The organism is Pseudomonas sp. B26(2017) (assembly GCF_002113045.1).
GTDB lineage: Bacteria > Pseudomonadota > Gammaproteobacteria > Pseudomonadales > Pseudomonadaceae > Aquipseudomonas.
Map to the genome: position 1 here is coordinate 113,618 of NZ_NEJJ01000017.1, position 57,671 is coordinate 171,288.

General features: G+C 60.4%; 46 protein-coding genes (2 of these 46 running past the window's edge). 14 read left to right on the forward strand and 32 right to left on the reverse strand.

Annotated elements, in window-relative coordinates:
- On the reverse strand, nucleotides 1–835 hold the 5' portion of the coding sequence (gene sthA / locus CAF79_RS23255; RefSeq protein WP_007953019.1) for a Si-specific NAD(P)(+) transhydrogenase. The gene continues 560 nt to the left of window position 1, outside the view; the window shows 835 of its 1,395 coding nt (coding positions 1–835); its start codon is at nucleotides 833–835; its stop codon lies beyond the left edge, outside the window.
- Between the two features lie 197 nt (nucleotides 836–1,032).
- On the reverse strand, nucleotides 1,033–2,082 hold the full coding sequence (locus CAF79_RS23260) for an FAD:protein FMN transferase (RefSeq protein ID WP_170929776.1): 1,050 nt from the start codon (nucleotides 2,080–2,082) through the stop codon (nucleotides 1,033–1,035).
- Nucleotides 2,083–2,135: 53 nt separating this feature from the next.
- Here CAF79_RS23260 and CAF79_RS23265 point away from each other — a divergent pair, with 53 nt between their 5' ends.
- Complete coding sequence (locus tag CAF79_RS23265) at nucleotides 2,136–3,428, forward strand: MFS transporter (protein WP_085700500.1); 1,293 nt, start codon at nucleotides 2,136–2,138, stop codon at nucleotides 3,426–3,428.
- Nucleotides 3,429–3,493: 65 nt separating this feature from the next.
- On the opposite strand, the gene CAF79_RS23270 is transcribed toward CAF79_RS23265, so the two are convergent.
- Nucleotides 3,494–4,957 (reverse strand): glyceraldehyde-3-phosphate dehydrogenase, encoded by a 1,464-nt coding sequence (locus tag CAF79_RS23270; RefSeq protein WP_085700501.1) that lies wholly within the window; start codon nucleotides 4,955–4,957, stop codon nucleotides 3,494–3,496.
- Nucleotides 4,958–5,311: 354 nt separating this feature from the next.
- On the opposite strand from CAF79_RS23270, the gene mfd reads away from it, so the two are divergent.
- Genes mfd through CAF79_RS23285 form a run of 3 tightly spaced genes read left to right on the forward strand, consistent with a single transcriptional unit; the run spans nucleotide 5,312 to nucleotide 12,040 of the window.
- A complete protein-coding gene (gene mfd / locus CAF79_RS23275) occupies nucleotides 5,312–8,761 on the forward strand; it encodes a transcription-repair coupling factor (RefSeq protein ID WP_085700502.1) in 3,450 nt (1,149 codons plus the stop codon).
- Nucleotides 8,762–8,771: 10 nt separating this feature from the next.
- Nucleotides 8,772–9,338: a CsiV family protein gene (locus tag CAF79_RS23280; RefSeq protein ID WP_085700503.1), complete on the forward strand. Its 567-nt coding sequence runs from the start codon at nucleotides 8,772–8,774 to the stop codon at nucleotides 9,336–9,338.
- Nucleotides 9,339–9,349: 11 nt separating this feature from the next.
- Entirely contained in the window at nucleotides 9,350–12,040 is a 2,691-nt protein-coding gene (locus tag CAF79_RS23285) for a DEAD/DEAH box helicase (protein WP_085700504.1), read from the forward strand.
- 114 nt (nucleotides 12,041–12,154) lie between these two features.
- Here the strand turns inward: CAF79_RS23285 and CAF79_RS23290 are convergent, their stop codons facing one another.
- From CAF79_RS23290 to CAF79_RS23300, 3 genes are all read right to left on the reverse strand, one after another.
- Nucleotides 12,155–12,892 carry an S-methyl-5'-thioinosine phosphorylase gene (locus CAF79_RS23290; RefSeq protein ID WP_085700505.1) on the reverse strand — a complete coding sequence of 246 codons (738 nt, stop codon included), beginning with the start codon at nucleotides 12,890–12,892 and terminating at the stop codon, nucleotides 12,155–12,157.
- Between the two features lie 13 nt (nucleotides 12,893–12,905).
- Nucleotides 12,906–13,916 (reverse strand): beta-N-acetylhexosaminidase, encoded by a 1,011-nt coding sequence (gene nagZ, locus CAF79_RS23295; protein ID WP_085700506.1) that lies wholly within the window; start codon nucleotides 13,914–13,916, stop codon nucleotides 12,906–12,908.
- Nucleotides 13,917–14,074: 158 nt separating this feature from the next.
- Nucleotides 14,075–14,782, reverse strand: coding sequence for a TetR/AcrR family transcriptional regulator (locus CAF79_RS23300; RefSeq protein ID WP_085686822.1), 708 nt, complete (start codon nucleotides 14,780–14,782; stop codon nucleotides 14,075–14,077).
- A 230-nt stretch (nucleotides 14,783–15,012) separates the two neighbouring features.
- On the opposite strand from CAF79_RS23300, the gene lexA reads away from it, so the two are divergent.
- Both lexA and sulA read left to right on the forward strand, forming a co-directional pair.
- The gene (gene lexA / locus CAF79_RS23305) at nucleotides 15,013–15,621 is read left to right on the forward strand and encodes a transcriptional repressor LexA (RefSeq protein ID WP_007953044.1); all 609 of its coding nucleotides are present in this window, start codon (nucleotides 15,013–15,015) and stop codon (nucleotides 15,619–15,621) included.
- Between the two features lie 10 nt (nucleotides 15,622–15,631).
- A complete protein-coding gene (sulA, locus tag CAF79_RS23310; RefSeq protein ID WP_085700507.1) occupies nucleotides 15,632–16,105 on the forward strand; it encodes an SOS-induced cell division inhibitor SulA in 474 nt (157 codons plus the stop codon).
- 86 nt (nucleotides 16,106–16,191) lie between these two features.
- Here sulA and CAF79_RS23315 read toward each other — a convergent pair whose 3' ends face one another.
- The 7 genes from CAF79_RS23315 to CAF79_RS23350 form a co-directional block, all read right to left on the reverse strand.
- Complete coding sequence (locus CAF79_RS23315; RefSeq protein ID WP_007953047.1) at nucleotides 16,192–16,425, reverse strand: hypothetical protein; 234 nt, start codon at nucleotides 16,423–16,425, stop codon at nucleotides 16,192–16,194.
- Nucleotides 16,426–16,531: 106 nt separating this feature from the next.
- A complete protein-coding gene (locus tag CAF79_RS23320) occupies nucleotides 16,532–17,056 on the reverse strand; it encodes a DUF6586 family protein (RefSeq protein WP_085700508.1) in 525 nt (174 codons plus the stop codon).
- A 171-nt stretch (nucleotides 17,057–17,227) separates the two neighbouring features.
- The gene (gene topA / locus CAF79_RS23325) at nucleotides 17,228–19,858 is read right to left on the reverse strand and encodes a type I DNA topoisomerase (protein ID WP_085700509.1); all 2,631 of its coding nucleotides are present in this window, start codon (nucleotides 19,856–19,858) and stop codon (nucleotides 17,228–17,230) included.
- A gap of 114 nt (nucleotides 19,859–19,972) precedes the next feature.
- A complete protein-coding gene (locus CAF79_RS23330) occupies nucleotides 19,973–20,209 on the reverse strand; it encodes a DUF1653 domain-containing protein (RefSeq protein ID WP_007953059.1) in 237 nt (78 codons plus the stop codon).
- A gap of 99 nt (nucleotides 20,210–20,308) precedes the next feature.
- Nucleotides 20,309–21,484 (reverse strand): acetyl-CoA C-acyltransferase FadA, encoded by a 1,176-nt coding sequence (gene fadA, locus CAF79_RS23335; protein WP_085700510.1) that lies wholly within the window; start codon nucleotides 21,482–21,484, stop codon nucleotides 20,309–20,311.
- A 29-nt stretch (nucleotides 21,485–21,513) separates the two neighbouring features.
- Nucleotides 21,514–23,661: a fatty acid oxidation complex subunit alpha FadB gene (gene fadB, locus CAF79_RS23340; protein WP_085700511.1), complete on the reverse strand. Its 2,148-nt coding sequence runs from the start codon at nucleotides 23,659–23,661 to the stop codon at nucleotides 21,514–21,516.
- Between the two features lie 540 nt (nucleotides 23,662–24,201).
- Nucleotides 24,202–24,639 carry a hypothetical protein gene (locus tag CAF79_RS23350; protein ID WP_085700512.1) on the reverse strand — a complete coding sequence of 146 codons (438 nt, stop codon included), beginning with the start codon at nucleotides 24,637–24,639 and terminating at the stop codon, nucleotides 24,202–24,204.
- Between the two features lie 103 nt (nucleotides 24,640–24,742).
- Here CAF79_RS23350 and CAF79_RS23355 point away from each other — a divergent pair, with 103 nt between their 5' ends.
- Nucleotides 24,743–25,180, forward strand: a complete 438-nt coding sequence (locus tag CAF79_RS23355; RefSeq protein ID WP_085700513.1) for a universal stress protein — start codon at nucleotides 24,743–24,745, stop codon at nucleotides 25,178–25,180.
- Nucleotides 25,181–25,256: 76 nt separating this feature from the next.
- Here the strand turns inward: CAF79_RS23355 and CAF79_RS23360 are convergent, their stop codons facing one another.
- Nucleotides 25,257–27,179, reverse strand: coding sequence for an ATP-binding cassette domain-containing protein (locus tag CAF79_RS23360; RefSeq protein WP_085700514.1), 1,923 nt, complete (start codon nucleotides 27,177–27,179; stop codon nucleotides 25,257–25,259).
- A 215-nt stretch (nucleotides 27,180–27,394) separates the two neighbouring features.
- Here CAF79_RS23360 and CAF79_RS23365 point away from each other — a divergent pair, with 215 nt between their 5' ends.
- Nucleotides 27,395–29,323, forward strand: a complete 1,929-nt coding sequence (locus tag CAF79_RS23365; RefSeq protein ID WP_085700515.1) for a transglycosylase SLT domain-containing protein — start codon at nucleotides 27,395–27,397, stop codon at nucleotides 29,321–29,323.
- An 89-nt stretch (nucleotides 29,324–29,412) separates the two neighbouring features.
- Here CAF79_RS23365 and CAF79_RS23370 read toward each other — a convergent pair whose 3' ends face one another.
- Both CAF79_RS23370 and CAF79_RS23375 read right to left on the reverse strand, forming a co-directional pair.
- A complete protein-coding gene (locus tag CAF79_RS23370; protein ID WP_085700516.1) occupies nucleotides 29,413–30,438 on the reverse strand; it encodes a Fic family protein in 1,026 nt (341 codons plus the stop codon).
- A 65-nt stretch (nucleotides 30,439–30,503) separates the two neighbouring features.
- Complete coding sequence (locus tag CAF79_RS23375; RefSeq protein WP_170929777.1) at nucleotides 30,504–32,279, reverse strand: ABC transporter transmembrane domain-containing protein; 1,776 nt, start codon at nucleotides 32,277–32,279, stop codon at nucleotides 30,504–30,506.
- Nucleotides 32,280–32,538: 259 nt separating this feature from the next.
- On the opposite strand from CAF79_RS23375, the gene CAF79_RS23380 reads away from it, so the two are divergent.
- Nucleotides 32,539–32,718, forward strand: a complete 180-nt coding sequence (locus CAF79_RS23380) for a PA1571 family protein (protein ID WP_085613114.1) — start codon at nucleotides 32,539–32,541, stop codon at nucleotides 32,716–32,718.
- A gap of 57 nt (nucleotides 32,719–32,775) precedes the next feature.
- Here CAF79_RS23380 and pdxB read toward each other — a convergent pair whose 3' ends face one another.
- Nucleotides 32,776–33,918 carry a 4-phosphoerythronate dehydrogenase PdxB gene (gene pdxB / locus CAF79_RS23385; RefSeq protein WP_085700517.1) on the reverse strand — a complete coding sequence of 381 codons (1,143 nt, stop codon included), beginning with the start codon at nucleotides 33,916–33,918 and terminating at the stop codon, nucleotides 32,776–32,778.
- A gap of 179 nt (nucleotides 33,919–34,097) precedes the next feature.
- Here pdxB and CAF79_RS23390 point away from each other — a divergent pair, with 179 nt between their 5' ends.
- Nucleotides 34,098–35,507, forward strand: a complete 1,410-nt coding sequence (locus tag CAF79_RS23390) for an MATE family efflux transporter (RefSeq protein ID WP_085700518.1) — start codon at nucleotides 34,098–34,100, stop codon at nucleotides 35,505–35,507.
- Between the two features lie 50 nt (nucleotides 35,508–35,557).
- Here the strand turns inward: CAF79_RS23390 and tusA are convergent, their stop codons facing one another.
- On the reverse strand, nucleotides 35,558–35,809 hold the full coding sequence (gene tusA / locus CAF79_RS23395; protein ID WP_085700519.1) for a sulfurtransferase TusA: 252 nt from the start codon (nucleotides 35,807–35,809) through the stop codon (nucleotides 35,558–35,560).
- Nucleotides 35,810–35,874: 65 nt separating this feature from the next.
- The gene (rlmM, locus tag CAF79_RS23400; RefSeq protein ID WP_085700520.1) at nucleotides 35,875–36,948 is read right to left on the reverse strand and encodes a 23S rRNA (cytidine(2498)-2'-O)-methyltransferase RlmM; all 1,074 of its coding nucleotides are present in this window, start codon (nucleotides 36,946–36,948) and stop codon (nucleotides 35,875–35,877) included.
- 222 nt (nucleotides 36,949–37,170) lie between these two features.
- Here rlmM and acnA point away from each other — a divergent pair, with 222 nt between their 5' ends.
- Complete coding sequence (gene acnA / locus CAF79_RS23405; protein ID WP_085700521.1) at nucleotides 37,171–39,912, forward strand: aconitate hydratase AcnA; 2,742 nt, start codon at nucleotides 37,171–37,173, stop codon at nucleotides 39,910–39,912.
- A 290-nt stretch (nucleotides 39,913–40,202) separates the two neighbouring features.
- Here acnA and CAF79_RS23410 read toward each other — a convergent pair whose 3' ends face one another.
- Entirely contained in the window at nucleotides 40,203–40,364 is a 162-nt protein-coding gene (locus CAF79_RS23410) for a hypothetical protein (RefSeq protein WP_256579479.1), read from the reverse strand.
- On the reverse strand, nucleotides 40,351–40,839 hold the full coding sequence (locus tag CAF79_RS23415) for an SRPBCC family protein (protein ID WP_085700522.1): 489 nt from the start codon (nucleotides 40,837–40,839) through the stop codon (nucleotides 40,351–40,353). The genes CAF79_RS23410 and CAF79_RS23415 overlap by 14 nt, the downstream gene beginning before the upstream one ends.
- A gap of 195 nt (nucleotides 40,840–41,034) precedes the next feature.
- Between CAF79_RS23415 and CAF79_RS23420 the strand changes: the two genes are divergently transcribed.
- Entirely contained in the window at nucleotides 41,035–41,955 is a 921-nt protein-coding gene (locus tag CAF79_RS23420) for an ADP-ribosylglycohydrolase family protein (RefSeq protein ID WP_085700523.1), read from the forward strand.
- 55 nt (nucleotides 41,956–42,010) lie between these two features.
- Nucleotides 42,011–42,415: a lysozyme inhibitor LprI family protein gene (locus tag CAF79_RS23425; protein WP_085700524.1), complete on the forward strand. Its 405-nt coding sequence runs from the start codon at nucleotides 42,011–42,013 to the stop codon at nucleotides 42,413–42,415.
- Nucleotides 42,416–42,528: 113 nt separating this feature from the next.
- Here the strand turns inward: CAF79_RS23425 and peaD are convergent, their stop codons facing one another.
- The 5 genes from peaD to CAF79_RS23450 all read right to left on the reverse strand — a co-directional run bounded on the left by peaD (nucleotide 42,529) and on the right by CAF79_RS23450 (nucleotide 47,895).
- Complete coding sequence (gene peaD, locus CAF79_RS23430; RefSeq protein ID WP_085700525.1) at nucleotides 42,529–43,650, reverse strand: quinohemoprotein amine dehydrogenase subunit beta; 1,122 nt, start codon at nucleotides 43,648–43,650, stop codon at nucleotides 42,529–42,531.
- 28 nt (nucleotides 43,651–43,678) lie between these two features.
- Entirely contained in the window at nucleotides 43,679–44,002 is a 324-nt protein-coding gene (qhpC, locus tag CAF79_RS23435; protein ID WP_085700526.1) for a quinohemoprotein amine dehydrogenase subunit gamma, read from the reverse strand.
- Nucleotide 44,003: 1 nt separating this feature from the next.
- Nucleotides 44,004–45,434, reverse strand: a complete 1,431-nt coding sequence (gene peaB / locus CAF79_RS23440; protein WP_085700527.1) for a quinohemoprotein amine dehydrogenase maturation protein — start codon at nucleotides 45,432–45,434, stop codon at nucleotides 44,004–44,006.
- 97 nt (nucleotides 45,435–45,531) lie between these two features.
- Nucleotides 45,532–47,112: a quinohemoprotein amine dehydrogenase subunit alpha gene (gene peaA / locus CAF79_RS23445; RefSeq protein ID WP_085700528.1), complete on the reverse strand. Its 1,581-nt coding sequence runs from the start codon at nucleotides 47,110–47,112 to the stop codon at nucleotides 45,532–45,534.
- 582 nt (nucleotides 47,113–47,694) lie between these two features.
- Complete coding sequence (locus CAF79_RS23450; RefSeq protein ID WP_085686895.1) at nucleotides 47,695–47,895, reverse strand: hypothetical protein; 201 nt, start codon at nucleotides 47,893–47,895, stop codon at nucleotides 47,695–47,697.
- Between the two features lie 357 nt (nucleotides 47,896–48,252).
- Between CAF79_RS23450 and CAF79_RS23455 the strand changes: the two genes are divergently transcribed.
- Nucleotides 48,253–49,743 (forward strand): aldehyde dehydrogenase, encoded by a 1,491-nt coding sequence (locus tag CAF79_RS23455; protein WP_085700529.1) that lies wholly within the window; start codon nucleotides 48,253–48,255, stop codon nucleotides 49,741–49,743.
- A gap of 16 nt (nucleotides 49,744–49,759) precedes the next feature.
- Here CAF79_RS23455 and CAF79_RS23460 read toward each other — a convergent pair whose 3' ends face one another.
- The 6 genes from CAF79_RS23460 to CAF79_RS23485 form a co-directional block, all read right to left on the reverse strand.
- Entirely contained in the window at nucleotides 49,760–51,055 is a 1,296-nt protein-coding gene (locus CAF79_RS23460) for an FAD-dependent monooxygenase (RefSeq protein WP_085700530.1), read from the reverse strand.
- The gene (locus CAF79_RS23465; RefSeq protein ID WP_085700531.1) at nucleotides 51,052–51,729 is read right to left on the reverse strand and encodes a S8 family serine peptidase; all 678 of its coding nucleotides are present in this window, start codon (nucleotides 51,727–51,729) and stop codon (nucleotides 51,052–51,054) included. The genes CAF79_RS23460 and CAF79_RS23465 overlap by 4 nt, the downstream gene beginning before the upstream one ends.
- On the reverse strand, nucleotides 51,719–53,437 hold the full coding sequence (locus tag CAF79_RS23470) for an ABC transporter ATP-binding protein (protein ID WP_085700532.1): 1,719 nt from the start codon (nucleotides 53,435–53,437) through the stop codon (nucleotides 51,719–51,721). Before CAF79_RS23470 ends, CAF79_RS23465 begins: the two co-directional genes overlap by 11 nt.
- The gene (locus tag CAF79_RS23475) at nucleotides 53,437–55,341 is read right to left on the reverse strand and encodes a sigma-54-dependent Fis family transcriptional regulator (protein WP_085700533.1); all 1,905 of its coding nucleotides are present in this window, start codon (nucleotides 55,339–55,341) and stop codon (nucleotides 53,437–53,439) included. The genes CAF79_RS23470 and CAF79_RS23475 overlap by 1 nt, the downstream gene beginning before the upstream one ends.
- A gap of 248 nt (nucleotides 55,342–55,589) precedes the next feature.
- Nucleotides 55,590–56,615 carry a histone deacetylase family protein gene (locus tag CAF79_RS23480; protein WP_085700534.1) on the reverse strand — a complete coding sequence of 342 codons (1,026 nt, stop codon included), beginning with the start codon at nucleotides 56,613–56,615 and terminating at the stop codon, nucleotides 55,590–55,592.
- A 3-nt stretch (nucleotides 56,616–56,618) separates the two neighbouring features.
- A protein-coding gene (locus tag CAF79_RS23485; RefSeq protein WP_085700535.1) for a Zn-dependent hydrolase crosses the window boundary here: on the reverse strand, nucleotides 56,619–57,671 show its 3' portion. 186 nt of this gene lie beyond the right edge of the window; only the last 1,053 of its 1,239 coding nucleotides appear in the window; its start codon lies beyond the right edge, outside the window — the gene reads right to left on this strand; its stop codon occupies nucleotides 56,619–56,621.

A 57,671-nucleotide genomic window follows, 5' to 3' on the forward strand; every position in this document is an offset into this window, starting at 1 on the left:
GACCCAACTGGTCGGTATTACCGGTACGGCCGTTGCACCAGAGCAAGGCATCGGCCTTGATCTTCTTGCCGGACTTCAGGTGCAGGATCACGCCGTTGTCCACGCCTTCGACGCGGTCATACTCTTCGTTGTGACGCACGGTGATGTTGTTGTTGCTGAAGTGGTAGCTCAACGCCTGGGAGATTTCCGAGTCGAGGAAGCTCAAAAGCTGACCGCGGTTGTCCACCAGTTCGACCAGCACGCCCAGACCGCTGAAGATCGAAGCGTATTCGCAACCGATCACGCCGGCGCCGTAAACGATCAGTTTGCGCGGGGTGTGGCCGAGGCTGAGGATGGTGTCGCTATCGTAGATACGCGGGTGGTGGAAATCGATGTCCGCCGGGCGATAAGGACGCGAACCGGTGGCGATGATGATGTGCTTGGCCACCAGTTTCTCGACCACGCCGTTGGCGCAGACCACTTCGATGGTTTGCTCGTCGGCGAAGCTGCCGGTACCGAAGAACACGTCGACGCGGTTACGGGCGTAGTAGCCGGTACGCGAAGCGACTTGCTTGGAGATGACTTTCTCGGCGCTTTTCAACACATCCGGGAAGGAGAACCAGCGCGGCTCGCCGATCGCACGGAACATCGGGTTGGTGTTGAACTGCATGATCTGCCGCACCGAGTGACGCAGTGCCTTGGACGGGATGGTGCCCAGGTGGGTGCAGTTGCCGCCGACCTGGCGACGGCTGTCGACCATCGCCACCTTGCGCCCTGCTTTGGCGGCGTTCATTGCCGCGCCTTCTCCCGCCGGGCCGGAACCCAGCACCACCACGTCGTAGTTGTAGACAGCCATGCGTACTCCTCAGAACAGGCCGCGGTGCCAGCAGCACCGGCGGCTAAATCACGCCGAACGACGGCGCGAAGGAACAATTGGGGGCCAGTAGAAAACCCGGACACAGTCTATAGAAGCGTCAACGCCGCGCACATTAACCCTTGGTCGCGTCGTAGGCTACTTTTGCCTGCACTACAACGCCAGCTTTCGTACTGTTCTCAGTCAACTTTTGCGTCACTGAGCCGTTCGAAAGCGTGACTGGTGCGTGTGACGAAACCTGTATCGGCACGAATCACAAAGAATGCACCAATGTCGTGTTTTTCGGCATAGTCCCAGGCCCTTTCAGGCCCGAGAATCAGCAACAGCGTCGATAGTCCATCGGCCATCAGCGTTGAAGGATGAATGACCGTGACCGACGCCAGATCGTGCAGGACCGGCGCACCGGTCCTGGCATCGAAGGTGTGGGAATAGCGCCGGCCATCCTGCTGAAAATAGTTGCGATAGTCGCCGGAGGTGGACAGGCCATAGCCATCGATGTTGATGACGCGCTCTGCCACCTGCTGATCATCTCGCGGTTCTTCCAGTGCGATACGCCATGGCGAACCGTCGGGTTTCTTGCCGGACGCCTTGAGCTCGCCGGTGGCTTGCGCGAGATAGTCATGGATGCCCAGGGCTTCGAGTCGCGCAGCAATGGCATCGACCGCGTAACCGGCGGCGATGCTGTTGAAATCCACCTCGACCGCCGCGTCCTTGCATAACCGATCGCCGTCGATGCGTAGATGTTGATGACCGACCCGCTGGCGAACCTCGGCCAGTGCCGCCGCGTCCGGGACTTTTTCTTCGCGCCCCTGCGGGCCGAAACCCCATAGATTCATCAGCGGCTCAACCGTGAGGTCGTAGGAGCCTTCGCTTTGCTGCGACAGCTGTTCGCCCATGCGGACCATTTCCAGGATCGGCGCGGGCATGACCTGACAGCGATCAGCCGGCAACTCATTGAAGCGCGAGATGTCGGAGTCCGCGCGATAAGTCGACATCTGCCGGTCGACATCCGCGAGGATTTTTTCCACTTCGACACGCACTTCCTGCGGGGCAGGCAGATTGGCGTGGCGCACGTACTTGATCGAGTAAGTGCTGCCCATCGTCGGGCCACCAATAGTCTCGAGGGAATCGCCGTTGCCGCAGCCGGACAAAACCCCGGCCAGCAGCACGAGAATTCCCCACCGTCCAGTTAACAATTCTTCATCTCCCCGCAAAACCGCGCCGGCCATTATGGGCTACGAGCGCAACGCTTTCTTACAAGATTTAGAGCGAGTACCTACCCATGTCTTCCACGACCGGCAAAGGCAAGGCGATTTTTCGCGTTGTCAGCGGCAACTTTCTCGAGATGTTCGACTTCATGGTCTACGGCTTCTATGCCACGGCCATTGCCAAGACCTTCTTTCCCACCGACAGTGCCTTCGCTTCCTTGATGCTTTCCCTGGCCACTTTTGGTGCCGGTTTCCTGATGCGTCCGCTGGGGGCGATTTTTCTCGGCGCCTACATCGACCGGCATGGCCGGCGCCAGGGCCTGATCATCACGTTGGCCCTGATGGCGGCCGGCACCGTACTGATTGCCTGCGTGCCGGGCTACGCCACCCTTGGGGTGGCCGCGCCGCTGATCGTGCTGTTCGGCCGCTTGCTGCAAGGCTTCTCGGCTGGCGTCGAATTAGGTGGCGTGTCGGTGTACCTGGCGGAAATCGCCACGCCGGGCCGCAAGGGCTTTTTCGTCAGTTGGCAGTCCGCCAGTCAGCAAGCCGCCGTGGTGTTCGCCGGCCTGCTCGGTGTAGGCCTCAACCACTGGCTGAGCCCGGAACAGATGGGCGAATGGGGCTGGCGCGTGCCGTTCCTGATCGGCTGCATGATCGTCCCGGTGATTTTCGTCATCCGTCGCTCGCTGGAGGAAACCCCGGAGTTCCAGGCGCGCAAACATCGCCCTACCCTGCAGGAAATCATCCGTTCGATCGGTCAGAACTTTGGCATCGTCATCGCCGGCATGGCGCTGGTGGTCATGACGACGGTGTCGTTCTACCTGATCACGGCGTACACGCCGACGTTCGGCAAGGCGGAATTGCACCTCTCTGACTTCGATGCGTTGCTGGTGACCGTGTGCATCGGTCTGTCGAACTTCTTCTGGCTGCCGGTGATGGGCGCAGTGTCTGACAAGGTCGGGCGCAAACCCCTACTGTTGGCGGCGACGATTCTGGCGATCCTGACCGCTTATCCGGCGTTGTCGTGGCTGGTGGCGAACCCGAGCTTCAGCCATCTCCTGGTTGTCGAATTGTGGCTGTCGTTTCTGTACGGCTCATACAACGGGGCAATGGTGGTGGCGCTCACCGAGATCATGCCGGTAGAAGTTCGTACGACCGGTTTCTCGCTGGCCTACAGCCTGGCCACCGCAACCTTTGGTGGTTTTACGCCGGCGGCCTGCACTTATCTGATCCATGTGCTGGACAACAAGGCGGCACCGGGGATCTGGCTCAGTGGTGCAGCGGTACTGGGCCTGATCGCCACACTGGTGCTGTTCCGTGGCAACAAGCACGAATTGCGCACGGCACAAGCCGCTATCCCCCGCTAAGGCAAATCGCGCACAAACAAAAACGCCCCGACCAGAGTCGGGGCGTTTTCATTTGCGGCTAAGGCTTAGCGCGGGAACGCTGGCGGATTTACACCGGCCATGTCTTCCATCACGCGAACCACCTGGCAGCTGTAACCGAACTCGTTGTCGTACCAGACATACAGAACAACGCGGTTGTCCTGGGTAATGGTTGCCTCGGCATCCACGACACCAGCGTGACGCGAGCCCACGAAGTCAGTGGAAACCACTTCCTGCGAGCTGACGTAGTCGATCTGCTTGTGCAAATCCGAGTGCATGGCCATCTGGCGCAGGTACTCGTTGATTTCTTCGCGAGTGGTGGCCTTTTCCAGGTTCAGATTCAGAATGGCCATCGACACGTTTGGCGTAGGAACGCGAATCGCGTTACCGGTCAGCTTGCCCTTGAGCACTGGCAACGCCTTGGCAGCTGCAGTGGCAGCACCGGTCTCGGTGATTACCATGTTCAGCGGCGCGGCGCGGCCACGACGGCTGCCCTTGTGGAAGTTGTCGATCAGGTTCTGGTCGTTGGTGAACGAGTGAACGGTTTCAACGTGGCCGTTGACGATGCCGTACTGGTCGTTGACAGCCTTGAGCACCGGCACGATGGCGTTGGTGGTGCAGGACGCCGCCGAGATGATCTTGTCGTCAGGCGTGATGTCGCCATGGTTGATGCCGTGAACGATGTTCTTCAACGCGCCTTTACCCGGAGCGGTGAGAATCACGCGGGCAGCGCCCGGGCAGGCCAGGTGCTGTCCCAGACCATCGGCATCACGCCATACACCCGTGTTGTCCACGACCAGAGCGTTTTCGATGCCGTACTGGGTATAGTCGACTTCGCTCGGGCTCTTGGCGTAGATCACCTGAATCAGGTTGCCGTTGGCGGTAATGGTGTTGTTTTCTTCGTCGATGGTGATGGTGCCATCGAACGGTCCGTGAACCGAATCACGACGCAGCAGGCTGGCACGCTTGACCAGGTCGTTTTCAGAGCCCTTGCGTACCACGATGGCGCGCAGACGCAAGCCGTCGCCACCACCGGTTTTTTCGATCAGGATGCGCGCCAGCAGACGGCCGATACGACCGAAGCCGTACAGCACGACGTCAGTGCCTTTACGCGCCGAAGCGTTCTGCTGACCAACGACATCGGCCAGTTCTTCGCGAACGAATTGTTCAGCGGTGCGGCCATTGCCTTCAGCGCGGAACTTGAACGCCAACTTGCCCATATCCACCGAAGCCGCGCCGAGCTTCAGCTCGCTCATGGCCTTGAGAAGAGGGAATGTTTCGTGGACGGAGAGTTCGCTGTCGTCGGAAGAGCGGTGGCGAGCAAAGCGGTGGGCTTTGAGAATCGCGATGACAGACTGGTTGATCAGGCTGCGGCCATAGATCGAGCTCACCACGTTGTTGTTGCGGTAGAGCTGACCGATAAGCGGAATCATCGCTTCTGCGAGTGCTTCACGGTCGATCCATTCACCAAGACACTGGTCGGGCTTCTGAGTCACGGTAACCTTCCACATGTAGGGGCAGAAAAAAGGGGCTACATTATGCCGCCGAGAACCTCTCGTAGCAATGCGCGCCTGTCGCGCAATCGGTAACAAAATCCCGTCCAAAAAAATAACGCTCTGCGCCAGCCCAGTAAAACCGGGGCTTCCAGCGCAGTCAGTTTTTCGACGACTGTTAGACGATGTCTGTAACCCTCCGTAACACCTCCGACTTTTGGCACTACATAACCGTAAAAAAAGCGCTGGTTTTTATGGTTACCACTACATTTTTCCCAAACAGCGCAGATAGACGCATCCTGCAACTGACAGGCGGCACCGGACGCCGCTACAATTACCGACTTTGTCGCAACGCCTGGAGCTCAACCTTCCGTGCCTGTTCTGCGTCTACCGCTTCTCCCTGCCGCGGCAGGTAAACAGCACTGGGGCAACCTCCCCGGTGCCGCCCTGAGCCTGGCAATTGCCGAGGCTGCCAGCGCTGCCAAGCGCTTCACGCTGCTTTTGACCGCCGACAGCCAGAGTGCCGAACGGCTGGAGCAGGAGCTGAGCTTCTTCGCCCCGGATTTGCCAGTGCTGCATTTCCCGGACTGGGAAACCCTGCCCTACGACCTGTTCTCGCCACACCAGGACATCATCTCCCAGCGCATTGCCAGCCTTTATAGACTGCCTGAACTGGAACATGGCGTGCTGGTGGTGCCGATCACCACCGCCCTGCATCGTCTGGCGCCGACCAAATTCCTGCTCGGCAGCAGTCTGGTGCTGGATGTCGGGCAGAAGCTCGATGTCGAGCAAATGCGCTCGCGCCTGGAAGCCAGCGGCTATCGCTATGTCGACACAGTTTACGAACACGGCGAGTTCACGGTGCGTGGCGCGCTGATCGACCTTTTCCCGATGGGCAGCAAACTGCCGTATCGCATCGATCTGTTCGACGATGAAATCGAAACCCTGCGCACCTTCGATCCGGAAACCCAGCGTTCCATCGACAAGGTCGATTCGGTCAAGCTGCTGCCGGCCAAGGAATTCCCGCTGCAGAAAGAAGCGGTCACTCGCTTCAAGGCACGCTTTCGCGAGCGTTTCGACGTCGACTTCCGTCGCTGCCCGATCTTTCAGGACCTGAGCAGCGGCATCACGCCGGCCGGCATCGAGTACTACCTGCCGCTGTTCTTCGAAGAAACCTCGACCCTGTTCGATTACTTGCCGCAGGACACTCAAGTGTTCTCGCTGCCAGGCATCGAGCAAGCGGCGGAAAATTTCTGGAACGACGTACGCAATCGTTATGAAGAGCGCCGCGTCGACCCATCGCGTCCTTTATTGCCGCCGGCCGAACTTTTCCTGCCGGTGGAAGACTGTTTCGCCCGCCTGAAGAACTGGCCGCGCGTGGTCGCCAGTCAGCAGGATGTGGAAACCGGTGCCGGCCGGGAGCGCTTCCCGGCGCAGGCATTGCCGAATCTGGCGATCGAAGCCAAGGCCACGCAACCTTTGGCCGCGCTTTCGGCATTCCTCGACGAATTCCCGGGGCGCGTGCTGTTTACCGCCGAATCCGCAGGCCGTCGCGAAGTGTTGCTGGAGTTGCTGGATCGCCTGAAGCTGCGCCCGAAAACCGTCGACAGCTGGCCGGACTTCGTTGCAAGCAAGGATCGCCTGGCGATCACCATCGCCCCGCTCGACGAAGGCTTGATGCTGGATGACCCGGCGTTGGCACTGGTCGCGGAAAGCCCGCTGTTCGGCCAACGGGTGATGCAGCGTCGTCGCCGCGAAAAACGCGCCGACGCCAACAACGATGCGGTGATCAAGAACCTCACCGAGCTGCGCGAAGGCGCGCCGGTGGTGCACATCGACCACGGTGTCGGTCGCTATCTCGGCCTGACGATTCTGGAAATCGACAATCAGGCTGCCGAATTCCTGACCCTCGAATACGCCGAGAACGCCAAGCTCTATGTGCCGGTGGCCAACCTGCATCTGATCGCCCGTTACACCGGTAGCGACGATGCGCTGGCCCCGCTGCACCGCCTCGGCTCCGAGACCTGGCAGAAAGCCAAGCGCAAGGCCGCCGAGCAAGTGCGCGACGTCGCTGCCGAATTGCTTGACATCTATGCCCGCCGCGCCGCCCGCGAAGGTTATGCCTTTGCCGACCCGAAGGCCGATTACGCGACTTTCAGCGCCGGCTTCCCGTTCGAGGAGACTCCGGACCAGCAATCCACCATCGAAGCCGTGCGTGAAGACATGCTTGCGCCGAAACCGATGGATCGCCTGGTCTGCGGCGACGTCGGTTTCGGCAAGACCGAAGTGGCCATGCGCGCCGCGTTCATCGCTGTACACGGCGGCAAACAAGTGGCGATCCTGGTGCCGACCACCCTGCTCGCCCAGCAGCATTACAACAGCTTCCGCGACCGCTTCGCCGACTGGCCGGTGACCGTGGAAGTGATGAGCCGCTTCAAGTCGGCCAAGGAAGTGAACGCTGCGGTGGCCGAGCTGGCCGAAGGCAATATCGACATCGTCATCGGCACCCACAAGTTGCTGCAGGACGACGTCAAAATCAAAAACCTCGGGCTGGTGATCATCGACGAAGAGCACCGCTTCGGTGTCCGTCAGAAGGAACAGCTCAAGGCCCTGCGCAGCGAAGTCGACATTCTTACGCTGACGGCCACGCCGATTCCGCGCACGCTGAACATGGCAGTGTCGGGTATGCGCGACCTGTCGATCATCGCCACGCCGCCGGCGCGACGCCTGTCGGTGCGCACGTTCGTCATGGAGCAGAACAAGAGCACAGTCAAAGAGGCTTTGCTGCGTGAGCTGCTGCGTGGCGGCCAGGTTTACTACCTGCACAACGACGTGAAGACCATCGAGAAGTGCGCCGCCGAACTCGCCGAACTGGTGCCGGAAGCGCGGATCGGCATCGGCCACGGGCAGATGCGCGAACGCGAACTCGAACAGGTGATGAGCGACTTCTACCACAAGCGCTTCAACGTGCTGATCGCCTCGACCATCATCGAGACCGGCATCGACGTGCCGAGCGCCAACACCATCATCATCGAGCGTGCCGACAAGTTCGGCCTGGCGCAGTTGCACCAGTTGCGCGGTCGTGTTGGTCGTAGTCACCACCAGGCTTACGCCTACCTACTGACCCCGCCACGCCAGCAAATTACCGGTGATGCGGAAAAACGTCTGGAGGCAATTGCCAATACTCAGGATCTGGGTGCCGGCTTCGTGCTGGCCACCAACGATCTGGAAATCCGTGGCGCCGGCGAATTGCTGGGCGACGGTCAGAGCGGGCAGATTCAGGCTGTCGGCTTCACGCTGTACATGGAAATGCTTGAGCGCGCAGTGAAGTCGATCCGCAAGGGCGAGCAGCCGAACCTCGATCAACCGCTCGGCGGCGGCCCTGAGGTCAACCTGCGGGTGCCGGCGCTGATTCCGGAAGATTATCTGCCGGATGTTCACGCGCGCCTGATCCTGTACAAGCGCATCGCTTCGGCCACCGACGAGGAAGGCCTGAAGGATCTGCAAGTCGAGATGATCGATCGCTTCGGTCTGCTGCCGGAGCCGACCAAGAATCTGATGCGCATCACGGCGCTGAAATTGCAGGCCGAGCAGCTGGGCATCAAGAAAGTCGATGGCGGCCCGCAAGGTGGGCGCATCGAGTTCGCGGCGCAGACGCCGGTCGACCCGATGACCCTGATCAAACTGATCCAGAGCCAGCCAAAACGCTACAAATTCGAAGGCGCCACCGTGTTCAAGTTCCAGGTGCCGATGGAGCGCCCGGAAGAGCGCTTTAATACTGTGGAGGCGCTGTTTGAGCGCCTCATCCCGAAAACTGCTTGAAGGACGCCGCATGCGCCTGTTTCGCTCATTGACCTTGCTACTGACACTTGTAGCACCGACGGCGTTTGCCGATGACCTGTATCAGGTCGAAATGATTCTGGTACGCCAGAACGCCGTGCCGGCGATAGTCAGCCGCGCCGCACCGGAAGACTGGGCAGCCGGCGCCCAACGTTTAGGCGATGACAGCAAACGCACCCCGGCATTGAACGATGTTGTGAGCAAACTCAACGCCAGCGGCGAGTACAGCGTGCTGATGCACAAAGCCTGGCAGCAGACGCTGGGCGAGACTCCAGCCAAGGTCGCAGTCAGCGAAGGTCAGGAGCAGTTCGGCCAATTCCCTATCGAAGGCACCATAGAAATGAAGCTCGGGCGCTTTACCGACGTGAACGCCGACTTCTGGGTCAACCAGATCGACGCCAACGGCATGGTCACCGCCAGCGAGCGCCTGAAACAGAACAGCCACACCAAGAACGGCCAACTCAACTACCTCGACAACGGCCACCTGGCCCTGCTGATCAAAATCACTTCACTGACGGCACCCGCGCCTCGGGAAGCGCCTGAAGTCGTTCCGGACTGATCGAAGTCCTTATGCCCCCGCCCCTGAGTAAACCGCTGGCCTCCTCCTGGGTCAGCCGATTCAAGGAACAGAGCCTGGAGCGTGGCCGCCGCTACGCGCTGGAAAACCGGGTGCGATTCGTGCAGGTCGGCGACGCGACCATCACCGCCAGTTGCGAAGGCTCTGGCGGTAACGTCTACCGTCAGACGATTCACCTGCGTGAGTCGGCCAAAGGCACCCTGCTGATGGTCGACGCGACCTGCACCTGCCCGGTACACAGCAACTGCAAACATTGCGCGGCGGTGTTGCTGCAAGTGCAGGAAACCCTCGAATACCCCGCCGCCGCCAAAGACGCCGAACTGCTGGAAAAACTTCAGGCCGTGCTGGAAAACCGCAGCCCGAAGGCACCGCCGCAAGTGCTGGTGGATAACGTGCAACCGGTGCCACGCCTGTGGCTGGCGAGTGTCGAGTTCAGCGCGTTCGAACCACGCAACGGCAAGATGCAGCGCTACATCCAGCATCGCGCAGCGCTGTCCTTTAGTTACCTCGACGAATACGTCAGCGGCCAGAAGAACAGCGACATCCTGATTCGCCAGGAAGCCCAGACCCTGCGGGTGAAACGCCATCCGGACATTGAACAAAGCTACCGCGAGCAGCTGCGAATCCTCGGCTTTCGCATCGCCACCCGGCAGAGCAAGGCTCTGCCGGAAAGCGCCGGCGAACTTTATGAGATGGTCAACGACAGCGCCTGGCTGACGTTCACTCTCAATGATCTGCCGAAGCTGCGCACCCAGGGCTGGGAGCTGTTGGTCGACGATGAGTTCGGCTTCGACCTGACCGCCGTCGACGACTGGTACGCCACCGTCGAGCAGGCGCCGGAGCGGGACTGGTTCGATCTGGAGCTGGGAATCATCGTCAACGGTGAGCGCCTGAGCCTGCTGCCGATCCTGCTCAACCTGATGCGCTCGCATACGGAAATCCTCAATCCGGAACGTCTCGCCCGCCGTCGCGACGATGAACTGATTCTGGTGAACATCCCGCAACGCAACAGCGAGCATGGACCGCTGCAAGTCGCCCTGCCCCTCGGCCGGCTTAAGCCGGTGCTGGCGACCCTTGGCGAGTTCTATTTGCAGGAACCGGGCGAAACCACCCTGCGCCTGAGCAAGGCCGACGCCACGCGCCTGAATTCGCTGGAAGGCATTCCGCTGCTGTGGGAGGGTGGCGAGCAGATTCGCAGCTTCGCCCAGCGTTTGCGTGACATCCGCGATTACAGCGCCAAGCCACCCAAGGGGCTGAATGCGACACTGCGTCCTTATCAGCTCGAAGGCTTGAGCTGGATGCAGTCGCTGCGGCAACTGGAAGTCGGCGGGATTCTCGCGGATGACATGGGACTGGGCAAAACCCTACAGACTCTGGCGCACATTCTCAGCGAGAAGAACGCCGGGCGCCTGGATCGGCCGTGCATGGTGGTGATGCCTACCAGCCTGATTCCCAACTGGCTGGACGAAGCGGCGCACTTCACGCCGCAACTCAAGGTTGTCGCCCTGTACGGTGCCAGCCGTAAAAAGCATTTCGAGCATCTGGCCGAATACGACCTGATCCTCACGACCTATGCATTGCTGCCCAAGGATGTCGAACGCCTGGCGCAACAGCCGCTGCATGTACTGGTGCTGGATGAAGCGCAGTACATCAAGAACCCGAACAGCAAAGCCGCGCAGGCAGCCCGAGAATTGAACGCTCGTCAGCGTCTGTGCCTGAGCGGGACGCCGCTGGAAAATCACCTGGGCGAACTGTGGTCGCTGTTTCACTTTCTGCTGCCTGGCTGGCTCGGCGACATCAAAAGCTTCAACGCCGATTACCGCGTGCCGATCGAAAAGCGCGCGAGCGAAGTCAGACTTCAGCACCTCAACGGTCGGATCAAACCGTTCCTGTTGCGCCGCACCAAGGAACAGGTCGCGACCGAGTTGCCGCCAAAAACCGAGATCATCCATTGGGTCGAGCTCAACGAGGCTCAGCGCGACGTGTACGAAACCATGCGTCTGGCCATGGACAAGAAGGTACGCGACGAGATCACCCGCAAAGGCGTGGCGCGCAGTCAGATCATCATTCTGGAAGCACTGCTCAAACTCCGGCAGGTCTGCTGCGATTTGCGCCTGGTCAACGACGCCACCCTGCCCGCTCGCGGCAGCACCTCGGGCAAGCTCGACAGTCTGATGGAAATGCTTGAGGAATTGTTTGAGGAAGGCCGGCGGATTCTGCTGTTTTCGCAGTTCACTTCGATGCTGTCACTGATTGAGGACGAGCTGAAAAAACGCAATATCTCCTATGCGCTGCTGACGGGACAGACCCGGGATCGGCGCACACCAGTGAAGGAATTCCAGAGCGGCAAGCGTCAGATCTTTCTCATCAGCCTGAAGGCTGGCGGTGTGGGTCTGAACCTGACGGAAGCGGACACGGTGATTCATTACGATCCGTGGTGGAACCCGGCGACCGAGAATCAGGCAACTGACCGCGCGTATCGCATTGGCCAGGAGAAACCGGTTTTCGTCTACAAGATGATTGCCCGAGGCACGGTCGAGGAGAAAATTCAGCATCTGCAGCGGGAAAAATCCGACTTGGCGGCTAGCGTGCTGGACGGGCGCAAGGCCGGGGACTGGAAGTTGCAGAGTGATGATATCGAGGCGCTGTTTGCGCCGTTGCCGGACAAGTTCGACAAGCGCTGAGATCCATGTCGGCTTGCAGATCGATTCGCGGGCAAGCCCGCTCCCACAGAGATAGCGCTCAACCTGTGGGAGCGGGCTTGCCCGCAAATGACTCGACTCGGTTTTGAGCCCGAATCAGCCCTTGAGCACCCGCGCCAACGTCGACTTCACCTTGCCCATGCCGTCGTGCAACGCCTGTTCGATTTCAGCCATGGTAATCACTTCAGTGGTCTTGCCCGCTGCCGGATTCACCACCAGCGACAAGCAGGCGTAATCCAGATCCAGTTCGCGAGCCAGCGCCGCTTCCGGCATGCCGGTCATGCCGACGATGTCGCAGCCGTCACGCTCCAGTCGTACGATCTCGGCCACGGTTTCCAGACGCGGGCCCTGAGTGCAGGCGTAAACGCCTTGATCGCTGTACTCGCAACCTTCGGCAGCCAATGCAGCAATCAGTTGCTGACGCAGCGGTTCGCTGTAGGGAAAGCTGAAGTCGATGTGTGTGACATGTTCCAGGTCATCGGCGAAATAGGTGTGCTCACGACCACTGGTGTAGTCCACGATCTGATGCGGTACGCAGAAATGTCCGGTGCCCATTGCAGGATGAATCCCGCCCACGGCATTGACCGCGATGATCGCCTCGGCCCCGGCCTGCTTCAACGCCCACAGGTTGGCGCGGTAATTGACTTTGTGTGGTGGAAAGCGATGCGGATGGCCGTGGCGAGCGAGGAACAGCACTTCCTTGCCGGCGTATTCACCAATCTGAACCCCGGCCGATGGCGCGCCATAAGGCGTATCCACCGCCAGCGACTGACGAATGCTCAGGCCTTCCAGCTGGGTCAGGCCAGTGCCGCCGATGATTGCGTAAACCGTCATAGCGAAAAAATCCTTAATCGATCAGTTGAGCGTCTTTGAGTGCGCCGACAGCGGTCAGCCAGCGCGGATCCTGACGGTATTCGGTGCTGGCGAACGCCTGACCGCGCATGCGCGCGATACGCGGCGACGGCTTGACCTTCATGCGCTGCGCGGCGCTAAGGGCCAGCTCGGCGGCCGCGCGGTCATTGCAAACCAGACCCATGTCGCAACCGGCACTCAGCGCCGCCTCGATACGACTGGCAGCATCGCCGACCACATGCGCGCCAGCCATCGACAGATCATCGCTAAAGATCACGCCGTCGAACTGCAACTCGCCACGCAGGATGTCCTGCAACCAGCGCCGGGAGAATCCGGCGGGCTGTGCGTCGACTTGCGGGTAAATAACGTGGGCCGGCATGACGGCGGCCAAATGCTTGCTGAGCCTGGCGAACGGCACGAGGTCGTTGGCGCGGATCTCTTCAAGACTACGCTCGTCGTTGGGGATTGCGACGTGGGAATCGGCTTCCGCCCAGCCATGGCCGGGAAAATGCTTGCCGGTGGCGGCCATGCCGGCGCTGTTCATGCCTTTTATAAACGCACCGGCGAGCAGCGCGGCACGCTCCGGATCGCCTTCGAACGAACGGGTACCGACAACGGCACTGCGCTGGTAATCCAGATCCAGCACCGGCGCGAAGCTCAAGTCGAGGCCAACGGCCAGAACCTCAGTAGCCATGATCCAGCCGCATTGCTCGGCCAGGTATTCGGCATTTGGATTGTCAGCGATGGCGCGCATGGCCGGCAGGCGTATGAAGCCCTGACGCAGACGCTGGACGCGGCCGCCTTCCTGATCCACCGCCAATAGCAAGTCCGGACGAATGGCACGGATTGCGGCGCTCAGCTCGCGCACCTGGCGCGGATGCTCGATATTGCGGGCAAAAATGATCAAGCCGCCCACTTCGGGCTGGCGCAACAATTGGCGATCTTCGGCCGTCAGCCAGGTACCGGCGACGTCCACCATCAACGAGCCTTGCAGGCCAGCAGTCATAGAAATTCCTTGAAAACGAAAAACCCGTCTCCCACGAAATCACCGCCAGAGGCATGGCCCGGCGGATCGGTGATTTCAATGAGAAACGGGTTCAGGACGAGAGTCGACATGGGCGGCTAGCTTAGCGGATGTCAGCTGCCGCGCCCACCCATGGACGGTTAAACCTTGGCAGGTGTCGGCGCAGACTTGCTGCGTGGTCGCAACTGCGCGGTAGCCATTGCAGTGTCAGTGACGCCGGTTTCGGCACGCATGCCGGCTGCCAGGAACGGCACCATCAGACGCATCACCTGCTCGATGGAAGTGTTGACACCGAAATCGGTCTCGGCAATCGCGCGCAAGGCCTTGATCCCCGACATGCTGAATGCTGCGGCACCGAGCATGAAGTGCACGCGCCAGAACAGTTCGATCGGAGGAATACGCGGGGCAGCTTCGTTTACCAGCAACATGTAGCGACGGAAAACCTTTCCGTACATGTCTTCCAGATACCGACGCAAGTGGCCTTGACTCTGACTGAATGCAAGCCCCAGCAAACGCATGAAAATCGACAGATCGTTGCCGCTGCGTGGCTGTACCACCAGTGCTTGCTCGACGAGGATTTCCAGCAGCTCTTCGAGCGAAGGCTTGTTCTCTGGCTTGGCCTGGCGGCGTTCCAGCTCTTTGTCGAGGCTGATGCAGAACGGACCGAGGAAGCGCGAGAAAACCGCCTGAATCAGCGCCTTCTTCGACCCAAAGTGATAGTTCACCGCAGCGAGGTTGACCCCTGCCTTGCTGGTGATCAGACGCAATGAGGTTTCAGCGAAACCTTTTTCCGCGAACAGCTGTTCTGCAGCATCAAGAATGCGTTCAACGGTTTCCGACTGGGCCATGGCTACTCCGCCTGACAAACACTTGTTTGAAACATACGTTTCAGCCTATGCCTTGTCAAGCCTGCCAGTTCGTTTTGGGAATGGTCGGTCAGATATTTAACCACAACAAGGACGCCACATTAATCAGCGTCGTCACTGACCGTCCGGCGGCATGGCAAAAAACGATCATTGCCAAGCCCGCTTCACTGTATATAATCCCAGTCACTGTATAAAAAGACAGAGCGATCAATATGCTTAAGCTGACGCCACGCCAAGCCGAGATTCTGGCCTTTATCAAACGCTGCCTCGAAGACAACGGCTACCCGCCGACCCGCGCGGAAATCGCTCAGGAACTGGGTTTCAAATCGCCGAACGCGGCAGAAGAGCACCTCAAGGCGCTCGCCCGCAAAGGCGCGATCGAGATGACACCAGGCGCCTCTCGCGGTATTCGCATCCCCGGCTTCGAAGCCAAGGTCGACGAATCCACCCTGCCGATCATCGGCCGAGTGGCTGCCGGTGCGCCGATTCTTGCCCAGCAACACATCGAAGAATCCTGCAACATCAATCCGGCCTTCTTTCATCCACGCGCCGACTATCTGTTGCGCGTCCATGGCATGAGCATGAAGGACATCGGCATTTTCGACGGTGACCTGCTGGCGGTTCACACCACCCGCGAGGCACGCAACGGTCAGATCGTGGTTGCACGGATCGGCGACGAAGTCACCGTCAAACGCTTCAAGCGTGACGGCAGCAAAGTCTGGCTGATTGCCGAAAACCCCGAGTTTGCCCCTATCGAAGTCAACCTGAAAGACCAGGAACTGGTCATCGAAGGCTTGAGTGTCGGCGTCATCCGCCGCTAAAGGAGGCTTTATGCAGTTCCCACACGCACCTCAGCAAACACAACTGCCGTTGTTCGAAGCGTTTCTGGGGCAACCGCTCGCCCCCATCCTCAAGGATGTCGTCGAACGTCCGTGGAATACCGAACCCGAAGCCTTCAGCGAGCTTTCACTGCGCGGCGCGGCCGGGAACTGCCTGAGCCTGCTGGCCCCGATTCTTCGCGAACTGAGCGACGATCAGGACGCACGCTGGCTGACCCTGATTGCACCGCCTGCCAGCCTGACCCAGACTTGGCTGCGGGATGCCGGATTGAATCGCGAACGCATCCTGCTGTTACAACCCCGTGGCGCTCAAAGCGCTCAGCAGCTGGCCTGTGAAGCATTACGCCTGGGTCGCAGCCACACGGTCGTCACATGGTTGAATCCACTGAGCGCAGGCGCACGGCAACAGTTGATCAGCGCCGCCCGCACCGGTGACGCTCAAAGCCTGAATATTCGCTTGGGGTGATTCAGCAACAACGCGCGCCACGTAAAGCGCAGGGCTTCTCCAAGGATAGAGAAGCCGATCTGTAGCAGTAACTGACAGACAGCAGATCAGTGAAGAACGCGCGGTCCCTCATCCTTGTCGAATTCGCCTTCAACCATACGCCCCGCCATTTGCACACCGACGCTCAACATCGCCTTGGCAATTTCAACGTGCTGGCCCTGCAGAAACGCCTTGGCATCCTCGGAGAAATCCAGAGTCACCAGAGAACCCTCGTCCTCAGCCCTGCGCAGTTCGATTCGGCCGTCTGGTAGCTCGACAATTTCTAGAAAGGACGTTGGCATATAGGTCTGTTCTCCACGAAAGGCAGGGATTATATAGACATCATTCAGGCTTCGCTCGGGATCTTGACCAGCAGCACGCCTCTCGTCGCCGCCAGTCCAGAGCCCCTCAGCACTCGTTCAAGCCTTCACGGAAGCGGATCGCCAGCCCCTTGAGGTTCTGCCGCCAGCTCTCGAGCTCTTCGCGGCTCAGCTCTTCAACTGCCTCTTCCTCATCCAGACTCACCGCCTGAATCAACGGCTGCGTCACATCACCTTTCGGTTTATGTGGAACCCGAGGTGGCTGAAACAGCGCCGAGTGCGCAGCCAGCAATTTAGCCAGCCAGGTCTCTGAATTGCTTGCCAGCTCAATCATCTCTGCCAGCTCAGGGATGGCAATCGACTCCAGCACTTCACGGGTCAACAAGGCTTCCGCCCGCGACGCATTGGCTTGCGGCAGACGATAGAAGCCCGCGATTTCATGACACAACCCCAACAATGCACCATAGAGATGAAACAGTGCGGACTCGCGCCCGGCCTGAATCAGCGCCAGCGAATTCATCGCCCGCCCCTCTTCGGCCCTGGCCAGCGCTTCCAGCGACAAACCCGCGAAATAGATCTTCTGATTGGTACGGGTATAGAGTTCGTGGGCCATGTCGGCACTCTCCACAACGAAATAATTGCTTCACACAGGCCGGACAGTGTCATGGATCAGCCGATCCGACCGCAAGCATTAAACAAAAAGGCCGCATGAAAACCCGAAGGTTGTCATGCGGCCTTTTGAATTGAAGATGCCCGATCAGCGCACCTTCAGTTCAGCGTTTGCTCAAGCCTTGGCTTTTGCCGGACGCTTGTCTTCGACCGTCCACTTGCCACCATCGAAGAACGCTTTCCAGCCTGTTGGCTTGCCGTCGACTTCGGTCTGAACGTATTGTTCCTTGGTCTTGCGGCTGTAGCGGATCACGGCTGGCAAGCCATCCGGATCCTTCTGCGGCGCTTCGCACAGGAAGTGGTACTTCGGATCGATTTCGTCCTTGTGCGGCAGAATCTCGATCACCAGCGGAGCACGGGTCTCGCGGTTTTTCGGGAACTGGCTGGCCGCCAGGAACAGGCCGGACGCACCGTCGCGCAGAATGTAGGTGTCATTGACCTTCTCGCATTTCAGCTCGGGCATCTTCACCGGATCCATCTTCGGCGGCGCCGCATCACCGCTTTTCAGCAGTTTGCGGGTGTTCTTGCACGTCGGGTTGGTACAACCGAAGAACTTGCCGAAACGGCCGGTCTTGAGCTGCATCTCGCTGCCGCACTTGTCGCATTCCAGGCTCGGGCCTTCGTAGCCCTTGATGCGATAGCTGCCTTCTTCGATTTCGTAGCCGGCGCAATCCGGGTTGTTACCGCAGATGTGCAGCTTGCGTTTCTCGTCGAGCAGGTAGGCGTCCATTGCTGTACTGCAGATCGGGCAACGATGCTTGCCGCGCAGTACCAAGGATTCCGACTCACCCTCGTCATCCGCAGCGATTTCATCGCCCGGCACCAGGTTGACGGTGGCCTTGCAGCGCTCTTTCGGCGGCAGGCTGTAACCCGAGCAGCCGAGGAACACGCCAGTCGACGCAGTACGAATCTGCATCGGACGGCCGCAGGTGGTGCACGGAATATCGGTCATCACCGGCTGGTTGGCACGCATGCCGGCTTCCGGATTCTCCGCCACTTCAAGTTTTTTCTTGAAGTCGCCGTAGAACTCGTCCAGCACGTTCTTCCAATCGCGCTCGCCCTGCGCCACGTCATCGAGGTTCTCTTCCATGCCGGCGGTGAAACCGTAGTCCATGAGGTTCGAGAAGCTTTCAGACAGACGCTCGGTAACGATATCGCCCATCTTTTCCGAATAGAAACGACGGTTGTGCAGGGTCACATAGCCGCGATCCTGAATGGTCGAGATGATCGCTGCGTAAGTCGAAGGACGACCGATGCCGCGCTTTTCCATTTCCTTCACCAGGCTGGCTTCCGAATAACGGGCCGGCGGCTTGGTGAAGTGCTGGGACGGATCGAGCTTGATCAACGTCATCACGTCGCCCTGAGCCATGTCCGGCAGAACGTCATCGTCACCAGGCTTGGTGATTTGCGGCAGCACGCGGGTGTAACCATCGAACTTCAGAATGCGGCCCTTGGCGCGCAGCTCGAAGTCGCCGGCAGCGACGCTGACGGTGGTCGACAGGTATTGCGCCGGCAGCATCTGGCAAGCCAGGAACTGGCGCCAGATCAGCTCGTAAAGGCGCTCAGCGTCGCGCTCCATGCCGGCCAGCTTGGCTGGCGTGGTGTTGGCGTCAGATGGACGAATCGCTTCGTGAGCCTCTTGTGCGCCTTCCTTGCTGCTGTAGACGTTCGGCGACTCCGGCAGGTATTTCTTGCCGAACTCGGTTTCGATGTAATCGCGCGCCATCGCCACGGCATCGGCCGAGAGGTTGGTCGAGTCGGTACGCATATAGGTGATGTAGCCGGCTTCGTAGAGACGCTGGGCCATCATCATGGTTTTCTTCACACCGAAGCCCAGTCGATTGCTCGCGGCCTGCTGCAGTGTGGAAGTAATGAACGGTGCCGACGGCTTGCTGCTGGTCGGTTTGTCTTCACGCTTGACGATGCTGTAGCTAGAGGACTTGAGCTTCTCCAGCGCGGCCGTCGCCTGCGCTTCGTTCAACGGCTTGAAGGCTTCGCCTTTCTCGCGAGCGACTTCGAAACGCACGGTCGAACCTTTGGCAGTGCCAAGGTCGGCATGCACTTCCCAGTACTCTTCCGGGTTGAACGCGCGGATCTCACGCTCACGCTCGACCACCAGTTTCACGGCAACCGATTGCACGCGACCGGCGGACAGGCCACGGGCGATCTTCGCCCACAACAGCGGCGAGACCATGTAGCCGACGACGCGGTCGAGGAAGCGACGAGCCTGCTGTGCATTCACTCGATCGATGTCGAGTTCGCCCGGCTCCGAGAAGGCTTCCTGAATCGCCTTCTTGGTGATTTCGTTGAACACCACACGCTTGTAGCGGCTGTCATCACCACCGATGGCTTCGCGCAGGTGCCAGGCAATGGCTTCCCCCTCGCGATCCAAGTCGGTTGCGAGATAGATGGTGTCAGCATCCTTGGCGAGCCGGCGCAGCTCTTCGATGACTTTTTCCTTGCCCGGGAGGATCTCGTACTTGGCTTTCCAGCCGTGCTCGGGATCGACGCCCATGCGCGAGACCAGCTGCTTGCGTGCCTTCTCTTTCGGCGACAGCGCTGGCGCTTCGCCCGCAGCAGCCTTGCCGCGCTTGGCGGCTGGCTCCTTGCTGGCGCTAGCCGAACCGCTGGTGGGCAGGTCTCGGATATGGCCGATACTCGACTTCACCACGTATTGGTTGCCCAGATACTTGTTGATGGTCTTGGCCTTAGCCGGGGATTCCACAATGACCAGCGATTTGCCCATGGATCAGAAAATTCCTGAATTCTAGAAGTGAAAGGCGGTTGGCGCCTGACGCGGCACCGCTATATATAGTGGCTACAAGGTGAGGTCAAGCGCAGGGTTTTGCGCGCACTCGCCTTACGGCTTCGAAAAAAGGCTCGGTTCGGCTTGCACCAAAGCAAAGCGTGGGACCTGCTCCCCGTCAACCTCGACCGACTCCAGGAACATGCTCAAGGGACGTACCCAGAAGCCGTAATCGCCATACAGGGCTTGGTAAAAGACCACTTCTTCTTCGGTCTCCGAATGCCGCGCGACACTGAATACGCGGTACTGCGGACCTTTGTAATGTTGGTAGAGCCCAGGTTGTATCGGCATGCTTCGGCCCTCACTCAAATTTTTTCAAAATAAAAACAAAAATAAATCCGCAAAAACAAAAACCGGGGCACTTGGCCCCGGCTTCCATCGACGAGACGCTTAAACGCGTTCGAAGACGGTGGAAATGCCCTGGCCGAGGCCAATGCACATGGTGGACACCCCGAAGGTGCCGCCATTCTGCTTCATCACATTCAGCAAGGTGCCGGAAATACGGGCACCGGAGCAACCGAACGGATGACCCAGGGCGATCGCGCCGCCGTGCAGGTTAACCTTCTCATTCATCTTGTCGAGCACTTTCAGGTCTTTCAGCACTGGCAGGGCCTGTGCGGCGAACGCTTCGTTGAGCTCGAAGAAGTCGATATCGTTGATACCCAGGCCCGCACGTTTCAGTGCTTTCTGAGTTGCCGGTACCGGACCATAACCCATGATGGCCGGGTCGACACCAGCTACCGCCATCGAACGAATCACCGCCATAGGCTGGATGCCCAGGTCCTGTGCACGCTGTGCCGACATCACGATCATGCACGAAGCACCATCGGTGATCTGCGATGAAGTACCAGCAGTCACGGTGCCGCCCTTTGGATTGAACGCCGGCTTGAGAGCCGCCAGACTTTCCAGGGTGGTTTCCGGACGAATGGTTTCGTCGTAGTCGAAGGTTTTCAGGAAACCGTTCTCGTCGTAACCCTGCATCGGGATGATTTCGTCCTTGAACTTGCCTTCCACAGTCGCCTTGTGGGCCAACTGATGGGAACGCACGCCAAAGGCGTCCTGCTGTTCGCGAGTGATGCCGTGCATTTTTCCCAGCATTTCGGCGGTCAGGCCCATCATGCCCGAGGCTTTCGCCGCGTACAGGGACATGTGCGGGTTCGGATCGACACCGTGCATCATGCTCACGTGACCCATATGCTCGACGCCGCCAACCACGAAAACGTCACCGTTGCCGGTCATGATCGCTTGCGCAGCGGTGTGCAGGGCGCTCATCGACGACCCACACAGACGGCTGACGGTCTGGCCGGCCGAAGTGTGCGGGATCTGGGTCATCAGCGACGCCATGCGCGCGATGTTCCAGCCCTGCTCCAGGGTCTGGTTCACACAGCCCCAGATCACGTCCTCGACTTCTGCAGGATCGACCTTGGTGTTGCGTTCCAGCAGCTTGCTGATCAGGTGCGCCGACATGTCTTCAGCGCGGGTGTTGCGGTGCATGCCGCCCTTGGAGCGGCCCATCGGAGTACGACCGAAGTCGACAATCACGACGTCTCTAGGATTCAAGCTCATAAGTTCACTCTCACTCTAGTTGGGGGCGCTTAACCGAAGAAGCTCTGGCCGTTCTTGGCCATTTCGCGCAGCTTCGCGGTCGGGTGGTACAGCGCGCCCAAATCAGCGTACTGGTCGGCCAGGGCAACGAACTCGGCAACACCGATCGAGTCGATGTAGCGCAGCGCACCGCCACGGAATGGAGGGAAACCAATACCGTAAACCAGACCCATGTCGGCTTCGGCGGCGGTTTCGACGATGCCGTCTTCCAGGCAACGCACGGTTTCCAGGCACAGCGGGATCATCATCCAGTTGATGATGTCTTCGTCAGTGACTTCTCGCTGCTCGTAGATGATCGGCTTGAGCACTTCCAGCACCGACGGATCGGCGACTTTCTTCTGCTTGCCTTTCTTGTCGGCCTCGTAGGCATAGAAGCCCTTGCCGTTCTTCTGGCCCAGACGCTTGGCTTCGTAAAGCACGTCGATGGCCGAGCGACGGTCGTCCTTCATGCGATCCGGGAAGCCTTCGGCCATCACGTCACGACCATGGTGACCGGTGTCGATGCCGACCACGTCCATCAGGTACGCCGGGCCCATCGGCCAGCCGAATTTTTCCATGATCTTGTCGATACGGACGAAGTCCACACCGGCGCTGACCAGCTTGGCGAAACCACCAAAGTACGGGAACAGTACGCGGTTGACCAGGAAGCCCGGGCAGTCGTTGACGACGATCGGGTTCTTGCCCATTTTCTTGGCGTAGGCAACGGTGGTGGCAATCGCCTGCTCGCTGGACTTCTCGCCGCGGATCACTTCCACCAGCGGCATCATGTGCACCGGGTTGAAGAAGTGCATGCCGACGAAGTTTTCCGGACGCTTGAGCGCCTTGGCCAGCAGGCTGATGGAAATGGTCGAGGTGTTGGACGCGAGGATGGTGTCCTCTTTGACCTTCTCTTCGACTTCCGCCAGAACGGCTTGCTTGACCTTCGGATTCTCGACCACGGCTTCAACAACCAGGTCGACGTGCCCGAAATCGCCGTAGGACAGGGTCGGACGAATGCCGTTGAGCACTTCAGCCATTTTCGCGGCGGTCATGCGGCCTTTATCAACGCGGCCAACCAGCAGCTTGGCGGCTTCAGCCAGACCTTGCTCGATGCCGTGCTCGTTGATGTCCTTCATCAGGATCGGCGTACCTTTGGAAGCCGACTGATAGGCGATACCGCCACCCATGATGCCGGCGCCCAGTACGGCAGCCTGCTTCACGTCCTTGGCGATTTCGTCGTAGGCCTTGGCCTTTTTCTTCAGCTCCTGATCGTTCAGGAACAGACCGATCAAACTCTGCGCGGCAGAGGTCTTGGCCAGCTTCACGAAACCTGCTGCTTCGACTTCCAGCGCCTTGTCGCGGCCGAAGTTCGCGGCTTTCTGGATGGTCTTGATCGCTTCAACCGGGGCCGGGTAGTTCGGACCCGCCTGGCCAGCCACGAAACCTTTGGCAGTTTCGAAGGCCATCATTTGTTCAATGGCGTTCAGCTTGAGCTTTTCCAGCTTAGGCTGGCGCTTGGCCTTAAAGTCGAACTCGCCGGAGACGGCGCGCTTGATCAGCTCAAGGGCGGCATCGTGCAGTTTTTCAGGAGCAACCACGGCATCGACGGCGCCGACCTTCAGCGCGTCCTCAGGACGGTTTTCCTTGCCGGCGGCAATCCACTCGATGGCGTTGTCGGCACCGATCAGGCGCGGCAGACGAACGGTACCACCGAAGCCCGGGTAGATGCCCAGCTTGACTTCCGGCAGACCGATCTTGGCCTTGGTCGACATGACGCGGTAGTCCGCTGCCAGGCACATTTCCAGACCGCCACCCAGGGCGATGCCGTTGATCGCGGCTACGGTCGGAACGTTGAGGTCTTCGAAATCGCTGAAGATCTTGTTGGCTTCGAGATTGCCAGCAACCAGCTCGGCATCCGGCAGCTTGAAGTTGTCGACAAATTCGGTGATGTCGGCGCCGACGATGAACACGTCCTTGCCACTGCTGACGATCACGCCCTTGATCGAAGCATCTGCCTTGATGGTGTCTACGGCCTGACGCAGTTCGTTCAGGGTAAGACGGTTGAACTTGTTGACGGACTCACCCTTGAGGTCGAATTTCAATTCGACGATGCCACTTTCAAGAGCTTTAACCGTGATGGCTTTACCTTCGTAAATCATCAACTGATCTCCACGATATGGAAGCTGAACAGTACACGTCGGACGCAGGCAAATGGCTCGGCAGGACGTTTTCTCGTCGATGCTGACACCCATCCACCCGGCACACCCGCCAACGCGATAGTCGGGATTCTGTAGGAGCAGTCTGCAATACAAACGCTCAATTCATACGCCCGTTTGATTTGGGTACGCCACCTTCACGGAATTTCCGACAATTGTCAATCGCCCAAAATACGGGTTGAAATGCGACTTTGCGGTCATTTCCGTAGGACGCAGCCCGGCCACACACGCTCGCATGTGAGGGCATTCATAAGATTAATAGTTAGAAAATTCGCCCTAATTCACCGCAAGCCTTGTTTAACAGGCTACGCTGGCTGGACTACGAAGGAAAACAGGCGCACGTTTGCTGACCGGATCACACCGGATCAACGCCAAAAAGAATTTCCGGCCTGCCTGGCCAACCCCGCCCGATGAATCATGTCGGGCTTTTTATTGCGCGTCTGCCAGACGTTTCGCACCGTTGCAGCGCGAAAAGTCCGCGAGTCATGCCAGCGCTTTGAGCGTTGCATCGATTTCCAGCAAAACCGACGCGTCACCCTTCTCGCCCCAATAGAGCGCAATCATCTGCTTGTCGGCTTCGACCTTGAAAACGTTGCCCGGCAATTTTTCGAAATGATTCATCAGCAGCGGATCTTCACAGACTTCCTGCCACTGATTGACCCACACGCCCGGAGATTTCTGCCAATAGGTCCAGCACACCGGCTGCTTGCCGCGCCGTGGCCGATGGTATTGCGCACACGGGTTTGGCGGCTCCTGGCTCAGCCAATGTGGCCACTCCTGCGGCGCCAGTTGCATGGCCAGCCCGATACGTCGGGCCTCCGTGCGCAAGGCTATCCGTCCACTTTGTGCACGGGACGGACGCAACCACGCCAGCGGACTCAACACCACCAGCAGGATTGACACCACCAGCCAGACCGTCATATCTCTACTCCCGAATTTGAACGAGCCCATTGCGTCACTTTGGAACCAATGCGCTTGAAACCAGCCATACTTAACAATATTGATCCCTCACGAGGAGCACCTCATGCCCTACCACCATATTCTGGTCGCCGTAGATCTGACCGAAGAGTGCGACCCTGTGATCCACCGCGCCCGAGAGCTGTCGGTGAGCAATGGCGCCAAGCTGTCGCTGGTGCATATCGTCGAACCGATGGCCATGGCCTTTGGTGGCGACGTGCCGATGGATCTGTCACAACTGCAACAACAGCAGTTCGATCAAGCCAAGGAACGCCTGGAACGCCTGAAACACAAGTACACCGAGCTCGAAGGCGCCAACTGCCACCTGACCTACGGCCAGCCGCGCCAGGAGATCCACCACTTCGCCAAGGAACAGGGCTGCGACCTGATCGTGGTCGGCAGCCACGGCCGACACGGTCTGGCACTGCTGCTGGGTTCGACCGCCAATGACGTGCTGCACGGCGCACCTTGCGACGTGCTGGCGGTGCATCTGGTCAAACGCTGATCCCACTCACTTATGAAAAACCAAAAAAGCCCGGCGCCCATCACTGGACGCCGGGCTTTTTAATGCCTGGAAACAATCAGGCGTCCAGCTCGGCCCAACGCTCCACCAGCGCATCCAGCTCAGCCTGCATCTGCTCCAGGGAGGCAATCACCTTGGCCGTCTCGGCTGGCGGGCGCTGGTAGAAGCCAGCTTCAGCCATTTCAGCCTCAACAGCAGCAATCTGCTGCTCTTTGGCGTCGATGTCTCCCGGCAAGGCTTCCAGCTCGCGCTGAAGCTTGTAGCTCAGCTTCTTCTTCGCAGCAGGAGCCGCAGCAACCGGCGCGGCAACCGGAGCCGGTTCGGCAGTGACTACCGCCGAGTTCAGGTCGGCCTTGCCGGATTTGCTTTCGGTCACGCCCAGCAGGCGCGGCGAACCGCCCTGACGGATCCAGTCCTGATAGCCACCGACGTATTCGCGAACCTTGCCCTCGCCTTCGAAGACCAGGGTGCTGGTCACTACGTTGTCGAGGAATGCCCGGTCGTGGCTGACCATCAGTACGGTGCCGTTGAAAGTCAGCAGCACCTCTTCGAGCAACTCGAGGGTTTCCACGTCGAGGTCGTTGGTCGGTTCGTCGAGTACCAGCAGGTTCGCCGGCTTGCTGAACAGTTTGGCCAGCAAAAGACGCGCACGCTCGCCACCGGACAACGCCTTCACCGGCGTGCGGGCACGCTGCGGGCTGAAGAGGAAGTCGCCGAGATAGCTCAGCACGTGGCGGCTCTGGCCATTGATATCGATGAAATCGCGACCTTCGGCGACGTTGTCGACCACGGTTTTTTCCAGATCCAGCTGATGGCGCAACTGGTCGAAGTAGGCCACGTCGATCTTGGTGCCCTCCTCCACTTTGCCGCTGGTCGGTTGCAGACCGCTGAGCATCAGTTTCAGCAGGGTGGTCTTGCCGGTGCCGTTGGCGCCGAGCAGGCCGATGCGATCGCCGCGCTGCAGCACCATGGAGAAATCGCGGATCAGGAACGGACCGCCCGGGTGGGCGAAGCTCACGTTATCCAGCACCATCACCTGCTTGCCGGACTTCTCCGCTGTTTCGAGCTGGATGTTGGCCTTGCCGGTGCGCTCACGTCGCTCGCTGCGTTCGACACGCAGGGCCTTCAGCGCACGCACGCGGCCTTCGTTACGGGTACGACGGGCCTTGATGCCCTGACGAATCCATACTTCTTCCTGAGCCAGACGCTTGTCGAACAGCGCGTTGGCGGTTTCTTCAGCGGCCAGCTCGGCTTCTTTGTGCACCAGGAAACTGGCGTAGTCGCCGTTCCAGTCGATCAGGCCACCGCGATCCAGTTCGAGGATGCGGGTAGCAAGGTTTTGCAGGAAGGAACGGTCGTGCGTGATGAACAGTACGGCGCCCTGGAAATCCTTCAGCGCTTCTTCGAGCCAGGCGATCGCACCGATGTCCAGGTGGTTGGTCGGTTCGTCGAGCAGCAGCAGATCCGGCTCGGACACCAGCGCCTGCGCCAGCAGCACGCGACGACGCCAGCCGCCGGACAACTCGGCGAGGGTCTTGTCGGCCGGCAGTTGCAAACGGCTCAGGGTGCTGTCGACCAGGGTCTGCAGGCGCCAGCCGTCACGGGCTTCGAGATCGTGCTGGACGTGCATCAGTTTTTCCAGATCAGCGTCGGTGACAATGTTCTGGCTCAGGTGATGGTATTCGGCAAGCAGTGCACCCACGCCGTCGAGGCCTTCGGCCACCACATCGAACACGGTCCGCTCGTCGGCCAGCGGCAATTCCTGCGGCAATTCACCGATTTTCAGACCGGGGGCACGCCACACCGAGCCGTCATCGGGCTTCTGGTCGCCCTTGACCAGTTTCATCATGCTGGATTTGCCAGTGCCGTTGCGGCCGATGATGCACACCCGCTCACCACGGGCGATCTGCCAGGACACCTTGTCCAACAACGGCATCGCGCCGAATGCAAGGGACACATCGCTGAATTTGAGCAGGGTCATGAGCTTCTCCAAAAACCGGGCGCGCATTCTACCTGAATCGGGACCCGAGCAGGCCGGCAATTTCGCCGCTGACGCACTCTGCACAACAATTGTTGCGAACTTGTGCTGCAAGGCCGGCAAAGCTTTCGCCCCTTGCTGGCAAAAGGCTAAGCTACAGGCAATTCAGTGCAGGTTTAGGGCCGGCACTTGTCATGATTTCTCTGCCCGGATGTCTCATGCGCAGTCGCCTCTTCAGTGTTTTGTCATGTTTGCTGCTTTCCGCCGCTGCCGTTCAATCCGCCCAGGCGGTGGACCTGTCCACCCAACGCCAGTATTACGATGAAGCCAAGCGCGCCCTCGCCAAGGGCGACAGCGGCCCGTATTTCCGTTACAGCCAGGCTCTGGCCGACTATCCGCTGGAGCCATACCTGGCTTATGACGAGCTGACCGCCCGGCTGAAAACTGCCAGCAACGCGGAGATCGAAAAATTCCTGGCCGAACACGGTGACCTGCCCCAAGCCAACTGGATGAAGTTGCGCTGGCTGCGGTGGCTGGCCGATCGCGGCGACTGGGCGACGTTCGTCAAGTATTACGACCCCAAACTGAATTTCACCGAACTGGACTGCCTGAACGCGCAGTACCAGATCAGCCACGACAAGAAGGCCGAGGGCTATGCCAACGCCGAGAAGCTGTGGCTGACCGGCAAATCCCAACCCGCCGCCTGCGATGCGTTGTTTGGCATGTGGGCCGCCGAAGGTCAGCTGACCGAGCAGAAACGCTGGGAACGCGCCAAACTCGCCGCCCAGCACCGCAACTATCCGCTGGCCAACAGCCTGGTCAACGGCCTGACCACCCTCGCCCCGCGTGGCCGCCTGCTGGTGGATGTGGCGCAAAAACCGGAACTGCTCAACCAGCCGTCGAGATTCACGCCAGCCGATGAGCCGATGTCGGACGTGGTCAGCCTCGGCCTGCGCCGCCTCGCGCGCCAGGACCCGGACAAGGCCATGGCCCTGCTCGACGGATATGCCAGCAGCATGCATTTCTCCCGCGATGAAAAAGTCGCGATCGCACGGGAAATCGGTCTGACTCTGGCCCGCCGCTTCGACAGCCGCGCGCTGGATGTGATGACCAAGTACGACCCGGAACTGCGCGACAACACCGTGTCCGAATGGCGCCTGCGCCTGCTGCTGCGTCTGGCGCGCTGGGACGACGCCTATCAACTGACCCGCCGTCTACCGCAGGATCTGGCCACCACCAACCGCTGGCGTTACTGGCAGGCCCGCAGTCTGGAACTGGCGCAACCGAAAAACCCGGAAGCGCAGACGCTGTACAAGAATCTGTCGCGGGAGCGTGATTTCTACGGCTTCCTCGCCGCCGACCGCTCGCAATCGCCGTATTCGCTGAACAACAAACCGCTGGTGCTCAGTCAGGCGCTGATCAACAAGGTGCGCAACACCCCCGGCGTGCGCCGCGCACTGGAGTTCCACGCCCGTGGGCAGATCGTCGACGGACGTCGCGAGTGGTACCACGTCAGCCGGCATTTCAACCGTGACGAAATGGTCGCCCAGGCCAAACTGGCCTACGACCTGAAATGGTACTTCCCGGCCATCCGCACCATCAGTCAGGCGCAGTACTGGGACGACCTGGACATCCGTTTCCCGATGGCCCACCGCGACACCCTGGTACGCGAAGCCAAGGTGCGCGGCCTGCATTCCAGCTGGGTATTCGCCATCACCCGTCAGGAAAGTGCGTTCATGGACGATGCCCGTTCCAGCGTCGGCGCCAGCGGCCTGATGCAACTGATGCCCGGCACCGCCAAGGAAACCGCGCGCAAGTTCAGCATTCCATTGGCCTCGCCGCAGCAGGTGCTCGATCCGGATAAAAACATCCAGCTCGGCGCCGCTTACCTGAGCCAGGTGCACAGCCAGTTCAACGGCAACCGCGTGCTCGCTTCCGCCGCCTACAACGCCGGCCCCGGCCGCGTGCGTCAGTGGCTGCGCGGTGCCGACCACCTGAGCTTCGATGTGTGGGTGGAAAGCATCCCGTTCGACGAAACCCGCCAGTACGTGCAGAACGTGCTGTCCTACTCGGTGATATACGGCCAGAAACTCAACTCGCCGCAACCGCTGGTGGATTGGCATGAGCGGTATTTCGACGATCAGTGATTGAAGCTCGTATCACCGATAGATCGAAGTAAACAAAAATGCCCGCATCGAGAGATGCGGGCATTCTTATTGCGCCTTTGAACCTTCCGTCACATCAACTTTGCAACTGCCGCGCTGCCAAGATCGGTCAATCGATACTTTTGTGTCGGACTGTTTGGCGTTTCGGGAACTGTCATTTCAATCATTCCATCGGCCAGCGCAGGATTAAGGTAGTTGGCCCGGAAGGTTGCCTTGTGCAACAAGTCCATTTCAGCCATCAACTCGCTGATTCTCAGTGACCGACCTCGAAGAACACGCAAGAGCTTCGCTACTGGGTCGCTTACTGGGTCGCTTACTAGGTCGGTAGAAGGCTCGCTTTCGATAGCCTCACGCAACGCCAGATTCAACGCATTCAACATGTACTCCACGAACGGTGTTGACTCTGCCAGTCGGTCAGCGGCCGACAACGCCGCATAGTAATCATCCTGCTGCTCACGAATCACCGCCTCAACGGGCAAATACGCCAACACCGGCCGCCACTGGCTGAGGATCAACGTTTGCCAGAGCCGTCCCATTCGCCCGTTGCCATCAGCGAAAGGATGGATGAACTCGAACTCATAGTGGAAAACACAACTGGTAATCAACGGATGCCAGTCCGAAGCATCGAGCCACGCCAGCAAGTCGTCCACCAATTGGGCAATCCGGCTCGGCGGCGGCGCCATGTGGACCAGTTGCTCACCTCGATAGATACCGACACCTGCTCGCCGAAAGCGCCCACTCTCGTCAATCAGCCCCTGCATCAAAAGCTCGTGAGCGCGCAGCAAATCCGATCGATTACCGGGTTTCCAGTCAATCAGGCATTCATAAGTGGCAAAAGCATTGCGCACTTCCTGAATTTCTCGAGGCAAACCCAGCACCCGTTGCCCGGCCAATACAGCAGTCACCTGCTCGACGCTGAGCGTGTTGTTTTCAATTGCCAGAGAAGCCTGGATCGTTCGAATACGATTCCCACGACGCAACTGGGGTGTCTGTCGCCCGCTGTCGGCAGCCGAAAGCCGACCGATCTGCTCACTGATCTCCGCGATCAGTCCGAGCATTCGAGGCGTCAGGGTCAATGGGGGCTGGTAGCGGCTCATATCCCTTCCGAAGGCATCTCAATGGTCGCCATAGTGCCCGATGCCATCGAGCTTGGCAGCCTTATTCAATGTGTTTTCTGACCATCACTGAACTGCAACGCCGCCAACCGCGCATACAGCGGATTACTGGCAATCAACTCCTGATGCGTGCCGATCGCCACCAGTTTTCCCTGATCCATCACCGCGATCCGATCGGCGTTTTTCACTGTGGCCAACCGGTGGGCGATGACCAGTGTGGTGCGGTTTTGCATCAGGCTCGGCAGCGCTTGCTGGATCAGATGTTCGCTCTGGGCATCGAGGGCGCTGGTGGCTTCGTCGAGCAGCAGGATCGGCGCGTCGACCAGCAGCGCCCGGGCGATGGCCAGACGCTGGCGTTGTCCGCCTGACAGGCCGAGGCCGCCGTCACCCAGATGGGTCTGGTAACCGTCGGGCATTTGTTCGATGAAGTCGTGGGCATAAGCGATTTTCGCAGCTTCTTGGACCTGCTCCAGCGTGGCGGTCGGGCAGCCGTAACGGATGTTCTCTTCAACACTGCCGAAGAACAGCGCCGGGGTTTGCGAGACCAGCGCGAAGCAGCGACGCAGGTCCAGCGGATCAAGGCTCGTCAGCGGCACGCCGTCAATCAGGATCCGTCCTTCCCGGGGATCGTAGAAACGCAGCAGCAAGTCATACACCGTGGACTTGCCCGCGCCGGACGGGCCCACGAGGGCGAGGGTTTCGCCGGCGTTGATCGTCAGACTCAAGCCATCGACGGCAAGGTTTTCGGGACGCGAAGGGTAGGAAAAACGCACATCCTGCAGTTCCAGCTCACCTTTGACCCGCTCCGGCAGCGTCACCAATCCCGTGGTCGGTGGCTGGATGATGTTCTCCGAGCGCAGCAATTCGGCGATGCGCTCGGCAGCGCCGGCCGCTCGCTGCAACTCGCCAATCACTTCGCTCAAAGTACCAAAAGCACTACCGACGATCAGGCTGTAGAAAACGAACGCTGCCAGTTCACCCGCAGAAATCCGCCCGGCAATCACGTCCATACCGCCGACCCACAACATTACCGCAACGGCGCCGAGGACCAGCACGATGACCAGAGTGATCAGCCAGGCTCGCTGGAAAATCCGTTTGCGTGCGGTTTCGAACGCCTGCTCGACGGTGCTGGCGAAACGCTGTTCGTCCTGCACCTGATGGTTGTAGGCCTGCACGGTCTTGATCTGGCCGAGGGTCTCAGAAACGTAGCTGCCAATGTCAGCGATCCGGTCCTGACTCAGCCGGGAGAGGTTACGCACGCGGCGGCCGAAGATCAGGATCGGCGCAATCACCAGCGGCAGCGCGATCACCACGATGCTAGTGAGTTTGGCGTTGGTGATAAACAGCAGCACCACACCGCCAATGACCATCAGCAAATTACGCAGGAACAGTGACAGCGACGAGCCGATCACCGATTGCAGCAACGTGGTGTCAGCGGTCAGCCGCGACTGGATTTCCGAGCTGCGGTTGTCCTCGTAAAACCCGGGATGCAGGTACACCAGATGGTTGAACACCTGCCGACGGATGTCCGCCACCACGCGCTCACCGATCCAGGACACCAGATAAAACCGCGCAAAGGTGCCGAGCGCCAGGCCGAAAACCAGCAGCATGAACAGGCCGATGGATTGGTTGAGCAAGTGCGGCGACTGGGTCATGAAACCCTGATCGACCAGCAACTTGATGCCCTGCCCCATCGACAGGGTGATGCCCGCCGTGACGATCAGTGCGAGCAGTGCGCCGAATGCCGGCCAGCGATAGGGCGTAAGGAAATGAATGGTCAGGCGCAGGGCCCGGCGGTGGCGCGAGGAGAGCATCGGGATCATTCAGGTTCACGTCGTGTGCTGATGGATAGGGCCGGCCTACAGAGTCAAATGGGGTGGAACTCTGCAAATCACAATGAGTCAGGTTAATTATGACCGGCAAGACTACCCCCTAGAGGCTATTGGTCTAAGGTCCGGGTTGAGACGGACGGTCATTTCTGTTTGAGTGGAGATGCCGTTCCGGACCGACCGCAGGGAGTTGTCACAGCCTGGTCACCTGACGGATTTAACTTAGGCGCACAACCTGATGAGGAGACAGGCCATGTCCTTGCAAAACAGCAGCGATGACAAGATTGAAGTGATCCGCACCAAGCCCGGCCAACCTCTGGGTTGCTCGATCATCGACGAAAACGGGCGTGAAATTGAGATCACTGAAGACATGATCCAGGACGCATGCCGCGAACTGGAACAGCGATTGGTCAAGCCTGCCGAACAAAAGTGATATCGCCACCGTCTTCCTGACCCGGCCCCTGCAGGCCGGGTTTTTTCTGCCCGTTTTTTATACGACCACAGCACCCAGCGCCGTCACGATCTGGCGCAAGGTCGGCGAGTCTCCTTCGATTCGCACCTTCAAGCCTTCGATCTCGCGCCTTACCGGATACTGTTTGCGCAACACATCGAACGCGGCGCGTTGCTCACCGACACTGCCCAGCAGGGTGCGACGGAAATCCGCGTCGTCCCGGCGCGGGTCGTACACGCCACGGCACAACATCGCCAGCGCCCAGGCCGGATCGCTGTCGGCATGCAGGGAAACTTCCGAAAGCCAAGGTGCTGGAAGCAGATCACCGAGCTGAATGCTGGCGGGCTCACCGATAAATTCGCAGTACGCCTGATAGATCTGCGCCGTGCCGCGCTGTTTGCCATCGAGGCTGTAACCGGCGATGTGCGGCGTCGCCAGTACGCAAAGTTCTGCCAGCGCCACATCGACTTGCGGTTCGGCTTCCCAGACATCAAGCACTGCTTGCAGGTCCTCACGCTCCAGCAGCACTTCGCGCAACGCGGTGTTATCCACCACCGGACCGCGAGCCGCGTTGATCAGCCAGGCGCCGGGCTTGAGCTGCTGCAAACGCTGCTCGTCGAACAAATGCCAGGTCGCGCCATCACCGCTGCGGGTCAGCGGGGTGTGCAGGCTGATCACGTCGCACTGCGCGATGATCTGCTCCAGGCTGACATAATCGCCGCCCTCCGCCGCCTGACGCGGCGGGTCGCAGACTTTCACGTTCCAGCCCAGGCCTTTGAGCACCTTGATCAGGCGCCCGCCGACTTCACCGGCACCGACCACGCCGTAAGTGCGCTCACTCAATTCGACGCCTTCGATTTCGGCCAGGGTCATCAGGCTGCCGAGCACGTAATCGACCACGCCCCGGGCATTGCAGCCGGGCGCGCTGGACCAGGTGATGCCGGCCTCGTTGAAGTAATCGAGATCCAGGTGATCGGTGCCGATGGTGCAGGTGCCGACAAAACGCACCTTGCTGCCTTCCAGCAGTGCGCGGTTGACGTTGGTCACCGAGCGCACCAGCAATACATCGGCCTGTTCGACCGTGGCCCGGTCGATGGAGCGGCCCGGCACCCGGCGGATCTCGCCGAAACCGGCAAAAAAGGCATCGAGCAGCGGGATATTTTCGTCGGCAACAATCAGCATGGCGGGGCTCCTTGGGCGGATCGGCAGTGTAGGCGCTGGGGCTGCGATGAGCCAGCAGGCTTTGACTTCTTGATGAGGCGGGGCGATTACAAATCCGCAACAGAGGATTTTTCCTGACCATAACGTCAACGGCGTAGAATGCCCGGCCTTGCGCATCAACCCCTGTGGACGCTTTGCCTGTGAATTCCGTGACTGACCGCCCCGCTGCCGTTTCCCTCAACCGCCCTGCCCGGGTTCGCCTGGAGCTGAAAAATCTGCTCGGCCTGGCCCTGCCAATCATGATCGCGCAACTGGCGACCACCGCCATGGGCTTCGTCGATGCGGTGATGGCCGGGCGCGTCGGGCCCAAGGATCTGGCGGCCGTGGCGTTGGGCAACTCGATCTGGGTGCCGGTGTTCCTGCTGATGACCGGCACTCTGCTGGCCACCACACCGAAAGTCGCCCAGCGCTTCGGCGCCGGCACCCACAGCGAAATCGGCCCGATCGTGCGTCAGGCCTTGTGGCTGGCACTGGTGGTGGGCCTGATGGCGACCACGATGCTGTTCAGCGCCGAACCGATCCTGCACCTGATGAAAGTCGATCCGGAACTGATCGGCCCGTGCATGCAGTACCTGCACGGCATCGCCAGCGGTCTGCCGGCCGTGGCCATCTACCATGTGCTGCGCTGCACCAGTGACGGTCTCGGTCGCACCCGCCCGGCGATGGTGCTGGGCCTGTGCGGTCTGGCTCTGAATATTCCGCTGAACTACGTGTTCATTTACGGTCACCTCGGCGTACCGGCCATGGGCGGCGTCGGTTGCGGCTGGGCCACGGCGATCGTGATGTGGGTGATGGCACTGGGTCTGGCCGGTTACGAGCGCTGGGCGCCGGCCTACAAGTCGAGCGAACTGTTCAGCCGTTTCGACTGGCCGCAATGGGCGGTGATCAAGCGCTTGCTGGCCATCGGTCTGCCGATCGGCGTCGCGGTGTTTGCCGAGTCGAGCATCTTTGCGGTGATTGCGTTGTTGATCGGCAGCCTCGGCGCCACGGTGGTGGCCGGGCACCAGATAGCGCTGAACGTCAGCTCGCTGGTGTTCATGATTCCGTACTCGCTGGGCATGGCCGTGACCGTGCGGGTCGGTCAGGCTCTGGGCCGTGAAGAGCCCCGCGAAGCGCGTTTCGCGGCGGGTGTCGGCATGGGCACCGCGCTGGCTTACGCTTGCCTGTCGGCGAGCATGATGCTGCTGATGCGCGAACACATTGCGGCAATCTACACATCGGATCCGATGGTGATTCACATCGCCGCGATGCTGATCGTGTACTCGGCGCTGTTCCAGTTTTCCGACGCGATCCAGGTCACCGCCGCCGGCGCACTGCGTGGGTATCAGGACACCCGGGTGACGATGATCCTGACCCTGTTCGCCTACTGGGGCATCGGCCTGCCGGTGGGTTACGCCCTCGGCCTGACCGACTGGCTCGGCGAACCACGCGGCCCGAGCGGCTTGTGGGAAGGCCTGATCGTCGGCCTCAGCTGCGCGGCGCTGATGCTATCGATCCGCCTGACGCGCAGTGCACGCACACGCATTCGCATCAGCCGCTCGATGGGCTGACCGGGCATAAAAAAAGACCTGCACATGCAGGTCTTTTTTTTGCTTTCCGATCAACCAGACTTCTTGCGGATCCAGTACAGAAAGGTCCCGGCCTCTTCGTGCTGCCCCACCAGTTCATGGTCAAGAAACACGCAGAACTTGGGGATGTCGCGGCGGGTCGACGGGTCGGTGGCGATCACCTTGAGCAGGCCACCGGGCACCAGGTCACGGATGTGCTGGTGCAGCATCATCACCGGCTCCGGGCAGTTGAGGCCCGTAGCGTCGAGGGTGCCGTCGACCGGCATATTGATCATTTCACTCATGATTCACTCCTGAAACTGGCCGGCATTGTCGCCCAAGGCCGGGTGTTCGGTCACCTGTCGCGCGCTCAGCGGGCTTTGGCTTTCTTCACATCATGGCGGCGCAAATGGCAGGTCACTTCCTCGCGGTCGTGATACAGCTGCTTGCAGCCGATGTCGACCTTGATCCCGCGGGCCTTGAACCCGTCGGCGATGCGCTCGAGCAAGCGCTTCACCTCCGCGTAACGCTGCTTCATCGGCAACTTGAGGTTGACCACCGCTTCCCGGCAATGCCCCTCGCCGATCCACTCTTCGAGCATCGCGGCGTTGCGTGCCGGCTTCTCGACGATGTCGCAGACCATCCAGTCCACCGGTTGCTTCGGTTTGAAGGTGAAACCATCGGCCATCAAGTGCTGCACCAGACCGGTGTCCATCAGACTTTCGGCCATCGGGCCGTTGTCGATGGCGGTCACCAGCATGCCGCGATTGACCAGTTGCCAGGTCCAGCCGCCCGGCGCCGCGCCGAGATCGACGCCGGTCATGTCGCTGTGCAGGCGATCTTCCCACTGATCGCGGGGGATGAAATGGTGCCAGGCCTCCTCCAGCTTCAGGGTCGAACGGCTTGGCGCCTCGCGCGGGAACTTCAAACGCGGAATACCCATCGGCCACATCGCCGAGTTACCGGCATCGGCCAGACCGAGGAACACCTCACGACCGCTTTTGAAGGTCAGCAGCAGGCGCGGCTTGCCGGCGTCCTCCACCAACTTGCCGGCGCCGGTCAGGGCCTTGCGCAGCGGGCCTTCGAACTTTTTGCAGAAATTCGACAGTTCCTTGCCGTCGTTGGTGTCGACGACTTCCAGCCACAAGCTGCCACAGACCGGGAATTCAGCCATGTGCGCGAGGATCACGCTGATGCGGTCGTTTTCCGGCAGATCGATGAAAAACCCGCGCGCCCACTGGCGCGGGAAAATCAGCTCGGCGAAACGCTGACCGCGCATCAGGCGCTCGGCGCCGTCTTCTTCGGTGCAGACAAACTCGGCACAAGCGGTGGCCGGTTTGGCCTTGGCGTAGCCGGCCACATTCAGTTGGGCGGCGAGGTCGGAAATTTCCGAGCAGACTTCGCCTTCGAAGCCTGGCCGGCAATGCATGAATAGGGTGTTCATTCTTACTCCTGGGCAGAGGGCGATCATTCATCCCCTGCGCGATGCCCAGACCCTGCGTTGAAGCAAAGCCTGTCACGAAAACCGGCGCATGATAGCCGATGTCGGAACCTTGGTTCCTGTCATAGAGTCCAGTTATTAGCCAGCTACCTAAAACAGGGCTAAGTTTTAAGCTCTATTCGTCCCCTCAATCCGTAGCCGTGCGGATTCAAAGGAGTGATCGTAATGCCGTCCCTCGATAGCCTGCACACCCTTAAGACCCTGAAAGTCGATGACAAGACTTACCACTATTTCAGCCTGCCGGATGCCGCCAAGTCCTTGGGCGATCTCGCCAGGCTGCCGATGTCGCTGAAAGTCCTGCTGGAAAACCTGCTGCGCTGGGAAGATGAAAAAACCGTTACCGGCGCCGACCTCAAGGCGATTGCCGCGTGGCTCAAAGAGCGCCGCTCCGACCGAGAAATCCAGTACCGCCCTGCCCGTGTGCTGATGCAGGACTTTACCGGCGTTCCTGCCGTGGTCGATCTGGCCGCGATGCGCGCCGCCATGGCCAGGGCCGGCGGTGATCCGCAGCGAATCAACCCGCTGTCGCCAGTGGATCTGGTGATCGACCACTCGGTGATGGTCGACAAGTTCGCCAGCGCCAGCGCCTTCGAACAGAACGTCGACATCGAAATGCAGCGCAACGGCGAACGCTACGCCTTCCTGCGCTGGGGCCAGAGCGCCTTCGACAATTTCAGCGTGGTGCCGCCGGGCACCGGGATCTGCCACCAGGTCAACCTCGAATACCTTGGCCGCACCGTTTGGACCAAGGATGAAGACGGCCGCACCTACGCCTTCCCCGACACGCTGGTCGGCACCGACTCCCACACCACCATGATCAACGGCCTCGGTGTACTCGGCTGGGGCGTCGGCGGGATCGAGGCGGAAGCGGCGATGCTCGGGCAACCGGTGTCGATGCTGATTCCGGAAGTGATCGGCTTCAAACTCACCGGCAAGCTCAAGGAAGGCATCACGGCCACCGATCTGGTGCTGACCGTGACCCAGATGCTGCGCAAGAAAGGCGTGGTCGGCAAATTCGTCGAGTTCTACGGTGACGGCCTCGCCGACCTGCCGCTGGCCGACCGCGCCACCATCGCCAACATGGCTCCGGAATATGGCGCGACCTGCGGCTTCTTCCCGGTCGATGACGTGACGCTGGAATACCTGCGCCTGTCCGGTCGTCCGCCAGAAGTGGTCAAACTGGTCGAGGCCTACACCAAAGCTCAAGGGCTGTGGCGCCTGCCCGGTCAGGAGCCGGTGTTCACCGACAGTCTGGCGCTGGACATGGGCAGCGTCGAAGCCAGCCTCGCCGGGCCGAAACGTCCGCAGGACCGGGTGTCTCTGCCGAATGTCGGTCAGGCGTTCAGCGACTTCCTCGACTTGCAATTCAAACCCACCAGCAAGGAAGAAGGACGCCTCGAAAGCGAAGGCGGCGGCGGTGTCGCTGTGGGTAATGCCGATCTGGTCGGCGAAACCGATTACGAGTACGACGGCCACACCTATCGCCTGAAAAACGGCGCGGTGGTGATTGCCGCGATCACTTCCTGCACCAACACCTCCAACCCCAGCGTGATGATGGCTGCCGGCCTGCTGGCGAAAAAAGCCGTGGAAAAAGGCCTGACCCGCAAGCCGTGGGTGAAAAGTTCGCTGGCACCGGGTTCAAAAGTGGTCACTGATTACTACAAAGCCGCCGGACTGACGCAATACCTCGATCAGCTCGGTTTTTCGCTGGTCGGATACGGCTGCACCACTTGTATCGGCAACTCCGGCCCGCTGCCGGAACCGATCGAGAAAGCCATCCAGAAAGCCGATTTGACCGTGGCGTCGGTGCTGTCCGGCAACCGCAACTTCGAAGGCCGGGTGCATCCGCTGGTAAAAACCAACTGGCTGGCCTCGCCACCGCTGGTGGTGGCCTATGCCCTGACCGGCAGTGTGCGCACCGACATCAGCAGCGAACCGCTGGGCAATGACCAGCAGGGCAATCCGGTGTACCTGCGCGACATCTGGCCGAGCAGCAAGGAAATCGCTGACGCTGTAAATCAGGTCAACACGGCGATGTTCCACAAGGAGTACGCCGAAGTGTTTGCCGGCGACGAACAGTGGCAAGCCATCGAAGTACCGCAAGCTGCGACGTATGTCTGGCAGGCGGATTCGACCTACATCCAGCACCCGCCGTTTTTCGACGACATTGCCGGGCCTTTGCCGGTGATCGCCGATGTGAAAGGCGCGCGAGTGCTCGCGCTATTGGGCGATTCGGTGACCACCGACCACATCTCCCCCGCCGGCAACATCAAGGCCGACAGCCCGGCCGGGCGCTATCTGCGCGAGCAAGGCGTCGAGCCACGGGACTTCAACTCCTACGGCTCACGCCGGGGTAACCACGAAGTGATGATGCGCGGCACGTTTGCCAACATCCGTATCCGCAACGAAATGCTTGGCGGCGAAGAAGGTGGCAACACGATCTACATTCCGACCGGCGAGAAACTGGCGATCTACGACGCGGCCATGCGTTATCAGGCCTCGGGCACGCCGCTGGTGGTGATTGCCGGGCAAGAATACGGCACCGGTTCCAGCCGTGACTGGGCCGCCAAGGGCACCAACCTGCTGGGGGTAAAAGCGGTGATCGCCGAAAGCTTCGAGCGGATCCACCGTTCCAATCTGGTGGGCATGGGCGTGCTGCCGTTGCAGTTCAAACTGGATCAGAACCGCAAGAGCCTGAACCTCACCGGCAAGGAAACCCTGGATATTCAGGGCCTGAACGGCGTCGAGCTGACACCACGGATGAACCTGGCGCTGGTTATCACCCGTGAAGACGGACGTCAGGAAAAAATCGAAGTGCTGTGCCGCATCGACACCTTGAACGAGGTGGAGTACTTCAAGTCCGGCGGGATCCTGCATTACGTGTTGCGGCAGTTGATCGCCTCGTAAAACCTGCAGATGCAGAAACACCGCCAGATCGGCGGTGTTTCTGTGTGGGCAGCGCACTTTTCTGCGGGCGAAAAAAAACCCGCCGAAGCGGGTTTTTCCCAAGACCATTATCGACTCCCTGTCGGCAGCGATCCTTGCTAATGGTCGATCATCCGTGATCCTGAAACACTCCCTGTGTTTCAGTTGATGAGGCTAGGTTACGCTCTGGATCCAATCGGCAATAGTCGAAATAGCTACCATAGCGTGTAAGACATTCGCCATAGCAGGCCTTCCGAAAACCCTTAGGCGTGTCAGACATCGAGTGCAGAAGCCGCCAATCCGGCGAATTTCAGCTGTCCGGCGGCGGCTTTTTGCTCGTCATCCTCCATGAACCACGCGACAGACAGTCCGGCGAATACCAGCGCACAGCGTCCCAGCCACGGCGTGAACAGGTCGAGATCAGCTACCTTCACGCTCGCGAGAACGGTCGCTTTCCGTGAGGAAGTGCTCAAGTCGACTCAACTGCTCCTCCCAGCCCCGACTGTCCATGTAGTAGGCCTCTTTCTGGCGCACGTCGGGAATGTGCGCAAAACCTGATTCGGAGACCTTCAGCAACGTGCCGTTCTCGTAGTCCTGCAGTTCGAATTTGACCAGCGTGGTCGGTTCCTGGGAGTAGTCGATTTTCGGGTTCACCGCGTACGGGTGCCAGCGGAAGGAGAACAGCTGTTGCGGCTCGACCCGCTCCACCAACACATTCCAGAGCACATGTTCATAACCGCGGTATGTGACCTGCCCTTGCGTCCATTCGCCCGGTATAAACCGCCGGCCTTCCAGCGCAACGCCGAACCACTGGCCGAACGCCTCGGCATCGACCAGGGCACGCCAGACATGCGAGCGCGGCGACTTGAGCATGATTTTACGTTCAAAGCTGTTGGGTACTGGTTTCATACGTCACCTCCTGTTTTGAACAGTAGGCTTGTATGACCACATGTCCAATCCGAAGTTGTATCAATCCGGTGCAACGGTCGGGCTGATTGAAATATCCGGCAGTATTTTGGGGCACCGGTTCGTCAGAATGCGGACGGATCAGCACCGTGAAACTGATAACGTTCGCAACGAATTGAACGACACAAGGACGTCATCATGCAGCCCTCCCTCCCCGAACGTTACCGTGGAGCCCTGCTCGGTCTGGCCTGTGGCGATGCCATGGGAACCACCGTCGAATTCCAGCCTCGCGGCAGCTTCCAGCCCCTGACCGAGATGATGGGTGGCGGGCCGTTTCACTTGAAGCCCGGCCAATGGACCGACGACACCTCGATGGCGTTGTGCCTGGCGGAAAGTCTGCTGAACAAAAACGGCTTCGATGCCGCTGACCAGATGGGCCGCTATCTGAACTGGTGGCAATGGGGTTATTTGAGTTCGACCGGCGAATGTTTCGATATCGGCATGACCGTGAGTCAGGCGCTGGATCGTTTTCAACAAACCGGTGAGCCGTTTGCCGGCTCCACCGATCCCCACAGCGCCGGGAACGGGTCGCTGATGCGTCTGGTGCCCGTTGTACTGTTCTACTTCCCGGATGCCCGGCAAATCAGGCGATTCGCCGCCGACAGTTCACGCACTACGCATTCGGCGCCCGAAGCCATCGAATGCTGCCAGCTGTTTGCCGAACTGCTCTGCAGGGCTCTGGAAGGCGAGTCGAAAGCGCAACTGCGCACTCAGCCGCAAACAATCTTCAGCCAGCCCAAGGTGGCGGCGATTGCCCGGGGCGAGTACCTGCACAAGACCGAGCGCGACATTCGCGGCAGTGGCTACTGCGTCGAATCCCTGGAAGCGGCGTTATGGTGCTTCCAGAACACCGACAGTTTTGCCGCCGCCGTCCTGCAAGCGGCGAATCTGGGCGATGACGCGGACACCACGGCTGCCATCGTCGGCCAGTTGGCCGGCGCCCACTACGGCGTGCAGGGAATCCCGTTCGGGTGGCTGGAAAAGCTGCATGACGGAGAGGAAATTGCCGCGACAGCGGAGCGGTTGCTCAACGCCTCCAGACACCGTGCACCTTGTTAGCGCCACGAAGTCGCTAAACTGCCCGGCAGGTTCATTCATCAAAGCGAGATGACTCATGTCCCCACGCCTGCTTCTGGCCCTGACACCCTTTCTTTTCACTTCTGTTGCTCACGCTGCCGTGGACTGCGCCAATGCCAGCGATCAAGCGACGATGAATCAGTGCGCCGCACAAGAGAACAAGGCGGCGGACAAGGAGTTGAATACGGTTTATCAACAGATCACCGCCCGGTTGAAGAACAACCCTGATGGCAAGAAACTGCTGGTCAGCGCGCAACGGGCGTGGATCGGCTTTCGCGATGCCGAGTGCAAGTTTTCGGCATCCGGAGTGGCAGGCGGGAGTGTTTATCCGCTGATCTACAACAATTGCATCGCCTCAGTAACCAAGTCGCGAACCGAGGCGCTCAAACAGTATTTGAAATGTGAGGAAGGTGACATGAGCTGCCCGGTGCCGGGGGCCTGACTTTTCAGGGATTTGGAGAGCCTCTTCGCGAGCAAGCCCGCTCCCCCATTTGAACCGCATTTCAAATGGGGGAGCGGGCTTGCTCGCGAAGGCGTCATCGCTGACGTCGCTAATTACCGGACGAAGATCTGTGCCGTAGTAATCGCCATATCCCCACCCGGCAGTTTGATGCTGCCGGTCTGCTTCATGGTTTCGGCATCAAAGATCGCCACATCGTTGAAGGTCCCGGCCAGGTAGATCTTGCTCCCGTCCTTGTTGAACGAAATGCAGTAGTAGGAATGATCCAGTGTCGCCGCCTGAATCAGCTTTTTCTGCTTGATGTCGTACTTGGCCAGACGATTGAGTACACCGAACATCAGGTTCGGATCCTTCGGCGAGCGCATGCCGCTGAAGTAGATCTCGGTCAACGGGCCGAAGTCAGTGGTCTCGGTCTTGCCCGTTTTCAGATCGACGCTGAACAAGCCATAAAGGTATTCGGCGGTGGCCGGGTCCTGTTTTTTGTCCTTGAACTTCGCCGCCGTGTACAGCAGCGAGAAATCGTGGCGATAGGTTTGCTGGTTCCATACGTAAAGCACGTCCGGCGCGCTGTAGTTCGGGCGTTTCCAGTGGCGGCTGGGGATCAGAACGTCGAATTTGCCGCTCTTTACATCGACCTTGTACACATCGGCGCCGGCCACATAGAGCGTACCGTCATCGCCGCTCTGCATGATCGTCAACTGCCGTGGAGCCGGAAAGCTGCGCACCGGTCTGGCGTCCATTCCGGCGTCGGTGGCGTAGACGTCCAGCCGCGGCTGCTTGACCTCGTAGCGATCGTTGAGCATCTGGGTCGGGTTGGCGATGGTGTACAGCTCCTTGCCGTCATGGCTGACGGTAAAGGCGAACATCGACCGCGCCTTCTCCCCAGGCTGCCGGGTGATGCTGGCATGGAACACCTGCTTGCAGCTGTCCAGCTCGACACCGTAGACATCGGCGTAATGGTTGTTCAATACGTACGCGGTCTTGCGATCCGGCGAAAGCTGTACGGTGCCGGGGCCAAAGGCATCGGGCATCTTGCAGGTCTTGTACAGGCTGTCGGTCGCCAGGTCGATGACGTGCAGGTTGTTCGGGTAATTGGTGGTCAACATGTACTCGTGACCGTCTTGCAGCGCGGCGTTTTCATCGGCCAGAACCGGGAGCGAACAGGCGCTCAGAACCGCGAGTGCGGCAAGGCCGCAGGCTTTGTTGAGGCTAGGCATGTTGGAATCCTTCTTCTTGTCCGGGCAGTTACTTGTCTTTCGGGAAGACAGTGCCGAGGTTGCGCCAGTTGTCGTTGGACGCCTGGGCATCCTTGTTCCAGTCCGGGTAGGTGCTCATCATGTCCGGCACCTGGGCTGGCCACCAGCACGGGTCGGAGCAGCCATACAGGTCGGCTTCCATCGGCTGACAAAGCGACGACACCCCGCCGAACGCATCGATTTCCCAGCCCGGGTCGGTGGTCGAGGCGCAACCCGCGACGGAGCTCATCGCCACCACTTCTTCGATGCGGTTATCGTCCGCGGCCTGATCCAGCTTCAACGCTTTGTTATTGATTGCCTTGAGATGTTTCATATCAGTGAGCCTTGCGCGGAGTGATGTAGCTGCTGATGAACGCAGGGTTGGCGGCCATGATCCGGGTGTAGACCTCAATGCCGAAGTCGACCCAGTCACGCATCAATTCGCAGTAGTGATACGTCGGGTGGGCCGGGTCACCGTAGCGGGCATAGCTCTCGTGGTAGCAACCGCCGGAGCACAGGTTGCGAATCTGACAGTCATGGCAACCGGTGTTGGTGCGATCCAGGCGCTGGGACAGGAAGTCATTCAACTCGACCTGCTTGACGCCGCTGTGGACGTTGCCGAAGGTCGGCAGCGAGGAGCCGGTGAAGCGATGGCACAGGTTCAGTTCGCCTTTGTGATCGACCGCCAGCATCTTCAGCCCGGCGCCGCACGGCAGGGCCTTTTTGTGGCCTTCATGAATGTCGGTGATCAACTGATGCAGGTTGGAGAACCCGATATTGCGGTGTTCCAGCGCAGCCTCCAGATAACGCCGACCGAGACGTTTCATGCTGGCGAACACTTCGATCAACTCGTCGTTGGTCAGATTGAAGCTGCTGATATCGCCGGACGTTACCGGCGCAAATCCAACCTCGGCAAAACCCAGTTCGTTAAACAGGTGATCCCAGATGGTTTCAACGTCGGTGACGCCGGTGGTCAGGGTCACCCGCGCGCCGACCGGACGGCTGTTGTAGCGAGAGAGCAACATTTCGGCCTTGCGCCGCACCACGTCATAAGTGCCCTGCCCGCCCACGGTGATGCGGTTGCGGTCGTGCACGGTTTTCGGCCCGTCGATGCTCACTGACAAGCCAAAACGGTGGGCATTCAGGTAGTCCACGGTTTCTTCGGTGAGCAGCGTGGCGTTGGTGGTCATCACGAACTCGACGAACTTGCCGGCCTCGGCAAACCGCTTCTCGCAGTAATCGACCATGTACTCGATCAGCTTGCGGTTGCTCAGCGGTTCGCCGCCGAAAAACACCACGGTGAAGCGCTCTTCGTCGGGGGATTCGCGTAGCAGCATTTCGACCGAGGCGATGGCAGTTTCGACGTCCATCTTTTTGCCGGCGGACGGCTTGTCGAGGTCTTCCTTGTAGCAGTAGGTGCAGCTCAGGTTGCAGCCGGTGTTGACGTTGAGCACCACGGTGTTGATCGCCGTGCGTTCGACGCGTTTTACGGCGATGTCCGGCGTCAGCGGCGAGCCGTCGCTGACCAGTTCCAGCGAGATCAGCTCGCGCAGTGTCTCGTTGATTTCCTCGCCATTGAACCGCGCGCCGAGGCGCTGGACCAGATCCTCTGAGGAGCACCCAGGGCCGCGCAGTGCATCAATGATGGTGCCGGTCAGTTCATCGCTGGCGAACAGCGAACTGCTGGGGATATGAAACAGCATGCGGTCGGCGTCGACGTGCACTTCGTGCAGATTACGTTCGACCAGATTCAAGATAGCGCCCATTGCAAACCTCCTGTGCAAGCCCCCCGCCTGGCGGGACTTGCGGTCATTCCGAAAAGTGTCTGAATCGCTGTCGCTCAGCTCAACTCACGTTTCAACATCAGGGAATGGGTGGATTGTTCCAGCGTTGCACGGTGACTATCAGGTGGCCTTCGCCGGTCAGGGATTTCCCTGCGTCGTCGACGGCGGCAATCACCTTGAGGTTGCCGGCATTGTTGGTGGACATCTTGCGAGCCGGATTCGGCCCGGCATCGCCCGGTGTGAACACGCCCGCGTCGGCCTGCATGGTGCCGGCGAACTTGACGTCCTCGTCCTCTTTGGCGCGCTCGTCGAAGGCTTCGACTTTCCATTGCGCCGGGAACACGCCGATGCGATATGGCTTGCCGTCGGCACCCTTACCCCACGCTTCGGCGTCGAAGCGGCCCTGGACTTTCGGCGTCGAACCACCGCCCTCGCCGATCCGTGCCACCGAGAACTCGGGCACCACTTTGACCGAGGCAATCTTGCTGTACACCGACAGGCTCGGGCCTTTCAGGCTGCCGACGCTGACTGCGCGCAGCCCCGGTCGGGCATTGGCTGCCGCTTTGACTTTGACCTTGATCCGATCGGCGCTCTGCTCGACCACTTCGACCACGTCCACGCCTTTGCCGAAATTCGGCTTGCCGCTCAGACCGCTGCCGATCAGGGTCACTTCAGTTTCGCTGCCGGCCTTCACATAACCAGGCTGTACCGCCAGCAGGCGCTGGGAACCCTGTTTGGCCGCAACGAAATCCAGACCGCGCTCATCGTGCTCGGCCTCAAACATCCGGCCCTGCATGGCGTTGCCTTGCGCGGCGAACACCTGACGCATGGTCACGCCGTCAACGGTCACGTTGCCGCGCCATTCGTAGCCGCTGTAGAGGATCGCACTGCCATCGCCGTTGAACGGGCTGCCATCGGCGTATTGACCTTTGACGGCAACCTTGAAGGTGTCACTGCCATCGGCGGTGACGCTCATGGTGCCGGCCAGTTCTCCTTTGCCCGGCAGGTGACCGCTGAAACTCCAGTCGCCCACCAGCGCCTCGGCTTTCGGTGCGGTTTTGACCCACGTCTGCCACGCCGGATTATCCAGCGGATAACGTTTGGCCAGCAGGGGGACCATTTCCTTGCGGGCGATATCGAACCAGTCACGATCACGGGCCAGCGCCTGATACTCCAGCGACGGCCATTGGCCGAGGTGGAAATTCACCAGACGTTCCCACTCCTGGGCCGGACGCCGTTGCAGAGCGACCCTGGCACCGGAATGGCAGCGACCACACATCTGCGCGGTTTTCTCGTCGAACTGCTCAACGGTGTTCAACCGCCGTTCCAGCGCGTAACGCACGCCATCGGTTTCGCTGGGCGCCAGGCCCTGGGTGTCGGCGAGGTATTTGACCAGTGTGCGTCGATCGTCATCGCTGATCTGCAGACCGTGCATGGTCTGCATCCGGGCAATGCTCATCAGCCAGCCTTCGGGGGTCTTGCGCTGGTGGCTGATACGGCTCAACTGGTCGCCGGCTTCAGGGGTGTGACAGCCCTGGCAGGTTTCCTTGAGGATGGTCTGGGCATCGCGGGCTGCCAGGCTGTACGGCGAATGCAGGGCCACGCAAGCGGCCACGGCCAGCAGGCTGGCGCTCATGCCTGATCGGAGTCTTCTCTTCATCAACGTCGAACCTCGCACGGTGCTTTCTTATTGTTGTGGCTTATCGTTTTTATGGTTTCTGCCGTTCGTGGCGCTGCACGAACGGAGGCAAGCGAAACGTCTGCTGTGAGCAATACACGGAGCGTGCCAGCTTGCCGATAAGCTTTTCAATCAAGCAGTTACGTGAAGATCAAGGCGAAGTGGCGGTGCCGGCGGTGCTGGCCGGCGTCCCATTTCGCGACAGCTGTTGCAGTCTGAGACAAGCATAGTTGTTACGGCGTCGGCGACATTGCGTCGCGCGACAGTTCGTCCGGAACCGACAGCATCACCTGCGATGAAATCTCCAGGTGACTGATAAACAAGCCCCGCACATGACGGGGCCCTGTATTGGATCGTTGACATGATCCTAGCGAACGGAATTGTCCGGGTGAACCTTGTAACGCCCACAAAACTCGCAAACCGTCGAACATTCAGCTTGCGTGTCGGCCTTGGCTGCCAATGACCCGGAATCACGCAGGGCAGCTTGAATTCGACGCTCGCGGTAAAACGCATACGTGATCAGCAAACTAAAGCCCAATGACCAAAAACACAGAATTAAAGCCGTCATGATTTATCCTCGAGCATGGCAACTGCGAAAGAGGTGGCGATCAAGAAAATACTGCTTGTAGCCATCAAGGCACCTGCCCGAATCGTATCAACATCGGTCAGATCGCCGATCAACAGCGCCGCAAACCCTGTCACCAGAAATCCAGTCCCCACGCCTATCATGAAATTGGTTAGCCATCGAATGGTTAAGTTGTTCATCGACATCCCTGTGAAGACACTGACCCGCCAAATCCATGGCAGGAAAACCCTATACACCAAGCAACTTAGCTCGTACCTCATGCCTCCACCAGTCGGTAGAAACTGTCAGACGCGCGACTTTTCCTACTCCAGAAAAGGCCCGATTTTGCTCAGGCCCCGTCGCAGCGGCATTGGCTTTGTAGGACGCGTATCTTGCTTCTCAATGGGTGTCGCGTTTTGAGACAAATTCACCCTCACTTCCACTGAAACTCTTCCTCCTTCCCCCCGTGCAACCGGGCTGTACGCCACCCTCCAGCATTTGGCACGACCATTGCGAAAGCCCCTCTCGATCCCCATCGAACAACAAGAGGTTTCGCCATGCCCCTGCCCTACCTGCTTCCTGCCACCTCGGCCTTTATCCAGCGTCCGCCGCGCATGCTGATCGGCGGCGACTGGGTCGAAGCCGCCGACGGCCAGACCATGCCGCTGCACAACCCGGCCACCGGAGAAGTACTGTGCGTAGTGCCACGCGCCACGCCGGAAGATGTCGACCGCGCGGTGCTCGCCGCCCGACAAGCTTTCGATGATTCAACCTGGAGCCGCACCCGCCCGCGCGAGCGGCAGAATCTGTTGTGGAAACTCGCCGACCTGATGCAGCGCGACGCCGAACTGCTGGCGCAACTGGAATGCCTGAACAACGGCAAGAGCGCGGCGGTGGCGCAAGTGATGGACGTACAACTGGCCATCGACTTCCTGCGTTATATGGCCGGTTGGGCGACCAAGATTGAAGGTTCCAGCGTGGATGTCTCGTTGCCGCTGATGCCCGGCGATCAGTTCCACAGTTTCATCCGTCGCGAAGCGGTGGGGGTGGTCGGCGCCATCGTCGCCTGGAACTTCCCGCTGCTGCTGGCCTGCTGGAAGCTCGGCCCGGCGCTGGCCACCGGTTGCACCGTGGTACTCAAGCCCGCCGACGAGACCCCGCTGACCGCGCTGAAACTGGCGGAGCTGGTGCTGGAGGCGGGTTATCCGGAAGGCGTCTTCAACGTGGTCACCGGCACCGGGATCACGGCTGGCTCCGCCCTGACCCACAACCCGCTGGTCGACAAGCTGACCTTCACCGGCTCCACCGCTGTCGGCAAGCAGATCGGCAAGATCGCGATGGATTCGATGACCCGGGTCACCCTGGAACTGGGCGGCAAATCCCCGACCATCGTCATGGCCGACGCCGACCTGAAAACCGCTGCGGCGGGTGCGGCCAGTGCGATTTTCTTCAACCAGGGCCAGGTGTGCTGCGCCGGTTCGCGCCTGTACGTGCAGCGCAAGCATTTCGACAATGTGGTGGCCGACATCAGCGATATCGCCAACGCGATGAAACTCGGCAACGGACTCGACCCGAGCATCGATATGGGCCCGCTGATTTCCGCGCGCCAGCAGGAGCGGGTCTACAACTACATCGAAATGGGCCGCGAAAGCGGCGCGACCATCGCCTGCGGCGGCGAGCAGTTCGGGCCGGGATTCTTCGTCAAGCCGACGGTGATTGTCGATCTCGATCAACAGCATTCGCTGGTGCAGGAAGAGATCTTCGGGCCAGTGCTGGTGGCGATTCCGTTCGATGACGAAGCCGATGCGCTGCGCATGGCCAATGACAGCCCTTACGGTTTGGGTGCCAGCATCTGGTCGAACGATCTGGCGGCGGTGCACCGGATGATTCCGCGGATCAAGTCAGGGTCGGTGTGGGTCAACTGCCACAGCGCGCTGGATCCGGCGCTGCCGTTTGGCGGCTACAAGATGTCCGGCGTCGGGCGCGAGATGGGGTATGCGGCGATCGAGCATTACACCGAGTTGAAGTCGGTGTTGATCAAGTTGTAATGACTGGGCTCATGGCTCAGGGTCTGAAACCCTGAGCCAACAGCCACCCGCGAACGGCTCGCCCCTGCTCGAGCGTCAACCCCGCCAGCACCTGATCCGCCGGCTCATCGCGCAAGCGCCGCACCAGCGGAGCCAGCTCTACGCCTTGCACATGCCAGATCCCCAGCGGCTGATCCGCCGTAATCACCACCTCGGCCTCATCGACAAACCCGTCACGCAGCACCGGCATCCGCTCGATCCGCAACGCGGAAAAATCCACCGCAGCATGGGTCACTTCGGCGTCGGGCCATTGCCGCCGCGCCTGCCAGAACGGTCGATCCAGCCAGCGCTGTTCATCGGCATAAAAGTCCCGGCCAATTCGCGCAAATCGCAAGAACAATTGCTCGACTCGCTGACGGTGAAAACGCTGGGCCAGTGCCGTCCGTTCAGGTTTGCGCAACAACGTGTTGATCACCACCGGCGCCTGCAACGCCGAGGACAGAGACTGAAAAATCCCATTGCCTGACAGCGGGTCCACCGCCATCGCGGCATCGCCAACGCGAATCCAGTTATCGCCACAAACCTGCGCCGCCAGAATCGCCGTGCTGCTGCGGGCATGCAGTTGCAACGCCGATTCCTGCCCGCCGGCAAAGAACGCTTGAGCAAAATCCGAGGCCTGCCGTCGCGCGCGGCAGTGATCGAGCAACTGCGCCTTGCTCGGCAACGCGGCACTGGCGACGTCCACGGTCCATTGCCAATAACACTGGCCGTCGTCCTGCCGCGCCATCCACGCCCAACCGTCTTCAAGGCTTTCCACGGCACTGGCCGTCACCCCCGGCGCGCCTTGCCAGCGATTGAGCAGGCTGACCGTCTCCGGCCCGCGCAGCCCCTTGCCAGACGCCGGCGCCTGTCGGCCCCGGGCTTCTACCAGAAAATCCGCCGTTAGCGTCCGACCGCCATCAAGTTCAACCCGATGACCGTCCGCCGAAGGCTGAACATTCAGGACTCGCCCTTCAATCACCTCGACCCCGGCCATCCGCAAGCTTTCCCGCAAACCGCGATCAAAGGTCGGGCGATCCAACAAAAACTCGATGTTCTGCGCATGCTGTTGGCCGTTCCATGAAACCTGTCGCTGGGACGGCAACGTGGCATCCGCCAGCGCGTGATTCAACCCGGCACCGCGCAACGCCTCCAGCACCCGTTGCGACACACCTTCGAGCGCCGCAAACCGGCGCCATTCGCTGATCAGCGTCACGGCGTAACCCAGCCGTCGCAGCCCCAACGCCACCGCCGCACCGGCCGGCCCGGCACCGAGAATCAGGATCGCAGTCATGGACCGAAACGCCGTTCAGGGCCGCGATAACCAGCGTGCCGTTTCAGCCAGTCGATTACTTCGGCATTGCTCGCCTGCGGATGCTCCAGCAGATAGCCAGCAATATGCCCGCTCAACGCTGCACACCCCAGACTGGCCCCCGACTGTCCCGGATAAGTGCCGCGTACACACGCCGCAAAATCCGCCTGCGCACTGTCGAGCCATGACCATTGCTCATCCGTGCAACGCGCGTCGCCAGTTACCCGGAGCACCTGCGGATAACTCGCCGGAAACACCGCCGCCCCCTGCGCCGGGCTCGACGCACACAGCAACACACCGCGGGCCACCGCCGCTGCGCAGGCCTCGCGCAACAGGCTGCGATCCTGGCGTAAACCCAGGCTCAGATTGATCTGCCGCACGTTCTGCGTCACCAGCCAATCGATGGCCGCAGAAATCTGCAAGGCACTGGTGACGCCGCGCTGATCGAACACCTGAGCCACACAAATTCGCGCCGCCGGTGCCCGACGGCTGATCGCCTCGATCACCGCGCTGCCATGTCCGAGTGGATCATCGCGCAACTCCGACTCCGCCAGTCCGTCCTCCAGCAATGAGAATCGCCGCCCGGCAATCACCTGAACCCGTTGCGCTGCCGAGTGCCCGCTATCGACCACACCGATTCGCAACTCAGGCTTCATGCAGCACCGTTTTCGAAATGAGCACACCGTCGAGCAATTCAAAGCGCAGGTCGGCATCGGCCAGGGTCGACGGACGATGGCTGATCAGAATCCGCGTGCGCCCGGCAAACAAGCGGTCGATGGCTTCGATCACCTCGCGTTCAGTGGTTTCGTCGACTGCCGAGGTGGCTTCGTCCAGCACCAGAATCAGCGGATCCTGCAACAGCGCCCGGGCAATCGCGATGCGCTGTTTCTGCCCGCCGGACAACTGCTGACCGCGCTCGCCCAACGGGCTGTCGAGGCCTTCGGGCAATGACGCGATCAGGCTGTCGAGTTGCGCCAGCCGTGCGACTTCGGCGATGGCTTCGCGGCTGGCGTCCGGCACCGCGTAAGCCAGGTTGTCGGCGAGGCTTCCACGAAACAGCACGATGTCCTGACTGACCACGGCGATGCGTCGACGCAGTTCGAACAACTCCAGTTCACGCAGATCCACTTCGCCGAGCAGCACTCGTCCGGATTGCGGATCGTGATGCCGTTGCAGCAGATCGATCAGCGTCGATTTGCCGACGCCGGAGGCGCCACTCAAGGCGACTTTCAAACCGTAGGGAATCGTCGCCTCGATGCCACTCAACGTGGTTGGACGGCCCGGATGGCTGAAGTGCACCGCTTCGAAACGCAGCTCCCCCGAAGTCGGAAACGGTTTCGGCGTGACCGGTGAAACCACCGTGGGTTCTTCGCCGCGCAACTCCATGACCCGACCGAGGCTGACGGTCATGCGCTGGATCGCCACATACAACCCCAACAGGCTCTGCACCGGCCCGACCGCCATTCCCAGATAGGTGGAAAACGCGATCAGCGCGCCGAGTTGCCAAGTACCCTGCACCACCCAATAACCACCGATCAAAAACGCGCAGGCACGGGACAGCGAGGTCAACGTGCCGGGCACGGCCTGGGTGAAAAATTCGGTGACTTGCAGGCGCAGCAACTGATTCATATAGCCCTGCCCGAGGTTTTCCAGGCGCCGCGCTTCACGCTGCTGCTGGCCGGCGGACTGGATGAATTTCATCACCGGCAGGGTCTCGACCATAAATGACGACATGTCTGCCGAACGCTCACGCAACTGCCGCACATCACGCTCGACCTTGCGCCGCATCCAGCGCAGCCACAGCACGTCGAGCGGAATCAGCACCAGCGCCAGCAGCGACAGTTTCCACGACAGGGTGAACAGCATCGCGATCGCCACCACCAGGCCGATCACACTGGATACCGCCGAGAACAACGAGTCCACGGCGAAGCGTTGAATCTCCGCCACATCGCCGTCGAGCCGCGACATCAAATCACCGATCCGCCGCTGGCCGTAGAAGCTCGGTGACAGCTTCTGCAAATGCCGGTAAAGGTCATCGCGCAGGGCAAACAGAATCCGCCCGGACAGCCGCGTGTGCAGATAGCGGTTGATCCCTGATAACGCCGTGCCGAGCAGGCCGGCGATGATCATCAGCACCGCGATCATGACCAGCATCGGGAAGTTGCGTGCCAGCAGCCCGTCGTCGATCAGCAGCTTGACCAGCCACGGCTGCACCAGCACCAGCAGCGACGCGCACACCGACAGACCGAGCAGGCCGACAATCGCAAGCCGCTGCGGCCGCACAAACCCATACAACCAACGCAACGCCGCTTGCAGCGCGGCGGGGTTCTGGCTGTCGATCAGCCGCACGAACAGGCGCTGCATCACGAGCGCAACTGTTTGAGTTTGCGGTACAGGGTCGCGCGGCTGATGCCCAGAGCATTGGCCGCAGCCGAGACATTGCCCTGATGGGTGTCGAGGGACTGGCGGATCATCTCCAGTTCGTTCTCGCGAATGCTGCCGGTCTGGGGTTTCTCGGTGGCGCAGAGTTCGTCGAGCATGCTGTCGGGCAGGTGATCGAGGGTCAGCAGCGTTTCCCCCGGCTCGCGCATCGCCAGCGCGGTACGCAGCACCATTTCCAGTTGGCGGATGTTGCCCGGCCAGTGATACGCGCCGAGCAGGCGATTGAGGTCGTCGTGCAGCACGGCGTTCGGTGCGTCGAGTTTGCTCAGCAGCCGAGTGACCAGCGCGCTGAAGTCATCGCGCTCGCGCAGGGCCGGAAGCATCACGCTGATGCCGTTGACCCGGTAGAACAGGTCTTCGCGAAACTGTTTGTCCTCGACCTGACGCTTGAGGTCGCGGTGGGTGGCGCAGATCAGCGCGACGTCGATATCCTGCTCTTCCCCGGCCCCCAGCGGCGCGACTTTACGATCCTGCAAAACGCGCAGCAGCCGCGCTTGCAGGGCCAGCGGCATGTCGCCGATTTCATCGAGAAATAGCGTGCCGCCATGGGCCTGTTGCAGACGTCCGATCATGCCGCCCCGACGCGATCCGGTGAAGGCACCTTCGCGATAGCCGAACAGTTCCGACTCGATCAGGCCTTCGGGAATTGCTGCGCAGTTCACGGCCACAAACGGTTTGTCGCTGCGGCTGCCGGCCAGGTGCAGGGCGCGGGCGATCACTTCCTTACCGGTGCCGGTCTCGCCAAGCAACAACACCGGCAACTCATTGGCCAGACCTTGGCGGGCCATGCGCAGGGCACGGGCATAGCGGACGTTGTTGCCGGCCAGTGCTTCCAGATCCGGTTGCGCCTTGGCGGTTTTCGCCACGCTGCGCGGCGGGCCGCCGAGGTTGACCGAACGCGCCGGGGCTCGCAGGGTCTTGTAGAAAAATTCGCCCTTGGCGGTCTGCACACTGCCGACACCGCCCTGTTGCAGACGGGTCAGCAACTGCACGCCATCGACCCCGAGAAATTCCTCGCAGCGCTTGCCGACCAGTGCCGAACGCTCGGCCCGCAGCAACTGGCAGGCCTGGGCGCTGACCGCCAGAATCTGCCCGCCGAGACTGACTGCGAGCAGGCCTTGCCACGGCGATTCCAAATACTGCCGGCGACTGTGAAAGGCGAGGACGATCTGATCGGGAAAGCTGTTGTTGAACACCCGGCTCTCGATCTGGCTGACCGCCATGCTCAGCAGCGCGGTGCTGTCGTGAACGCGGCCGAGGGGGCCTTCGCGGGTCAGGTCGAGGACGCCAAGAATTTCGCCCTGAGGGCAATGGATCGGCACCGAGGTGCAGGAAAAATCGGTGAGACGGTCGAGGTAATGTTCGCCGCAATCGATCAGGGTGGGGCGCGCCTCGACCAGCGCCGTGCCGAGGGCGTTGGTGCCACGAGCGGCTTCGCTCCAGCAGGCGCCGAGGGTGATGTCCTGCAGACCGCTGCCCTTGAGCCGGTCGGCCCGTCCCTCGACGGCGAGGATAGTGGCGTCGGAATTGGCGAGGATGATCAGGCCTTCCTTGCCCTGACGTTCGGCCAGGTAATCGATGGCCGGTATCGCCGCATCGATCAGCAGGCGATTGCTCGCCAGCAATACATCGAGACTGGCGCTCGATTCCAGCGCCAGCTCATGCTTGCCATTGAAATGCACGCCGTGGCTCAGGCTGCGCCGCCACGAAGCATCGATCTCCGCACGCAACACGCCATCCGGGACTTGCCCTTCGAGATGGAGTTTTTCCCGGGCCAGCCGGGCTTCGTGGTGAGACTTGGGATCGGTTGTTTTTATAAGAGTCATCAAGCGCTCCGGAGCGGTCCGCTTTGCGCTTCTTTACTTCAGCGCCCTGACGCCAATGTTTACGTTAACGTCAGGGAGATGGCAAGCACCGTAGGGCGCTAGTGTTCCAGCAGGCGGACCGGCTCAACATTCTTCGCGAGCAAGCTCGCTCCGACAGGGACTGGCATTGAACACAAATACTGAATTCAAATCGGTCATCTGTGGGAGCGAACTTGCTCGCGAAAGCGATTGATCAATCAACTCGACTATCAGGGTTGCCAGACCTCGGCATTCACGAAAAATGCCCGGGCATTGTCTTCGAGACTTTCCAGGTGATAGCCGCCCTCCTGCACGATCAGACATGGCAGTCCCAGGCTGCGAATCCGCTCACCCAGTGCTGCAAAGCCTTCGCGGGTGACGGCGACTTTGCTTTGCGGATCCAGCTCATAGATATCAAAACCCAGCGACAGCACCAGCACCTCGGCGCCGAACTCACGTACCGCGTTCAATGCGACGTCCAGTTGCCCGAGGAAATCCGCTTCGCTTGATCCATGAGCCATCGGCAGGTTGAGGTTAAAACCCGCTCCTGCGCCGCTGCCGCGTTCGTCGGCGAACCCGGCGACGCCCGGATAGAAGTTGGTCGGATCGCCATGCACCGAGACGTAAAGGACGTCATCGCGGTCGTAGAAAATTTCCTGGATGCCTTGGCCGTGGTGCATGTCGGTGTCGAGCACGGCGACTTTATCGAACTTGTCGCGCAACACCTGCGCCGCCACCGCCGCGTTGTTCACGTAGCAAAAACCGCCCGCTGCTTCGGCCCGGGCGTGATGCCCCGGTGGACGGCACAGCGCATAAGCCGCCGGCTCGCCATCGATCAATGCCTGAGCCCCCGCCACTGCGCTTTGCGCCGACCAGTAGGCCGAGCGCCAGGTCTGTTCGCCGACCGGGCAACTGCCGTCCGCCAGATAGCGCGCCGCTTGGGCGAGGATGCCGCGCAGGGCGTTGGGCTCACGGACGAAAATGTTCGACATCACCTCGTCGCCCCAGTCTTCGGGGATTTCCTTCCAGCGTGCATGGGCTTCCTGAAGGAACGTCAGATAAGGCGCGCCATGCACCGCCAGCAACGGCGCGAGGCCGGCATCGGCGGGCTGCTCGACACTGAAGCCCAGACCGTGGGCCGCCTGCACCAGACGCTGCGCGCGCTCGGGGACTTCCTGTGGCGTGCGCATCTGCCCGCGCGAGTAATAGCTGCGTGGATGGTGGAGCAATTGTTCGGGATGGAAAAAACTGCGCATGGTTCAGGCTCCCTGTTCGATTCGTCCGGCGCGGGCCAGCACGGCGTTGAGCAATACATCAGTGCCCTGCTTCACGTCTTCGGGCAACACATCTTCGGCTTCGTTGTGGCTCAGGCCACCCACGCACGGGATGAACACCATTGCCGTCGGGCAGTAACGCGCCAGGTGAATCGCGTCATGCCCGGCGCCGCTGACAATCGACTGCTGAGCGTAGCCCAGCGCATCCACCGCCTCTTGCACCGCCGCGACGCATTCGGCGTCGAATGGCGTGGCCGGGCTGATCCAATGCGGGGTAATCGTCAGGTTCAAGCCTCGGCCATCGGCAATCGCCTGCAAGCGGGCGCGCACTTGTTGCTCCATGGCAGCAATCGCTTCGTCACGGTGATGACGCAGATCGACGGTGAAATTCACAAGCCCCGGAATGGTGTTGCGCGAGGACTTGTTGATGCTCAACTCGCCGACCGTGGTCAGGCCCTCCGGCGCAAAATCCGTGGCCAGACCTTCGATTGCCTGGATCATCCGCGCAACACCGTACAACGCATCTTTGCGCAACGGCATCGGCGTGGTGCCGGCGTGGGCGGCCATGCCCTCCACGCGCACATCGAGCCAGCGGATCGCCTGACCGCCCGTGACCACGCCGATGCTTTTGGCGTTGTCTTCAAGGATCGGACCTTGCTCGATGTGCGCCTCAAAATACGCATCCACCGCGCCGCCCAACGGACGCTCACCGGCGTAACCGGTACGCTGCAAAGCCTCGGCAACGCTGATGCCATCGATGTCGCGCACCGCCAGCGCAGCGTTCAGATCCATGATCCCGGTGAACACTGCCGAGCCGAACATGGCCGGGGTGAAACGCGCACCTTCTTCGTTGGTCCACACCGCCACTTCCAGCGGTTTGCGGGTCTGGATATTCAGGTCGTTGAGGCAACGCACCACTTCCAGCCCGGCGAGCACGCCGTAGACGCCATCGAAACGTCCGCCTTCGGGCTGGGTGTCGAGGTGGCTGCCCATCATCACCGGCGCGGCGTCCGGATCGGTGCCGGCGCGTCGGGCGAA

Excerpts from the sequence above, each read along its gene's own strand:
- qhpC (WP_085700526.1), bottom strand. The coding sequence starts at position 44,002 with ATGAAACATCTCAAGGCAATCAATAACAAAGCGTTGAAGCTGGATCAG.
- tusA (WP_085700519.1), bottom strand. The coding sequence starts at position 35,809 with ATGAGTGAAATGATCAATATGCCGGTCGACGGCACCCTCGACGCTACG.
- rlmM (WP_085700520.1), bottom strand. The coding sequence starts at position 36,948 with ATGAACACCCTATTCATGCATTGCCGGCCAGGCTTCGAAGGCGAAGTC.
- acnA (WP_085700521.1), top strand. The coding sequence starts at position 37,171 with ATGCCGTCCCTCGATAGCCTGCACACCCTTAAGACCCTGAAAGTCGAT.
- CAF79_RS23375 (WP_170929777.1), bottom strand. The coding sequence starts at position 32,279 with ATGATCCCGATGCTCTCCTCGCGCCACCGCCGGGCCCTGCGCCTGACC.
- CAF79_RS23420 (WP_085700523.1), top strand. The coding sequence starts at position 41,035 with ATGCAGCCCTCCCTCCCCGAACGTTACCGTGGAGCCCTGCTCGGTCTG.
- CAF79_RS23480 (WP_085700534.1), bottom strand. The coding sequence starts at position 56,615 with ATGCGCAGTTTTTTCCATCCCGAACAATTGCTCCACCATCCACGCAGC.
- CAF79_RS23300 (WP_085686822.1), bottom strand. The coding sequence starts at position 14,782 with ATGGCCCAGTCGGAAACCGTTGAACGCATTCTTGATGCTGCAGAACAG.
- CAF79_RS23315 (WP_007953047.1), bottom strand. The coding sequence starts at position 16,425 with ATGCCAACGTCCTTTCTAGAAATTGTCGAGCTACCAGACGGCCGAATC.
- peaB (WP_085700527.1), bottom strand. The coding sequence starts at position 45,434 with ATGGGCGCTATCTTGAATCTGGTCGAACGTAATCTGCACGAAGTGCAC.
- pdxB (WP_085700517.1), bottom strand. The coding sequence starts at position 33,918 with ATGCTGATTGTTGCCGACGAAAATATCCCGCTGCTCGATGCCTTTTTT.
- CAF79_RS23365 (WP_085700515.1), top strand. The coding sequence starts at position 27,395 with ATGCGCAGTCGCCTCTTCAGTGTTTTGTCATGTTTGCTGCTTTCCGCC.
- CAF79_RS23465 (WP_085700531.1), bottom strand. The coding sequence starts at position 51,729 with ATGAAGCCTGAGTTGCGAATCGGTGTGGTCGATAGCGGGCACTCGGCA.
- CAF79_RS23290 (WP_085700505.1), bottom strand. The coding sequence starts at position 12,892 with ATGACGGTTTACGCAATCATCGGCGGCACTGGCCTGACCCAGCTGGAA.
- peaD (WP_085700525.1), bottom strand. The coding sequence starts at position 43,650 with ATGCCTAGCCTCAACAAAGCCTGCGGCCTTGCCGCACTCGCGGTTCTG.
- CAF79_RS23380 (WP_085613114.1), top strand. The coding sequence starts at position 32,539 with ATGTCCTTGCAAAACAGCAGCGATGACAAGATTGAAGTGATCCGCACC.
- CAF79_RS23370 (WP_085700516.1), bottom strand. The coding sequence starts at position 30,438 with ATGAGCCGCTACCAGCCCCCATTGACCCTGACGCCTCGAATGCTCGGA.
- CAF79_RS23265 (WP_085700500.1), top strand. The coding sequence starts at position 2,136 with ATGTCTTCCACGACCGGCAAAGGCAAGGCGATTTTTCGCGTTGTCAGC.
- lexA (WP_007953044.1), top strand. The coding sequence starts at position 15,013 with ATGCTTAAGCTGACGCCACGCCAAGCCGAGATTCTGGCCTTTATCAAA.
- CAF79_RS23475 (WP_085700533.1), bottom strand. The coding sequence starts at position 55,341 with ATGACTCTTATAAAAACAACCGATCCCAAGTCTCACCACGAAGCCCGG.
- CAF79_RS23320 (WP_085700508.1), bottom strand. The coding sequence starts at position 17,056 with ATGGCCCACGAACTCTATACCCGTACCAATCAGAAGATCTATTTCGCG.
- fadB (WP_085700511.1), bottom strand. The coding sequence starts at position 23,661 with ATGATTTACGAAGGTAAAGCCATCACGGTTAAAGCTCTTGAAAGTGGC.
- sulA (WP_085700507.1), top strand. The coding sequence starts at position 15,632 with ATGCAGTTCCCACACGCACCTCAGCAAACACAACTGCCGTTGTTCGAA.
- nagZ (WP_085700506.1), bottom strand. The coding sequence starts at position 13,916 with ATGACTGCTGGCCTGCAAGGCTCGTTGATGGTGGACGTCGCCGGTACC.
- CAF79_RS23470 (WP_085700532.1), bottom strand. The coding sequence starts at position 53,437 with ATGCAGCGCCTGTTCGTGCGGCTGATCGACAGCCAGAACCCCGCCGCG.
- CAF79_RS23350 (WP_085700512.1), bottom strand. The coding sequence starts at position 24,639 with ATGACGGTCTGGCTGGTGGTGTCAATCCTGCTGGTGGTGTTGAGTCCG.
- CAF79_RS23260 (WP_170929776.1), bottom strand. The coding sequence starts at position 2,082 with ATGGCCGGCGCGGTTTTGCGGGGAGATGAAGAATTGTTAACTGGACGG.
- CAF79_RS23270 (WP_085700501.1), bottom strand. The coding sequence starts at position 4,957 with ATGTGGAAGGTTACCGTGACTCAGAAGCCCGACCAGTGTCTTGGTGAA.
- CAF79_RS23425 (WP_085700524.1), top strand. The coding sequence starts at position 42,011 with ATGTCCCCACGCCTGCTTCTGGCCCTGACACCCTTTCTTTTCACTTCT.
- CAF79_RS23415 (WP_085700522.1), bottom strand. The coding sequence starts at position 40,839 with ATGAAACCAGTACCCAACAGCTTTGAACGTAAAATCATGCTCAAGTCG.
- topA (WP_085700509.1), bottom strand. The coding sequence starts at position 19,858 with ATGGGCAAATCGCTGGTCATTGTGGAATCCCCGGCTAAGGCCAAGACC.
- CAF79_RS23280 (WP_085700503.1), top strand. The coding sequence starts at position 8,772 with ATGCGCCTGTTTCGCTCATTGACCTTGCTACTGACACTTGTAGCACCG.
- CAF79_RS23285 (WP_085700504.1), top strand. The coding sequence starts at position 9,350 with ATGCCCCCGCCCCTGAGTAAACCGCTGGCCTCCTCCTGGGTCAGCCGA.
- fadA (WP_085700510.1), bottom strand. The coding sequence starts at position 21,484 with ATGAGCTTGAATCCTAGAGACGTCGTGATTGTCGACTTCGGTCGTACT.
- CAF79_RS23355 (WP_085700513.1), top strand. The coding sequence starts at position 24,743 with ATGCCCTACCACCATATTCTGGTCGCCGTAGATCTGACCGAAGAGTGC.
- CAF79_RS23455 (WP_085700529.1), top strand. The coding sequence starts at position 48,253 with ATGCCCCTGCCCTACCTGCTTCCTGCCACCTCGGCCTTTATCCAGCGT.
- CAF79_RS23360 (WP_085700514.1), bottom strand. The coding sequence starts at position 27,179 with ATGACCCTGCTCAAATTCAGCGATGTGTCCCTTGCATTCGGCGCGATG.
- CAF79_RS23450 (WP_085686895.1), bottom strand. The coding sequence starts at position 47,895 with ATGAACAACTTAACCATTCGATGGCTAACCAATTTCATGATAGGCGTG.
- CAF79_RS23460 (WP_085700530.1), bottom strand. The coding sequence starts at position 51,055 with ATGACTGCGATCCTGATTCTCGGTGCCGGGCCGGCCGGTGCGGCGGTG.
- CAF79_RS23330 (WP_007953059.1), bottom strand. The coding sequence starts at position 20,209 with ATGCCGATACAACCTGGGCTCTACCAACATTACAAAGGTCCGCAGTAC.
- peaA (WP_085700528.1), bottom strand. The coding sequence starts at position 47,112 with ATGAAGAGAAGACTCCGATCAGGCATGAGCGCCAGCCTGCTGGCCGTG.